At 48.6% G+C, this 57,164-nt stretch carries 58 protein-coding genes and 5 tRNA genes (2 of these 63 cut by a window edge); 25 read left to right on the forward strand and 38 right to left on the reverse strand.

The features are described 5' to 3' along the window. The 3 genes in view from MJX74_RS13705 to MJX74_RS13715 are tightly spaced (at most 7 nt apart) and all read left to right on the forward strand, a layout consistent with a single transcriptional unit that may run on beyond the window. Positions 1-346, forward strand: partial view of a hypothetical protein gene (locus MJX74_RS13705; RefSeq protein ID WP_240223387.1) — the 3' portion only. Its footprint begins 641 nt before the window's first position; only the last 346 of its 987 coding nucleotides appear in the window; the start codon falls outside the window, past its left edge; it ends in the stop codon at positions 344-346. A gap of 7 nt (positions 347-353) precedes the next feature. After that, positions 354-1,175: a formylglycine-generating enzyme family protein gene (locus tag MJX74_RS13710; RefSeq protein WP_240223388.1), complete on the forward strand. Its 822-nt coding sequence runs from the start codon at positions 354-356 to the stop codon at positions 1,173-1,175. Beyond that, positions 1,175-1,471: a CpXC domain-containing protein gene (locus MJX74_RS13715; protein WP_240223389.1), complete on the forward strand. Its 297-nt coding sequence runs from the start codon at positions 1,175-1,177 to the stop codon at positions 1,469-1,471. Before MJX74_RS13710 ends, MJX74_RS13715 begins: the two co-directional genes overlap by 1 nt. A gap of 58 nt (positions 1,472-1,529) precedes the next feature. Here MJX74_RS13715 and rluB read toward each other — a convergent pair whose 3' ends face one another. The 8 genes from rluB to MJX74_RS13755 all read right to left on the reverse strand — a co-directional run bounded on the left by rluB (position 1,530) and on the right by MJX74_RS13755 (position 11,286). Further along, the gene (gene rluB / locus MJX74_RS13720; RefSeq protein ID WP_240223390.1) at positions 1,530-2,540 is read right to left on the reverse strand and encodes a 23S rRNA pseudouridine(2605) synthase RluB; all 1,011 of its coding nucleotides are present in this window, start codon (positions 2,538-2,540) and stop codon (positions 1,530-1,532) included. Next, positions 2,540-3,124: an SMC-Scp complex subunit ScpB gene (scpB, locus tag MJX74_RS13725; protein ID WP_240223391.1), complete on the reverse strand. Its 585-nt coding sequence runs from the start codon at positions 3,122-3,124 to the stop codon at positions 2,540-2,542. Before scpB ends, rluB begins: the two co-directional genes overlap by 1 nt. Then, complete coding sequence (locus MJX74_RS13730) at positions 3,124-3,948, reverse strand: segregation and condensation protein A (protein ID WP_240223392.1); 825 nt, start codon at positions 3,946-3,948, stop codon at positions 3,124-3,126. The genes scpB and MJX74_RS13730 overlap by 1 nt, the downstream gene beginning before the upstream one ends. A 23-nt stretch (positions 3,949-3,971) precedes the next feature. Continuing rightward, positions 3,972-4,592, reverse strand: a complete 621-nt coding sequence (locus MJX74_RS13735) for an L-threonylcarbamoyladenylate synthase (RefSeq protein ID WP_240223393.1) — start codon at positions 4,590-4,592, stop codon at positions 3,972-3,974. A gap of 29 nt (positions 4,593-4,621) precedes the next feature. Continuing rightward, the gene (rnm, locus tag MJX74_RS13740; RefSeq protein WP_240223394.1) at positions 4,622-5,479 is read right to left on the reverse strand and encodes an RNase RNM; all 858 of its coding nucleotides are present in this window, start codon (positions 5,477-5,479) and stop codon (positions 4,622-4,624) included. Between the two features lie 125 nt (positions 5,480-5,604). Further along, positions 5,605-6,999 carry a glycoside hydrolase family 30 protein gene (locus MJX74_RS13745; protein WP_240223395.1) on the reverse strand — a complete coding sequence of 465 codons (1,395 nt, stop codon included), beginning with the start codon at positions 6,997-6,999 and terminating at the stop codon, positions 5,605-5,607. Positions 7,000-7,011: 12 nt separating this feature from the next. Beyond that, positions 7,012-8,511, reverse strand: a complete 1,500-nt coding sequence (locus MJX74_RS13750; RefSeq protein ID WP_240223396.1) for a tryptophan halogenase family protein — start codon at positions 8,509-8,511, stop codon at positions 7,012-7,014. A gap of 15 nt (positions 8,512-8,526) precedes the next feature. Further along, on the reverse strand, positions 8,527-11,286 hold the full coding sequence (locus MJX74_RS13755; RefSeq protein ID WP_240223397.1) for a TonB-dependent receptor: 2,760 nt from the start codon (positions 11,284-11,286) through the stop codon (positions 8,527-8,529). A 465-nt stretch (positions 11,287-11,751) separates the two neighbouring features. Between MJX74_RS13755 and MJX74_RS13760 the strand changes: the two genes are divergently transcribed. From MJX74_RS13760 to MJX74_RS13800, 9 genes are all read left to right on the forward strand, one after another. Further along, positions 11,752-12,921 carry an AraC family transcriptional regulator gene (locus MJX74_RS13760; RefSeq protein WP_240223398.1) on the forward strand — a complete coding sequence of 390 codons (1,170 nt, stop codon included), beginning with the start codon at positions 11,752-11,754 and terminating at the stop codon, positions 12,919-12,921. Between the two features lie 115 nt (positions 12,922-13,036). Continuing rightward, complete coding sequence (locus tag MJX74_RS13765) at positions 13,037-13,213, forward strand: DUF6435 family protein (protein ID WP_156420204.1); 177 nt, start codon at positions 13,037-13,039, stop codon at positions 13,211-13,213. A gap of 334 nt (positions 13,214-13,547) precedes the next feature. Continuing rightward, positions 13,548-15,161 (forward strand): anthranilate synthase component 1, encoded by a 1,614-nt coding sequence (locus MJX74_RS13770; RefSeq protein WP_240223399.1) that lies wholly within the window; start codon positions 13,548-13,550, stop codon positions 15,159-15,161. Continuing rightward, a complete protein-coding gene (locus tag MJX74_RS13775) occupies positions 15,161-15,745 on the forward strand; it encodes an aminodeoxychorismate/anthranilate synthase component II (RefSeq protein WP_240223400.1) in 585 nt (194 codons plus the stop codon). The genes MJX74_RS13770 and MJX74_RS13775 overlap by 1 nt, the downstream gene beginning before the upstream one ends. A 2-nt stretch (positions 15,746-15,747) precedes the next feature. Next, complete coding sequence (gene trpD, locus MJX74_RS13780; protein WP_240223401.1) at positions 15,748-16,797, forward strand: anthranilate phosphoribosyltransferase; 1,050 nt, start codon at positions 15,748-15,750, stop codon at positions 16,795-16,797. Then, positions 16,790-18,196, forward strand: a complete 1,407-nt coding sequence (gene trpCF, locus MJX74_RS13785) for a bifunctional indole-3-glycerol-phosphate synthase TrpC/phosphoribosylanthranilate isomerase TrpF (protein ID WP_240223402.1) — start codon at positions 16,790-16,792, stop codon at positions 18,194-18,196. The genes trpD and trpCF overlap by 8 nt, the downstream gene beginning before the upstream one ends. Next, positions 18,189-19,379, forward strand: a complete 1,191-nt coding sequence (trpB, locus tag MJX74_RS13790) for a tryptophan synthase subunit beta (RefSeq protein WP_240223403.1) — start codon at positions 18,189-18,191, stop codon at positions 19,377-19,379. The genes trpCF and trpB overlap by 8 nt, the downstream gene beginning before the upstream one ends. Next, positions 19,376-20,176, forward strand: coding sequence for a tryptophan synthase subunit alpha (trpA, locus tag MJX74_RS13795; RefSeq protein WP_240223404.1), 801 nt, complete (start codon positions 19,376-19,378; stop codon positions 20,174-20,176). Before trpB ends, trpA begins: the two co-directional genes overlap by 4 nt. A gap of 126 nt (positions 20,177-20,302) precedes the next feature. Beyond that, the gene (locus MJX74_RS13800; RefSeq protein ID WP_240223405.1) at positions 20,303-20,797 is read left to right on the forward strand and encodes an FKBP-type peptidyl-prolyl cis-trans isomerase; all 495 of its coding nucleotides are present in this window, start codon (positions 20,303-20,305) and stop codon (positions 20,795-20,797) included. A 41-nt stretch (positions 20,798-20,838) separates the two neighbouring features. Here MJX74_RS13800 and MJX74_RS13805 read toward each other — a convergent pair whose 3' ends face one another. Next, complete coding sequence (locus MJX74_RS13805) at positions 20,839-21,936, reverse strand: PQQ-dependent sugar dehydrogenase (RefSeq protein ID WP_240223406.1); 1,098 nt, start codon at positions 21,934-21,936, stop codon at positions 20,839-20,841. Continuing rightward, a complete protein-coding gene (locus MJX74_RS13810; RefSeq protein WP_240223407.1) occupies positions 21,929-22,375 on the reverse strand; it encodes a hypothetical protein in 447 nt (148 codons plus the stop codon). The genes MJX74_RS13805 and MJX74_RS13810 overlap by 8 nt, the downstream gene beginning before the upstream one ends. A 191-nt stretch (positions 22,376-22,566) precedes the next feature. Here MJX74_RS13810 and hemH point away from each other — a divergent pair, with 191 nt between their 5' ends. Together hemH and MJX74_RS13820 are read left to right on the forward strand one after the other, a co-directional pair. Further along, positions 22,567-23,652 carry a ferrochelatase gene (hemH, locus tag MJX74_RS13815; protein ID WP_240223408.1) on the forward strand — a complete coding sequence of 362 codons (1,086 nt, stop codon included), beginning with the start codon at positions 22,567-22,569 and terminating at the stop codon, positions 23,650-23,652. A gap of 9 nt (positions 23,653-23,661) precedes the next feature. Continuing rightward, on the forward strand, positions 23,662-26,727 hold the full coding sequence (locus MJX74_RS13820; RefSeq protein ID WP_240223409.1) for a transglycosylase domain-containing protein: 3,066 nt from the start codon (positions 23,662-23,664) through the stop codon (positions 26,725-26,727). Here the strand turns inward: MJX74_RS13820 and MJX74_RS13825 are convergent. Both MJX74_RS13825 and MJX74_RS13830 read right to left on the reverse strand, forming a co-directional pair. Next, complete coding sequence (locus tag MJX74_RS13825; protein ID WP_240223410.1) at positions 26,724-27,713, reverse strand: GGDEF domain-containing protein; 990 nt, start codon at positions 27,711-27,713, stop codon at positions 26,724-26,726. The two genes, MJX74_RS13820 and MJX74_RS13825, sit on opposite strands and share 4 nt — an antisense overlap. Positions 27,714-27,817: 104 nt before the next feature. Next, positions 27,818-28,405: an HAD family hydrolase gene (locus MJX74_RS13830; RefSeq protein WP_240223411.1), complete on the reverse strand. Its 588-nt coding sequence runs from the start codon at positions 28,403-28,405 to the stop codon at positions 27,818-27,820. Between the two features lie 160 nt (positions 28,406-28,565). On the opposite strand from MJX74_RS13830, the gene MJX74_RS13835 reads away from it, so the two are divergent. Continuing rightward, a complete protein-coding gene (locus tag MJX74_RS13835; protein ID WP_240223412.1) occupies positions 28,566-28,979 on the forward strand; it encodes a YccF domain-containing protein in 414 nt (137 codons plus the stop codon). Positions 28,980-29,023: 44 nt separating this feature from the next. Next, positions 29,024-29,362, forward strand: coding sequence for an MGMT family protein (locus MJX74_RS13840; RefSeq protein ID WP_240223413.1), 339 nt, complete (start codon positions 29,024-29,026; stop codon positions 29,360-29,362). A gap of 2 nt (positions 29,363-29,364) precedes the next feature. Here the strand turns inward: MJX74_RS13840 and MJX74_RS13845 are convergent, their stop codons facing one another. From MJX74_RS13845 to MJX74_RS13855, 3 genes are read right to left on the reverse strand one after another with little or no spacing between them, the layout of a single operon-like run. Beyond that, a complete protein-coding gene (locus MJX74_RS13845) occupies positions 29,365-29,655 on the reverse strand; it encodes a hypothetical protein (protein WP_240223414.1) in 291 nt (96 codons plus the stop codon). Beyond that, positions 29,652-30,170 carry a hypothetical protein gene (locus tag MJX74_RS13850; RefSeq protein ID WP_240223415.1) on the reverse strand — a complete coding sequence of 173 codons (519 nt, stop codon included), beginning with the start codon at positions 30,168-30,170 and terminating at the stop codon, positions 29,652-29,654. The genes MJX74_RS13845 and MJX74_RS13850 overlap by 4 nt, the downstream gene beginning before the upstream one ends. Positions 30,171-30,198: 28 nt before the next feature. Then, on the reverse strand, positions 30,199-30,504 hold the full coding sequence (locus MJX74_RS13855) for a hypothetical protein (RefSeq protein ID WP_240223416.1): 306 nt from the start codon (positions 30,502-30,504) through the stop codon (positions 30,199-30,201). 154 nt (positions 30,505-30,658) lie between these two features. On the opposite strand from MJX74_RS13855, the gene MJX74_RS13860 reads away from it, so the two are divergent. Together MJX74_RS13860 and MJX74_RS13865 are read left to right on the forward strand one after the other, a co-directional pair. Continuing rightward, complete coding sequence (locus MJX74_RS13860; RefSeq protein WP_240223417.1) at positions 30,659-31,243, forward strand: acyl carrier protein phosphodiesterase; 585 nt, start codon at positions 30,659-30,661, stop codon at positions 31,241-31,243. A 135-nt stretch (positions 31,244-31,378) separates the two neighbouring features. Then, positions 31,379-32,080, forward strand: a complete 702-nt coding sequence (locus MJX74_RS13865; RefSeq protein WP_068229699.1) for a YebC/PmpR family DNA-binding transcriptional regulator — start codon at positions 31,379-31,381, stop codon at positions 32,078-32,080. A 72-nt stretch (positions 32,081-32,152) separates the two neighbouring features. On the opposite strand, the gene MJX74_RS13870 is transcribed toward MJX74_RS13865, so the two are convergent. After that, positions 32,153-32,536 carry a cytochrome b562 gene (locus MJX74_RS13870; RefSeq protein WP_240223418.1) on the reverse strand — a complete coding sequence of 128 codons (384 nt, stop codon included), beginning with the start codon at positions 32,534-32,536 and terminating at the stop codon, positions 32,153-32,155. A gap of 223 nt (positions 32,537-32,759) precedes the next feature. Between MJX74_RS13870 and MJX74_RS13875 the strand changes: the two genes are divergently transcribed. Then, the gene (locus MJX74_RS13875) at positions 32,760-33,962 is read left to right on the forward strand and encodes a dipeptidase (RefSeq protein WP_240223419.1); all 1,203 of its coding nucleotides are present in this window, start codon (positions 32,760-32,762) and stop codon (positions 33,960-33,962) included. Positions 33,963-34,043: 81 nt separating this feature from the next. Here MJX74_RS13875 and MJX74_RS13880 read toward each other — a convergent pair whose 3' ends face one another. After that, on the reverse strand, positions 34,044-34,751 hold the full coding sequence (locus MJX74_RS13880; RefSeq protein WP_240223420.1) for a DUF445 domain-containing protein: 708 nt from the start codon (positions 34,749-34,751) through the stop codon (positions 34,044-34,046). Positions 34,752-34,904: 153 nt separating this feature from the next. Between MJX74_RS13880 and yjjX the strand changes: the two genes are divergently transcribed. Beyond that, entirely contained in the window at positions 34,905-35,423 is a 519-nt protein-coding gene (gene yjjX / locus MJX74_RS13885) for an inosine/xanthosine triphosphatase (protein WP_240223421.1), read from the forward strand. A gap of 10 nt (positions 35,424-35,433) precedes the next feature. Here yjjX and MJX74_RS13890 read toward each other — a convergent pair whose 3' ends face one another. Together MJX74_RS13890 and bdpA are read right to left on the reverse strand one after the other, a co-directional pair. Next, the gene (locus MJX74_RS13890) at positions 35,434-35,625 is read right to left on the reverse strand and encodes a hypothetical protein (protein WP_068229678.1); all 192 of its coding nucleotides are present in this window, start codon (positions 35,623-35,625) and stop codon (positions 35,434-35,436) included. A gap of 89 nt (positions 35,626-35,714) precedes the next feature. Beyond that, positions 35,715-37,208: a BAR domain-like protein A BdpA gene (bdpA, locus tag MJX74_RS13895; protein WP_240223422.1), complete on the reverse strand. Its 1,494-nt coding sequence runs from the start codon at positions 37,206-37,208 to the stop codon at positions 35,715-35,717. 172 nt (positions 37,209-37,380) lie between these two features. Here bdpA and MJX74_RS13900 point away from each other — a divergent pair, with 172 nt between their 5' ends. After that, positions 37,381-38,076 (forward strand): 2OG-Fe(II) oxygenase, encoded by a 696-nt coding sequence (locus MJX74_RS13900; protein ID WP_240223423.1) that lies wholly within the window; start codon positions 37,381-37,383, stop codon positions 38,074-38,076. Between the two features lie 218 nt (positions 38,077-38,294). Here the strand turns inward: MJX74_RS13900 and MJX74_RS13905 are convergent. The 19 genes from MJX74_RS13905 to MJX74_RS13995 all read right to left on the reverse strand — a co-directional run bounded on the left by MJX74_RS13905 (position 38,295) and on the right by MJX74_RS13995 (position 53,755). After that, positions 38,295-38,384: transfer RNA gene (locus MJX74_RS13905), tRNA-Ser, on the reverse strand. Positions 38,385-38,499: 115 nt separating this feature from the next. After that, complete coding sequence (gene nadA, locus MJX74_RS13910) at positions 38,500-39,558, reverse strand: quinolinate synthase NadA (protein WP_240223424.1); 1,059 nt, start codon at positions 39,556-39,558, stop codon at positions 38,500-38,502. 71 nt (positions 39,559-39,629) lie between these two features. Further along, a tRNA-Lys gene (locus MJX74_RS13915) sits at positions 39,630-39,705 on the reverse strand. A 19-nt stretch (positions 39,706-39,724) separates the two neighbouring features. Beyond that, positions 39,725-39,800, reverse strand: a tRNA-Lys gene (locus MJX74_RS13920). Positions 39,801-39,817: 17 nt separating this feature from the next. After that, positions 39,818-39,893, reverse strand: a tRNA-Lys gene (locus MJX74_RS13925). 25 nt (positions 39,894-39,918) lie between these two features. Beyond that, positions 39,919-39,994 (reverse strand) — tRNA-Lys (locus tag MJX74_RS13930). Between the two features lie 148 nt (positions 39,995-40,142). Beyond that, on the reverse strand, positions 40,143-40,946 hold the full coding sequence (gene ybgF / locus MJX74_RS13935; protein ID WP_240223425.1) for a tol-pal system protein YbgF: 804 nt from the start codon (positions 40,944-40,946) through the stop codon (positions 40,143-40,145). A gap of 27 nt (positions 40,947-40,973) precedes the next feature. After that, on the reverse strand, positions 40,974-41,495 hold the full coding sequence (pal, locus tag MJX74_RS13940) for a peptidoglycan-associated lipoprotein Pal (protein ID WP_240223426.1): 522 nt from the start codon (positions 41,493-41,495) through the stop codon (positions 40,974-40,976). Positions 41,496-41,535: 40 nt separating this feature from the next. Next, positions 41,536-42,891 (reverse strand): Tol-Pal system beta propeller repeat protein TolB, encoded by a 1,356-nt coding sequence (gene tolB, locus MJX74_RS13945; protein WP_240223427.1) that lies wholly within the window; start codon positions 42,889-42,891, stop codon positions 41,536-41,538. After that, entirely contained in the window at positions 42,888-43,805 is a 918-nt protein-coding gene (tolA, locus tag MJX74_RS13950) for a cell envelope integrity protein TolA (protein WP_240223428.1), read from the reverse strand. The genes tolB and tolA overlap by 4 nt, the downstream gene beginning before the upstream one ends. A 1-nt stretch (position 43,806) precedes the next feature. Next, the gene (tolR, locus tag MJX74_RS13955) at positions 43,807-44,238 is read right to left on the reverse strand and encodes a protein TolR (protein WP_068229639.1); all 432 of its coding nucleotides are present in this window, start codon (positions 44,236-44,238) and stop codon (positions 43,807-43,809) included. Next, positions 44,238-44,927, reverse strand: coding sequence for a protein TolQ (gene tolQ / locus MJX74_RS13960; RefSeq protein WP_240223429.1), 690 nt, complete (start codon positions 44,925-44,927; stop codon positions 44,238-44,240). The genes tolR and tolQ overlap by 1 nt, the downstream gene beginning before the upstream one ends. After that, a complete protein-coding gene (ybgC, locus tag MJX74_RS13965) occupies positions 44,917-45,327 on the reverse strand; it encodes a tol-pal system-associated acyl-CoA thioesterase (protein ID WP_240223430.1) in 411 nt (136 codons plus the stop codon). The genes tolQ and ybgC overlap by 11 nt, the downstream gene beginning before the upstream one ends. Positions 45,328-46,055: 728 nt before the next feature. Next, positions 46,056-47,066 (reverse strand): Holliday junction branch migration DNA helicase RuvB, encoded by a 1,011-nt coding sequence (gene ruvB / locus MJX74_RS13970; RefSeq protein WP_240223431.1) that lies wholly within the window; start codon positions 47,064-47,066, stop codon positions 46,056-46,058. Positions 47,067-47,069: 3 nt separating this feature from the next. Beyond that, entirely contained in the window at positions 47,070-47,690 is a 621-nt protein-coding gene (gene ruvA, locus MJX74_RS13975) for a Holliday junction branch migration protein RuvA (protein ID WP_240223432.1), read from the reverse strand. Positions 47,691-47,724: 34 nt separating this feature from the next. Continuing rightward, positions 47,725-48,249, reverse strand: coding sequence for a crossover junction endodeoxyribonuclease RuvC (gene ruvC, locus MJX74_RS13980; protein ID WP_068229624.1), 525 nt, complete (start codon positions 48,247-48,249; stop codon positions 47,725-47,727). Between the two features lie 13 nt (positions 48,250-48,262). Continuing rightward, complete coding sequence (locus tag MJX74_RS13985) at positions 48,263-49,006, reverse strand: YebC/PmpR family DNA-binding transcriptional regulator (RefSeq protein WP_240223433.1); 744 nt, start codon at positions 49,004-49,006, stop codon at positions 48,263-48,265. Positions 49,007-49,070: 64 nt separating this feature from the next. Continuing rightward, positions 49,071-50,849, reverse strand: a complete 1,779-nt coding sequence (gene aspS, locus MJX74_RS13990) for an aspartate--tRNA ligase (RefSeq protein ID WP_240223434.1) — start codon at positions 50,847-50,849, stop codon at positions 49,071-49,073. Between the two features lie 83 nt (positions 50,850-50,932). After that, positions 50,933-53,755, reverse strand: a complete 2,823-nt coding sequence (locus MJX74_RS13995) for a transporter substrate-binding domain-containing protein (RefSeq protein ID WP_240223435.1) — start codon at positions 53,753-53,755, stop codon at positions 50,933-50,935. 66 nt (positions 53,756-53,821) lie between these two features. Here MJX74_RS13995 and MJX74_RS14000 point away from each other — a divergent pair, with 66 nt between their 5' ends. The 4 genes in view from MJX74_RS14000 to MJX74_RS14015 are tightly spaced (at most 59 nt apart) and all read left to right on the forward strand, a layout consistent with a single transcriptional unit that may run on beyond the window. Further along, a complete protein-coding gene (locus MJX74_RS14000; RefSeq protein ID WP_240223436.1) occupies positions 53,822-54,658 on the forward strand; it encodes a DUF72 domain-containing protein in 837 nt (278 codons plus the stop codon). 59 nt (positions 54,659-54,717) lie between these two features. Beyond that, positions 54,718-55,443 carry a carboxy-S-adenosyl-L-methionine synthase CmoA gene (cmoA, locus tag MJX74_RS14005; protein ID WP_240223437.1) on the forward strand — a complete coding sequence of 242 codons (726 nt, stop codon included), beginning with the start codon at positions 54,718-54,720 and terminating at the stop codon, positions 55,441-55,443. A gap of 24 nt (positions 55,444-55,467) precedes the next feature. Then, positions 55,468-56,433: a tRNA 5-methoxyuridine(34)/uridine 5-oxyacetic acid(34) synthase CmoB gene (gene cmoB, locus MJX74_RS14010; RefSeq protein WP_240223438.1), complete on the forward strand. Its 966-nt coding sequence runs from the start codon at positions 55,468-55,470 to the stop codon at positions 56,431-56,433. A gap of 23 nt (positions 56,434-56,456) precedes the next feature. Continuing rightward, positions 56,457-57,164 carry the 5' portion of a LysR family transcriptional regulator gene (locus MJX74_RS14015; RefSeq protein ID WP_240223439.1) on the forward strand. Its footprint extends 189 nt past the window's final position, so the window shows 708 of its 897 coding nt (coding positions 1-708); its start codon is at positions 56,457-56,459; the stop codon falls past the right edge of the window.

Raw genomic sequence — 57,164 nt, forward strand, 5'->3', positions numbered from 1 at the left:
TGCTTTGCGCAAAAAAGGTATCGGCAAGGCTGGAATACTTAAAATGTATAAAAGCCTTTCCAGATCTGATCGCAAACGTTTAGCGGAAGAAATATTAAAACTGGAGTTTCGCCAGTTAGATAAATCCAAAAAGGCACTTAAAGCAGTCATGTTACACGGCAAACTGCTGGATGACGGTACTAAAGCAACTAAAGTTTTTTCGCAAAAGCAGGTGCAGGCCCTGCTTGGTACTAAGTTTCTGGAGTTAGTTGGCGCCAGCGTTACCACTTACGGCAGTGGCACCAGCCTGGCAGGTAAAGCCGAGAGTGCCCGTAGTTTTGTTATTGGTTACAGCGTTAATGAATAGGAAGAATATGTCTTTGCTGAAAAACGTATTAGCAGTATTCACTGTGTCAGTGTTGATTATTTCATGTGGTAAAAACGCCCCTTATACCGCTGATTTTTTTTCCGATAAGCTCAGCGATGACAGTGAAGGGCCGCAGTTAAGCATTATTCCTGCAGGGGAAGGCATTGCCGGCGAAGAATATACCGCGTCTTACGGCTACTTCGGCCCGCAGCGCAGCATAAAAAATAACACGGCTTTTGCCATAACCCGTGCCGAAGTTACTTTTGCTCAGTACGATAAGTTTGCTAACGCCACCAATCGAACTCTACCGGACGATAGAGGATGGGGCCGGGGTGATATGCCGGTGATTAATGTCAGTTGGATGGACGCTACGGCCTACGCTAAATGGTTAACGGAACAAACTAACCAGTATTACCGCTTACCGTCAGAAACCGAGTGGGAATATGCTGCCAGAGCTGGCACAAAAACAGTGTATTGGTGGGGCGAAAAGTACATTCAGAACAAAGAACACTGTGACCGTGATATTGGTGATTGTACAGCCGGCACCGAAGCAGCACAACCATGGATATCCGGCCGCTACAACGCAAACCCTTATGGTCTGTATGACGTGTCATCTAACGTGGCAGAGTGGGTACTGGATTGTGATGATGAGAAAACCCGGTCAAATGACACAACGCCGGTAAAAACCGGTGATTGTGAATACCGGATTACGAAAGGTGGAAGTTATTCAGACAAAGCTCATTTAACACGCTTATCCAATCGCACAAGTGTTGGTATCGACAGTAAATACCCATCTATCGGCTTCAGGTTGGTTAGGGAGATGCATTAATGAAAACACAGCAGTGCCCTGCCTGCGGACACAAAATAAATCTAAAGCAGGCTGCAGAAGCTAAAAAACTGAACGGTATTTTTATGCTGCAATGCGCTAACTGCAAACAGTGGAGCCATGAAAATCGCAAGGCAGCCATAGTAAAAAACGTTGGTTTAATACTAATGTTAACCGGCTCAGTGATGGGCTATTTTCAGCTTGGCGGGATTATCATCGGTCCAATTTTTGCCTTTACCGGAGGCTTAATTGCACTGGCAACCCAGCTTGCTGTTCCAAGAAAACTGCACACCCCCTAGAGACCAGAATATGCGTTAAAACAACAAAGGCACTTTACGCGCCTTTGTTGTGTCTCAGTTAACCTCTGCCTTCGCGGCTGGGCTTTTTACCGTTGGGCTGGCGTTGTGGTTTGCCCTTTGGTGTTGCCGGGCCTCTGCGCCCTGCTGGCTTGGCACCATCCGGCTTGGCAGGCCTTGCCTCGCTTGGCTTGCGCTCTTTAGGTGCACGCTCCGGCGTTTTGGCGGCAATATCGTGTTTACGCACCGCGCGTTTCATGCTGGCCATACGGCGACGGCGCTCGTCGCGGTCTTCCGGTTTAACCAGTGTTGCCAACTCCGGCGCCAAGCTAACTAACTTGCGCAGGTAGTTAACATCTTCCAGCGGATATTCGGCATAGCCACCAGCAGGTAAGTGTTTTGGCAGTAGTAAATCGCCATAACGTACCCGAATAAGGCGGCTGACTACCGCGCCTTGCGATTCCCACATCCGGCGTACTTCACGGTTACGGCCTTCAGTTAATACCACATGGAACCAGCGGTTAATACCTTCGCCCGGCAACGCTTTGATTTTTTTGAAGTTAGCTTTGCCGTCTTCCAACTCAACGCCGGTGCGCAAACGCTGGATCATCGCATCGTTCACATCGCCAAACACCCGTACCGCGTATTCACGCTCTACTTCAAACTTGGGGTGCATCAGGCGGTTGGCCAGTTCACCGTCGGTGGTAAACAGCAATAAACCTGAGGTATTAATATCGAGGCGGCCAATGGCTATCCAGCGCGCGCCTTTAATATTCGGCAGACGCGAAAATACCGTGGGTCGGCCTTCCGGATCGGTGCGCGAACAAATTTCGCCTTCCGGCTTGTGGTATGCCAGTACGCGGCATATTTGCTCGGCTTCGCTGGCAATTTGTACCGGATGGCCATCTACCCGCACTTGTTGAGTGGGGCTGATGCGATCGCCTAACGTTGCCGGTTTACCATCTACGGTAACCCTGCCACCGCTTATCCACTCTTCCATTTCGCGGCGTGAGCCTACGCCGGCGCGGGCCAATACTTTTTGTAGCTTTTCACTTGCGATTTTTTCACTCATTAGTGCAATTCTCCTGTCGTCACGACGGTGTCAGCCAGATCCAGGCTAATGGCCTGAAATTCCGGCAAAGGGGGTAATTGGTTTAAATGCTTTAAACCAAAGTAATCTAAAAACTCTTTTGTAGTGGCGTATAACCCCGGCCGGCCGGGCACTTCTTTATGGCCAACCACCTTAACCCAGTTGCGATCAAGTAAGGTGCGCATAATCTGGCTGCTTACCGACACACCACGGATATCTTCAATCTCTCCACGGGTTATCGGTTGACGATAGGCTATCAGCGCCAGGGTTTCCAGCACGGCACGCGAATAACGCGGCGAGCGTTCCGGCCAAAGTCTGGCTAAATAGTCACTCAGCTCCGGTTTGGTAATAAAGCGATAGCCTGATGCAGTTTCACTTAAGGTAATACCGCGCCCGGCATAATCCTGCACCAACCGCGCTAAGGTATCAGCTAAACGCTTTTTGCTGACATTAAAGCCATCCAACACCGTGCTTTGTAAATCGTCGTTACTCAGTGGCTTGTCGGCGGCAAAAATCGCCGCTTCAACCAACTGCATTAACTGCACGTCATTAATTTTGCCAGCCATTATGCCTCACCTGTTTTAAGTTTGACATGAATTTGGCCGTACGCTTCTACCTGAATAATGTCTACCAGCTTTTCTTTGGTCAGCTCCAGCATGGCTAAAAAGGTAACCACAACCCCTTCGCGGCCTTCTGCTACATCAAAACAGCTGGAAAACGCCAGATAGCCGTTATGTTGGCTAAGCAAATCCAGAATACGGCTCATCCTTTCACGGGTAGATAAATGCTCGCGTTTAATATGATGATGCTGAAAGTCTTTCGCCCGTTTTACGATGTCTTTTAACGCCAGAGTAAGCTCGGCTAAATCGACATCCGGTAAAATCAGCAGTGGCGCAAAGTTATCTGCCAACACCGCGTTGGCAGTAAAATGATCACGCTCATCGCGTGGCAGGCTGTCCAGCTCTGTCGCGGCCTGTTTAAATACTTCGTATTCCTGCAAGCGGCGGATAAGCTCGGCGCGCGGATCGGCTTCTTCGTCTTCTACTTCACTGTGCCGCGGCAACAATAAGCGTGATTTAATCTCTGCCAGCATCGCTGCCATCACTAAATATTCCGCCGCCAGTTCAAAATTCATGCCCTGCATCAGGTCTATGTATTCCATATACTGCAGGGTAATTTCGTTTACCGGTAAATCGACAATATCAAACTTATGCTTGCGGATTAAATACAGCAGAAAATCCAGCGGGCCTTCAAAGGCATCAAGCAGAATTTCCAGCGCGTCTGGCGGAATATATAAATCTTCCGGGCGCTCCAGCACAGCTTCACCGCGAACAAATGCCAGCGGCAACGGCTGTTGGATGGTTAAGCTATCTGGCAGCTGGTCTGTCAAGCTGGCGTTCTCTGGCAACGGTTCTAGCGAAAGGGTGCCGGGTCGCCACGGCCTTCACGCAGTATCACCGGTTCATCATCCGATAAATCTATTACCGTGGTTGGCGCTTCACCAATCACACCGCCGTGCATAATCAGGTCGACCTGTTTCTCCAGCCTGGCGCGCATTTCTTCCGGATCGCTTTCAGCAAATTCTTCGCCGGGTAGAATCAAACTGGTGCTAAGTAACGGCTCGCCTAATTCTTCCAGCAGTGCCTGGGCAATTTTGTTTTCCGGAATACGCAGGCCTATAGTTTTCTTTTTCTCGTTCAGCAAACGCTTGGGCACTTCTTTAGTGCCGCGTAAAATAAAAGTGTAAGCACCGGGCGTATTGTTTTTAATTAAGCGAAAGGCGCTGTTTTCTACTTTGGCATACACCGATAATTCAGATAAATCACGGCATAACAGCGTAAAGTTATGATCAACATTTACCTGCCGGATTTGTAAAATACGTTCCATAGCGTTTTTGTCACCCACGTGGCAACCCAGCGCATAGCCGCTGTCAGTGGGATAAATAACCACGCCGCCCTGGCGGATAATTTGCACCGCTTGTTTAAGTAAACGCAACTGCGGTGTTTCCGGGTGAATATGAAAAAATTGACTCATTGTTATTCTTCTTACAGTAAATTATTAGGTTAGCCAGGCTGCACAGTTGCGGCTGTCAGTGGCCAGTTAGCCCACACCGGTATTACATCGTCGGTTAAATATAGATTTTTTCCAATGTCATTCCAAGTTGTAACCTGATGAAAGTCAGAACCGACTGACGCCGTTAAGCCGTGTAGTTGGCACAGTGCCCACAGCTCACGTTTTTGTACCGGCGTTTGCTGTGGCGAAATCACCTCTATCGCATCACCACCGGCAGCGGCAAACTGTTCGGCCAGCCGTTTTACCCACTTTGTCGTTAGCTTATATTTCAACGGATGCGCCAACACAGCCACACCACCGGCATCGTGGATCCATTGGATGGCCTCTGCCATCTCTACCCAGTTATTCGGCACATAGCCAATTTTGCCGCGGCCTAAGTACTTTTTAAACACGCCATCCATCGAACTGGCTTTACCAATACTGACCAGATGGCGGGCAAAATGGGTGCGGGTTAACGCCGCACCGTTAGCCAGCTCAAGCACTGCCGGCAATACATCAGGAATTTGGCTTTTCTCTAAACGCCGCGCCATTTCTTCTGCGCGCACTAACCTTGCTTGCTGCTGCGTGCCTAAGCGCTGCAAAAATTGCGGGCAATCCGGGTTAATGTTTAAACCAACAACATGAATTTCCAGTTGCTGCCAGGATGTCGAAATTTCCACACCGTTTATCAGTTGCAGCGGCAGTTGCAGCTCAGTAATGGCGTGTTGTGCCGCAGCTAAACCGGCTACCGTGTCATGATCGGTAATGGCCAGCGCATCCACGCCCTTCTCCACCGCGCGCGCTACCAATTCGGCAGGCGATAATACACCGTCAGAGCACAGGGTATGGCTGTGTAAATCAATTTTCATAAGAGGGTCTGCCTGACTATATAGCTGTCATTGTGCCATATAAATGCCCTCTGCGACCAGAAAGACTCTGGCTGCCCCCTTCAGCTTTTACCATCAAAGCTAAAACTAAAGGGATTTATATCAACTCAAAGCACCAGACTTAATACAGTGCGGGCAGGCAACTGCACAGAATAAGGTTGTAACGAGCCTTTTAATTGCAGGTTAAAGCCTTTAGCTTCTGTGCTCAGGTTTTGCACTATCAACGCATAGCGGCCGTCAGGACGCAAATAAGCCAGATGGCGAATATCCTGCGTTGATACTGAATCAATGCGGATTGAACCAGGCGGCACGATTTTACTGGCGTGAGCAATAATGTAATAGGCCACATTGCGTTTCACCTTCTGACCATCAATGGTCAAAGCCCCCAAACACAAACTGCAGCCGCCTTGGGTATGAGGCTGTAACTTCGCATCTGAACTCAGATTCCATTGCAGTACATTACGGGCCCAATGCAGTGGAGCACCAATAATTAAATGCTCGATATGCCACATTAATGAATCGCCAAAGTCTGAATTCGCGCCAACCCATTGCTCAGTAAAATAAATATTTTTATCCGGATGCGCTTGTTTCAGCTTGTCCAGCTCTGTAATAGAACCGTTGTACAAATGAAAAGCCGAGCCATCGATATAGGCTTTCGCCTCTTTGTCGTTCAATACAGTAATGGGGTACTCGACATGATCAGCATTGTGATCATAAATAATAATTTTTGTATCAAGCCCGGCCTTTCGGAACGCGGGCCCCAGATGGTTTTTAATAAAATTGGCTTGATCCCAGGCATGCATCAATAAGCTTGGGTTATTACCCGGATGCAGAGGTTCGTTTTGTACTGTAATGGCGTCCAGCTTAATACCCTGCCGCTGCATCGCCTGAATGTATTTGACAAAATACAAAGCATAACTGCCGAAATGCTGCTCCAGCAGCTCGCCACCTATAGTGGACTTGTTACTTTTCATCCAGGCAGGAGGCGACCAGGGGCTGCCGAGCAGTTTAATCTGTGGATTAATCGCCAGTATTTGTTTCAACACCGGAATAAGGTATTTCTCGTCAGGTTTCAGCGAAAACTGCTTGAGTTCAGGATCCTGCTGGCCTTCAGCTAAATCGTGGTAACTAAAAGGTTCAGGGTCCAGATCTGAAGCCCCAATACTGAGGCGTAAATAACTGACCGCCAGCCCTTCTACACTAAATAACTCCTGCAACAATTGTTTGCGCCGCTTTGCAGTTAAACCCATCAGATGCATGGCACTGCCACCCGTCAGGGTGTAACCAAAGCCGTCCATCTGCTGAAATTGCTGCTCTGTATTAAGCTGCAACACTGGTAGTTTGTGATCCAAAGGCTGTTGCCATAAAGCGGTTTCAGTGCTGAGCAACTGCTTCTGATCGGCACTGGATAAGTAGCTTTCCGGTGTTGCTACGGCAGCTAAAGGCAAAATAAGTGCCCAGGCCAGAGCAATCAACTCCAGCTGTGTTTTAAACAATTTCATAAAAAACCTCTGTTAATGCGCGGCAAACCGGGCAATAAAATCTGTATGTGTTGGCATGTTTTCCACGCAAGCGCTAATAACATGGGCTGTGGACGCAGCAAAATCTGTGATTTGAGCCAGGTTTTTATTGTCCACCATGGCGTCATAATGCTGTGGCATCAGGCGCTGACCTAACAGCACCTGCACCCAGCTGTCTTCACGAAACAACTCATCAGCCACTCTATGCACCCGACCATAGGCCTGAAAAATATCCAGCTTTTGCTGCAGTGAATCAGGCACAACCATATGTTTTAAATAACGCCAGTAGTCGCTGTCGTCCCGCTGCGTCACTTTGTAATGCGCGATAATAAAATCGCGGATTTGTGCCATTTCCTCTGCGGCCAGCAGGTTGTAGTGATCGGTATTGGCCTGTGCAAAACTGCGATCCGGAAACAAATTAACCAGACGGGTGATGGCAGTTTGCACCAGATGTAAACTGGTCGACTCCAGCGGCTCCAAAAAGCCACTGGACAAGCCAATAGCCACACAATTACCAACCCACATCTGTTTGCGTTTGCCTGTGGTAAAGCGGATAAGCCGTGGTTCAGCGCTATGTTGCTGCTCAAGCGTCTCAAGCAATCGTTGTTGCGCCAGATCATCACTGACATAAGCCGAACTGAACACCAAGCCATTGCCGGTGCGATGCTGCAGCGGAATACGCCATTGCCAGCCAAACTCATGAGCTGTAGAGCGGGTATAAGGCGGCAGTTCAGCAAGCCTTGCAGAAGGTGCCGTCCATGCGCTGTCATTCGGTAACCAATGGCTCCAGTCGTCATAGCCCACGCCCATAGCCTGGCCAATTAATAAAGCCCGGATACCAGAGCAATCGATAAACAAATCGCCAGCAACTTGCCTGCCGTCCTCCAGCAACAGATGGCGGATATGACCACTGATCGCATCCCGATCTACATGTTTGATTAGGCCTTCGTGTCGTATCACGCCCCGCTGTTCACTTAAAGTGCGCAGATAGCGGGCATACAAACTGGCGTCAAAATGATAAGCGTAAGCAATTTCACTGACGGGTGATTTCGGTTTAGTGGGGTCGGCTGGCATAAACTTATGCTGCATCGCCATCTGACTGGCGATACAGTACTGCTCAAAAGGCAAAGCCAAACCTTCTTGCTTTAACTTTAACCAGTACTGATAAAAACTCAGCCATTCCCACTGTCGGCCTAAAGCGCCAAAGGCATGAAAATAACTGTCTCCTTTTTGGCCCCAGTGAACAAACTCAATGCCTAATTTAAAGGTTGCACCTGTAGCACGAACAAACTCCTGCTCATCAATGCCACATAAATGGTTGTATAACTTAATGGCAGGAATAGTGGCTTCTCCTACTCCTACAGTGCCAATCTGTTCAGATTCAACCAATTCAATCCTGTAACGCTGTCCCGTCAGTTTCGCCAGCAAAGCCGCGCTCATCCAACCGGATGAGCCGCCTCCGACGATCACAATGGTCTGAATAACTTCTGGCATTGTGCCGTCCTTCTGCTAGAGCTTGTAACTGACACCGAGCAAGAACTGCCGGCCGTATTCTTCATACACTTCAGGGAAGTAACTGCCACCGCCCTGCAGCGTATTCAGACGGGTAGTGTAAGGTGAGTTCGTCAGGTTATTCACCTGCATCAGCAAAGTAACACCGTCAAAACGGCCTCCTTCAAAGCTGTAACTCAGCTGTGCATCCACTTGTTTATCAGCCAGTACTTCAGTGTAACCACGAGTAGCAAACAGCTGTACCACTTCACCACGGAACTCAGAGCGGTAACGTTGACTAACCCTGGCTGAAAAACCATTTTGTTCAAAGTACAGCGTTAAATCGCGCACCCGATCTGATAAGCCTGGCAGCTTACTTGAAGTGCCGGGGCCATCAGGCTGAATACTTGAATCAGACCAGGACTGACTGCCAATAAAACCAAAACCTTTCAGTGGGGCATAGTAGTTACCAATATCAATCGACATACTCAGCTCCAGCCCTTTGATATTACCGCCCTGACCGTTTGCAGGGCGACTCATATTGCCAATAGGACTGATAGGCTCAATGGTGGAGTTATTCGGTGCGTTAGAAAAATCAAAGTCAAAGTTCTGGGTGTAAATATAGCTGTCCAGCTTTTTATAAAAGGCACCAGCAGCTATATAGGTGCTGCCATCAAAATAGGCTTCGTAAGTTAAGTCCAGCGCTTTAGCACGCCATGGTTCTAGTTCAGGGTTACCACTGCTGCCACTCCAGCGCCGTGAATCTACTCCCACACCAGCGGTAATGCTGGCGCGCATTTCATCCATACGCGGCCGTGCCATGGTTTTACCCGCAGCAAAACGGACAAACTGATCCTCCAGCACTTCCAGACTAAGGTTCAATGCAGGTAATACATCGGTATAAGAAGCGCCGGTTTCAACCTGAACTAACGTCGCCGGATTGTCGGGATCATAATCACTGGCAAGGAAACCACTGGATAGTTGATCGGTTCGCACCACCTGAGTACCAAAGTTGCCTTTGAGGGCTAAACCAAAAATTTCAGTATCCAGACTCATTCGCAGATAACCTGTTAACACTTCTTCATCCACCCCCCAGGCTTTATTCCACCTGTTGGTGTCCAGAATAGGAGAAATATCGTAGTACCTGTCTACTGTCGGCAAGATGTCGTACGAAATTACGCCCGGAATACCGGCGAAATCCAGTGAGGTGGTATCCACCAGCAGCGAAGGGTCTATAGAGACAGGGGCTCTGTCGTTTTTCAAAAACAGATCGTTATCGTCCACCACTTTATCTTTGGTGCGTTTGGTGAAATTTATACCAAAATCAACGGAGCTAAAATTAGTTCCAAGGCTTGTGCCTGTTAAATCATAACGGGCACTGACTTCCGCTTCACGGATTTGCTCTTTGACATGAGGGTAACGAATAGAGCCGTCATGGCCCCAGCCGCCCCAAGGCGCAGGGTCACTCAACTGCACCTGATTTACATCTGTGTAATCTGTTGCTGGCGTATAAGTAGGAAAACCTAGAGGCACCAAATCAAAACCAATGGAATCAAAACCGCCATTGTTTAAACCAGCATATGTTTCCAGCACCTGCTCTTCGCGCTCAGAGCCTGAATAAGATAAATCCAGTTCCAGGGTCCAGCGATCCACTACATAGCGGGTATTCCAGCCTATGGCTTTAAGTTCATCGTCTCTGGTGTTGTTGTCGTTACGCAGTATCGGACGCAGGTTGGTTGCAGTGCCACTTTGTACTACTTGGGTGCCACCAAATTCAGCAAAAGATGGGTTTTCAAACTGCATGCCATCGCCTGTCCACTGATTAGTGAACCACATCACCCCACGCATGATTTCATTTTGTTCAAATTTGGAGTAATAAGTGTCTATGGTGCTGTGCAGCTGATCGTTGGGCTTAAATTCAAACACAGCCATCACACCATCACGCACCTGGCTGCGAGCCACAGCTGTCACTTCCTGTCCTACTAAGCCCAAAGCATCGTCATTCTCTGTGCCTTCGAGTGCAGTATCTACAGTATTCCACTCCCAGGCTTTGTAATGTTGTACCTGAGTTGGTGTGTCCATATGAGCAAAGCCAATAGCCACCCCTATAGTATCGTCAGCAAACTGGCCAATATAGGACAAGCTGCCTCGCCAGCCATTAGCTGACACTTCAGGATGCATTTGATTCAGCGAGCTTTTTTCACCCCGCAGGTTCATCATCACGGTTTGTTCACCATGAGCTAAAGGCCGGATGGTGCGCATGTCGACAGTGCCAGACAGCCCCATGCCCGCTATAGCTAAATCTGAGGATTTATAAACCACAGCGCCATTAATCAGCTCTGAAGGGTACTGATCGTACTCCACGGCCCTGTTATCACCGGCGCTTGCTTGCTGACGGCCATTTAAGGTTGTAGTAGAGAAATCCGGAGCAAGACCACGAATAGAGATCACCTGCACTCGCCCATTCACCCGCTGACCAGCAAGACCGGGTAAACGGGTTAGCGATTCGGCAATACTTTGATCAGGTAGTTTGCCTATATCCTCAGCCGATACCGCTTCGACTATAGAGCTTTCATTCTTTTTAATATCAATGGTGGTTTCCATACTACGACGGATCCCCATCACAGAAATCACTTCAATTTGTTCATCTGCCTGCTGCGTAGTTTGCGCATCAGTTTCTGCTTGTTGAGCCATTGCCAGCGAAGGCAATAGTGTTGCGCCAACAGCCAGACCTAAAATCTGCTGAATGGAGCTCCTTAATTTGTTTTTTCTCATCATAATGTCTTCCTTACCCTGTTGATGCCGGCTTCGCACCTTATTATGTTGTTATGCCAGTTTGAACCTAACTCAAGGTTCCATCCTTGTCGTTTGAAACAGGTCGTACGCGTTAAAAATTTTTATTTATGCAGGTTTGAATAAAGTCGAACTTCGAGAAATACAATTAAGCTGTTGAAAAAAAATAATTTAAAATCAACCTCCGCACAACAAAACACCAATAAATTTGTATGATAAACAGTCAGAAAAAGGTATTTGCCTTTCAGGTCTTCAGGCTCAAGTACCGCATACCTCAATCAACTCAGCGGAAACAGTGGTTAGAGCTAAAGTTCAGCAGCTTGTAATACAAAGTCCTTGCCCTTCATCAGTGACAGAGGCATAGTAAAAAGCAGCTTGCATCTGACAGGTGCAAAACCCTAACCAAAACAAAGGCCAATAAGCCCACTCTTAACGCTGACGATACCCTTTATGGATACCATTTTGTTTAACTTCCATGACCTGCTTATGGTGGTCACGGCATTTGAATCCCTGCTGTTGGCATTACTACTGGCAGCTTCAGCGCCTAAATCGTCTTTAAGTAACTGGCTTTTGGCTGCCTTTTTGTTTTGTCATTTTCTGATCCCACTGCACGAACTGACATTCTGGGGCAAACTATTCCGGATCTGGTTGCTGGACTTCTCTCCTAATATTTTTTTCCTATTCAGCTATGCCTATTTTTTAGATGGTCCCTTGCTGTATTTTTTTGTCAGGGCGCTGTTATACAAAGATGTGCGGCTGCAAAGAAAACATATCTGGCATCTGGCTCCTTTAGCGTTGTATAGCTTGCATATGTTGTGGAATTTTTATCTGCAGGACTATACAACTAAGGTCGAACTGATCGAGAGTCAACATATCGCCTACTCTTCACCTCACCTGTATTTTGAGGCCATGGGCCGTTTTATCAGAGTGGGGTATGTGATCTGCTGTTTCCTGCTGGTCTGGAACTACCGCAAGCAATTAAGGCACGAACAAGCGGATTTAAAAACTTCAGATGTGGCCTGGTTAAAACTGATGCTGCTGTCTTTTCTGGTGATTTTTAGCTGGGACAGTGCATTGCACTGCATCAAACTTTATGGCTTATTCACCGACAATTTTAATTTAGAACTGCTGAATGTGGTGGGTTTGTCCAGCTACTATCTGAACTTTATTGCACTAAATATTCTGATTTTATTACGTTTTACTAAATTCTCCAGCGTAAAACCTGTCAGCGAGCAACCTTTGTATGAAACCAAAGAAGAGCAAAACCCGCTGTCCGATCCGCTAATAGTCCACAAGTTGGAGCTACTGATGCTGCAACAGAAGTTTTATGCCCACCCGGATATCACGCTGGACAAGCTGGCTGAAGCTGCTGGCTATCCAGCTAAGAAGGTGTCGTTGACTATTAAACAAGCCTATCAATTAAATTTTTATGAATATGTAAACAGCCACAGGATCAACGCAGCCAAAAAATTACTGGCAGATAAAGGCCCTGATGCCAAAACCATTACTGACATTTATTACGAAGTGGGTTTTAATAGCAAATCTGTATTTAACACCTTTTTTAAACGACTAGAAGGGCTAACACCCAGTCAATACAGAGAAAAAATGATTTCCGAATAGCAGAGAACCTTGTGATGATACAATAACCACAGTGACCAGTTATCACAAAATAAACTGAACCGTCAGCACTACTGCTACGTAATAGCTATAATTGACAAGTTTATTGGATATCATCATGTTCGGCTGGTTAAAATCGGATCCGGTAAAAAAACTGCGTAAAGCCTATGATCAAAAACTGGAGCAGGCAATGCATGCTCAGCGCAACGGCGATATGCGCTTATATGCTGATTTAACTGCCGAAAGCGAGGATATTTGGCAGAAAATTCAACAACTGGAAAAAACGGTTAACTAACGCAGCGCTAAAAACTGCGGCCATCCGGCCGCTTATACGCTTTTAATTCTGTATTATAACAAATAAGCACTTGACGCCTGCTACCGTTTTGCGGTTTTATGTGTGGCATAACAAATGAGGTTACTAAAGCTAATGCAATTTATCACAACCCTTAACCTGACTAACTGGTGGTGGCACATTCCCAACGGGCGTGTGTAGGCGTTGTATTAGCTTTAATTACCGAAGCCCGTTTCCACAAGAAGCGGGCTTTTTTTATGTGCCTGCAAAACTGTGTGAACCGGCTGAATAAAAAATTGTTTGACTAAATTTATGAATCATAAGGAAAAAGTAAAACATGATTTTTAGCCATATCACCGATACGCCGGGCGAAGTCGCCAGTATCGCCATGCAGTTGCCGTACCACAGCGATGCGCTGTCGTGCTATCGGCAGCTTACGGCACAAAGCCCGTATTCGTTATTGTTAGAATCAGCCGAGATAGACAGCAAAGATAACTTAAAAAGCCTGCTGCTGGTTGATGCGGCGCTGCGGATAGAATGCAACGACCAAACGGTAGTGGTTAAAGCCGTTAGCAACAATGGCGCCGTTTTATTAGCCTATCTGGCGGATAAACTCAGCACTAATGCGGCGGTTGAGCAAACTAAAGACCAACTGCGTATTACGTATCAGCGGCCGGCATTATTGCTCGAAGAGAGCGAGCGGCTGTTAGCTGCTAACCCTTTTAGTGTGCTGCGTACCTTGCAATCTGAGCTTAAGTGCCAAAGCGATGAGCCATTCGCGGTATTTTTAGGCGGTGTCATCGGCTATGACATGGTGGCCACCGTTGAGCAGTTGCCTGAAGTGCCAACAGCGGAAAACCAATGCCCGGATTATGTGTTTTATCTGGCAGAAACGCTGTTAGTGCTGGATCACCAAAGCGGCCACAGCCGGCTGGTCGGCAACGTGTTTTGTGGCGAGCAAGCGCCAGCCAACTGCTTTGTTATTGGTAAACGACTGGAGCAATTAAAGCAGTTGCTGCAAACTCCCGCTGTTGCTACCACGCCTGCGACAGCAATAAATACTGAGGTGCAGGTCGATATCAGCGATGCCGATTTTGTCGCCCAAGTAGAAAAGCTGAAACAACATATTGTCGCCGGTGATATTTTTCAGGTAGTGCCATCACGCTGTTTCCGCCTGCCCTGCCCAGATCCGCTTGCCGCCTATGCCCGGTTAAAGCAGCAAAACCCCAGCCCTTATATGTTTTACTTAACAGATACCGCTTTTACTTTGTTTGGCGCCTCGCCCGAGTCGGCATTGAAGTTTGATGCTCAAAGCCGCCAGGTGGAAATTTATCCTATCGCCGGTACGCGGCGGCGTGGTTTTAAAAGCGACGGTAGCATAGATCGTGACCTGGACAGCCGCATTGAGCTGGAGCTGCGCCAGGACGAAAAAGAAAAAGCCGAGCATTTAATGCTGGTCGATTTAGCCCGCAATGATGTGGCGCGTATCAGTGAGCCCGGCAGCCGCTACGTTAAAGAGCTGCTAAAAGTAGACCGGTACTCTTATGTTATGCACTTAGTCTCCCGCGTGGTCGGCACCTTAAAGCCTGAACTTGACGCGCTGCATGCCTACCAGGCCTGCATGAATATGGGCACTTTGGTTGGCGCGCCCAAAGTAAAAGCAGCAGAGCTAATCCGTGGTGTCGAAGGCAAACGCCGCGGCAGTTATGGCGGCGCGGTCGGCTATTTGTCAGGTTTGGGTGATTTTGACAGTTGCATTGTGATCCGCTCAGCTTATGTCGCCAATAACACGGCTTATATTCAGGCCGGCGCCGGCGTGGTGTTTGATTCCATCGCTCAGGCAGAGGCCGATGAAACCCGCAGTAAAGCCCAGGCGGTAATAAGCGCCATAGTTTCAGCGCATAGCAGCGCCATAGTTTCAACGCATAACAATGCAGCGAGGAGTAACTGATGGCCGTTATCTATTTGCTCGACAATATCGACTCCTTTACTTACAACCTGGTCGATGAATTTGCCCAGCTCGGCTACGCAGTAAAGCTGTATCGCAACACTGTACCGGCTGACTATATTTACCAGCAAATGCTAAGCGAAACCGGCCCAGTGTTACTGGTGCTGTCGCCAGGCCCCGGCAGCCCGGCGCAGGCCGGCTCAATGCCAGCACTGCTTAAGCTGTGTGACGCACAATTTCCGGTACTGGGCATATGCCTGGGCCATCAGGCAATAGTAGAACATTTTGGCGGTGTGGTCGGCCGCGCCGGTGAAACCGTACATGGCAAGACTGCCGCGATAACGCTGCATGACCATCCGTTATTTGCCGGCTTACCCAAGCCGTTTCTGGTAGCGCGCTATCACTCGTTAATGGCCACCGAAATGCCCAACGCCTTAACTTTACTGGCCAATGACCGGCATATTCCAATGGCAGTCATCAATGAAGATAAACGTATGCTGGGCTTTCAGTTTCACCCTGAGTCTATTTTGACCACGCTGGGTAAGCCCTTGTTAAAAAGCAGCATTGATTATTTATTGCGAGACTGAAGATGACAGATCAGATATTAGCAACGGTACTTTCGACAGTACAACACAGCCTGAGTGGCCAGCCACTGAGCTTCAGCCAGGCCGAGCAGTTTTTTAGCGCAGTGGTAAAAGGCGACGTTGAGCCGGTGCACCTGACGGCGCTGCTAGTGGCACTGAAAATGCGCGGCGAAACTGCCGACGAGATTGCCGGTGCCGCCAGCGCACTGCGTGCTGCCGCCACCGCGTTTCCACAACAGCTCGCCGGCAGTATCGACTGCTGCGGCACCGGTGGTGATGGCAGCAATACCATTAATATCTCTACCACAGCGGCGATTGTTGGCGCGGCTATGGGCTTAAAAGTGGTAAAACACGGTAACCGCAGCGTGTCATCACGCTCCGGCTCAGCTGATTTGTTAGAGCAATTGGGTGTTAATATTCTAATGGCGCCACAGCAAGCCGCACATGCCCTTGAGCAAGCTAACTGCAGCTTCTTATTTGCACCGCAATACCATGCCGGTATTAAACATGCGATGCCGGTGCGCAATGCGCTAAAAAGCCGCACCCTGTTTAATCTGTTAGGCCCGCTGGTAAACCCGGCTGCACCGGATTATCAGCTGCTGGGTGTATACGATGCGAAACTGTGCCGCGTCATGGCGCAGGCACTACAGCAACTTGGCGTAAAACGCGCCTGGGTGGTGCATGGCAGTGGCTGTGATGAAGTGGCGCTGCACGGCACTACTTATGTGTGTGAGCTGAAAGACGGCGAGCTAAACGAGTTTAGCCTGACACCGGATGACTTTGGCGTGGCACTTACCCCGCTGTCAGCACTGGCAGGTGGCGAGCCAGCCGAAAACGCTGCCGCTACGCTGGCCATTTTGCAAGGCGAAGGCCAATACGCCCACAAAGCGGCAGTGGCGATAAATGTGGCGGCAATGCTGAAAATTGCCGGTATGGGCGATGATTTAAAAGTAAACACCCAAGCGGTGCTGGAACTATTAAACAGCAATAAGGCTTTTTCTACCCTATCGCAATTTAAACAACTAAGCCAAATCAAGGAGCCGGCACATGGCTGAGCAGATGCCGAATGTACTGGCAAAAATTATTGAACATAAGCGCGGCGAAGTCGCGCTACTTAAACAGCAGCAACCACTGGCCGCTTTTATCAAACAGGTAAAACCGACTGAGCGTGACTTTCTGGCGGCGCTGAAGCAAGCAGGCGCGCGCTTTATTCTGGAATGTAAAAAAGCCTCGCCTTCAAAAGGGCTGATCCGCAGTGATTTTAATCTTGCAGAATTAGCGCAGGTGTATGGCCAATATGCCGATTGCATTTCAGTATTAACTGACGAAAAGTTCTTTCAGGGCAAGTATGAGTACTTGCGCACCATGCGTGGCCTGGTAGATAAGCCACTGCTGCATAAAGACTTTATTATTGACAGTTACCAAGTTTATTTAGGCCGCCACTGTGGCGCCGATGCGGTGCTGTTAATGCTGTCAGTGCTGAATGACGAAGAGTACCGCCAGCTTGCCGCCACCGCCAACGAGCTGAATATGACAGTGCTGACCGAAGTCAGTAACGAGGCAGAAACCCGGCGTGCTGTCGCACTTAATGCTGAGTTAATAGGTATTAATAACCGTGATTTGCGTGACTTAAGCACCAATTTAGATACCAGCTTTAACCTGGCAAAACTGATCCCAGCGGGCAGAACGGTAGTATCAGAGTCCGGTATTTACACTAACCAACAAGTACGGCATTTAGCACAGGTTGCCGATGCGTTTTTAGTCGGCAGCTCGTTAATGGCACAAGCAGACTTAGCCGCTGCTACGCGCAAACTGGTGCTGGGTGAGCATAAAGTCTGCGGCTTAACACGGCCGGAAGATGCCGCCGCAGCCTATGCTGCGGGCGCTTATTACGGCGGCTTAATTTTTTATCCGCCATCAGCACGCAACGTTACACCAGAGCAGGCCACGTTAGTGCAACAAGCTGCGCCGCTTGGCTATGGTGCACTTAAGTATGTCGGCGTATTTGTTAATGCAGAGGCTACTGAGGTCGCTAAACTGGCGCATAGCTTAGCGCTTAGCGCCGTACAGCTGCATGGCGAGGAAGATGATAGCTATATCAATGCGCTAAAACCGCTGTTACCGGCAGATTGCCAAATTTGGAAAGCCTACCGGGTAAAAGAGGCGCTGCCTGGTTTTACGCCACTTGCCGATCGTATTTTGCTCGATGCTTATCATCCTACACAGCATGGCGGCAGCGGTATCAGCTTTAACTGGGCTTTATTAACTGAACAAAAAGCTGCTCAGCCCATAATGCTGGCCGGCGGCTTAAACAGCGATAACTGCCTTGCTGCCAGCAGATTGCCGGTAGCCGGGCTCGATTTTAATTCAGGGCTGGAAACTGCGCCAGGCATCAAAGATGCGGCAAAAATCCGCTCAGCCTTTACACTATTACGGGAGTTTCACTATGAGTGAACTAAAGCTTAATCCTTATTTTGGCCAGTATGGCGGCATGTTTGTGCCGCAACTATTGGTACCGGCACTAAAACAGCTGGAGCAAGCCTATGTCGATGCGTTAGAAGACCCGGCCTTTCATGCTGAGTTTCAGCAGCTGTTAACCGAATACGCCGGCCGGCCAACGCCGTTAACGCTGTGTCGCAATATTTCGCCGAATCCGTTGGTAAAAATTTACTTAAAACGCGAAGACTTACTGCACGGCGGTGCGCACAAAACCAATCAGGTACTGGGCCAGGCGCTGCTTACCAAGCGCATGGGCAAGAAAGAAGTGATCGCCGAAACCGGTGCCGGCCAGCATGGTGTGGCAACGGCATTAGCCTGTGCATTATTGGGCCTGAAGTGCCGCATTTATATGGGTGCCAAGGATATTGAACGCCAGCAGCCAAACGTGTTTCGGATGAAGCTGATGGGCGCTACAGTGATTCCGGTTACCAGCGGCAGCGGCACCTTAAAAGATGCGGTAAACGAAGCCATGCGCGACTGGTCCGCTACTTATGACAGCACCCACTATATGCTGGGTACAGCAGCTGGCCCGCACCCGTTCCCAACCATAGTGCGTGATTTTCAAAAAATGATTGGCGAAGAAGCCAAGCAACAAATTCTCAAAGCCGAAGGCAAACTGCCCGATGCAGTGATCGCCTGTGTTGGCGGTGGCTCTAATGCCATTGGTATGTTCGCAGACTTTATTGCCGAGGAAGGCGTAAAACTGATTGGCGTTGAACCTGGCGGTAAAGGCATTAACACCCACCAGCACGGCGCAGCGCTGTCTACCGGCAGCTATGGTATTTTGCACGGTGCCTACACCGCCATTATGCAAACCAGCGATGGCCAGATTGAAGAGTCGTATTCTATCTCGGCAGGCCTCGACTACCCGGCTGTTGGCCCGCAGCATACGCATTTACAGCAAATTGGCCGCGCCGAATACGTGGCGATAAATGACGATGAAGCCTTAGCGGCGTTTCAGCAACTGGCCAAAAGTGAAGGTATTATTCCGGCTTTGGAAAGCTCGCACGCGCTGGCTTATGCGCTGAAACTGGCGGCGCAGGCGACAGAGCCAACGGTGTTGCTGGTGAATTTATCCGGCCGTGGCGATAAAGACTTAGCCCACGTACACAGTGTATTAGCAGGAGCCAGCCTATGAAGCGTTATCAGCAGATGTTTAACCGCTTAACCAGCGAAGGTCGCGGTGCTTTTGTGCCCTTTGTTACTGTCGGCGACCCCACAGCAGAACTGTCATTTGAGATTATCAAAACTCTGATAGACGCCGGAGCCGATGCGCTGGAGTTGGGTATTCCGTTTTCCGATCCGATAGCCGATGGCCCGACGATCCAGGGCGCCAATATCCGCGCTTTAGCCGCTGGCGTAACGCCAGCCATCAGTTTTGATATTATTCATAAAATCCGCGCTTACAACGCCACTATTCCAATTGGCCTATTGCTGTATTCCAATTTAGTGATGGCGCGTGGCATTGATGATTTTTATGCCAAAGCGGCTGCAGCCGGCGTGGATTCCGTGTTAATTGCCGATGTGCCGCTGCACGAAAGCAAGCTGTTTCGCCAAAGTGCCGCTAAGCATGATATAGCACCTATTTTTATTGTGCCGCCAAATGTCGATGATGATGACCTGCGCCAGATTGCCTCTTATGGCCGCGGTTATACTTACCTGCTAAGCCGCGCCGGTGTAACCGGTGCTGAAACCGTGGCCACCATGCCAACCAGCGAACTGATTGCCCGTATTCGCAGCTATAACCCGGCGCCGCCATTACTGGGCTTTGGTATTTCTACCCCGGCGCACGTCAAAGATGCGATTCAAAGCGGTGCCGCCGGCGCAATCTCCGGCTCTGCCATTGTTAAGCTGATTGAGCAGCATCAGAACGAACCTGCCACCTTACTGGCGCAGTTAAAACAGTTTGTCAGTAGCATGAAAGCCGCAACCTGATACAGCTTCGTCACTTACACTAATAAACACGCCACCGCTTGCTGTGGCGTGTTTTTTTATTAAAGCTGTCGATTTTTGTTGCCCGACACCCGATAATAGCGGCTTTATGCTAAGCGGACCCCTTTTATGCAAATCAGCGATAACAGCGTAGTACAGTTTCATTACACCCTAACCGACGTAAGCAATGGCGCCAGTGTTGAACTTGAAAGCTCTAACGGCAGCCATCCGCTGCTGTATCTGCACGGTCACGAGCAAATGTTGCCGGCGTTGGAGCAAGCATTAAGCGGCAAAGCGGCCGGCGATAAGCTGGAAGTAACGCTGACGCCAACCGAAGCCTATGGCGAGCGCGACGAAAATGCCATTCAAAGTATGCAGGTAAAACACCTGATGGGCGCAAAAAAATGGCAACCAGGTATGACCGCAGTGGTGCAAACCGAGCACGGCCAGCGCCAGGTAACCATTGTTAAGGTAGGCATGTTTAAAGCCGACGTGGATACCAACCACCCACTGGCCGGTAAAACGCTGAAATTCGCCGTTGAGATTGTATCAGTGCGCGAAGCTACCGGCGAAGAAATTGCCCATGGCCATGCCCATGGTGAAGGTGGCCATCACCACCACTAAGCTTGATACCTGCTGCACAACCGGCAGCTAAGCTTTGTCGCTTAGTTTGCCGGAGTTACCTTAATCAGTTGGCCTTTGTCACTGTCGGTCAGTAAATACAACGCTCCATCCGGCCCGCTACGCACATCGCGAATACGTTGCTTCAACTCTCTAAACAGCACCTGTTCACTTACTACTTTATGGTTTTCTATTTGCAGCCGGTGCACGCTTTTTGCTGCCAGCGCTGCAACAAAAATATTGCCCTGCCACTGCGGGAATAACTCACCACGATATAACGTCATGCCCGCCGGGGCGATAGACGGTGTCCAGCCCCACACAGCTGCCTGCATGCCACTGAAAGCGGTATAAGGTGATACCCTGGCACCGGTATAATCTATGCCTTTGGTGGCTACCGGCCAGCCATAATTTGCCCCGGCGCTAATAATATTTAACTCATCACCACCGCGCGGGCCGTGCTCGTGGCTATAAAGGGTTTGGCTTGGTGCATCATAAAAAATACCCTGCACATTACGGTGCCCAAGGCTGTATATTTCAGCAGCGTAGCCTGCTTTATTCACAAAAGGGTTATCTTGCGGTACTGAACCATCGGTATTTAACCGCACAATTTTACCCAAATGATTAGCCGGGTTTTGTGCTTGCTCACGATAGTCAAAACCATCACCCAGCGTTAATACCAGGCTGTTGTCCGGCAAAAAGGCAATACGGCCGCCAAAGTGTGCCGCACCGCTTTTTAGTGGCTGAGCCTGAAAAATACGCTTAATGTTATTAAGGCCACTGACAGTCAGTTCAGCGCTGGCAAGGCAGGTGTTGTTAGCTTTTAATGTGCCACAGGCATAGCTGAGCAGGATCTGATTATTAGCGGCAAAATCCGGGGTTAGTATTACATCTTGTAACCCAGCCTGTGATGCCTGCATTAGCTCGGGCAAAGCCGGTTTAATGCTAAAACGTTCACTGCCATCCGCAGCAAGGCGTTTTACTGTGCCGCTGCGCTCGGTAAGCAGCATATCGCCATCGGGCAAAAACACCAGCGCCCAGGGGTAATTCAGGTTATCAGCTAACACTTTTAGCTTGTAAGGCTGGGCAGCATTTAGCACAGGTACAGCAAAAAATAGTGCCAGTAAAATAGCAAACTTAAGCATAAACCTGCCTCCGCTTTAGTAGCCACAAATAACACAAGCTACCGGCACTACTGCACAGCAACATACTGAATACACCGAGGTTGCTGCGGGTTGCAGCAATGAGTGTAGGCATAGGCGCTACGGCATTGATAATTAGTAAGATACCAAACAGCAACAGCGCGGCGAGCCCTGCCGTCAGCCAGTAACGCCACAGTAGCGGTAAAAAATGCAGTAAAACAGCTACTGCCAGCAGATTAACCAGAGCTATAGGTGTGTAAGTTAAGCTAAAGTGGGTTAAGTCAAACCAGATTGTGGCCGCAATATCACCGGCCGCTACACCACCGGTAAGCGCAGCTATAGCCGCCAGGTTAAAACCACTTTGTGTAATGCAAGCCAGTACAGTTGTCAGCAATACAGCCAGCAACAGGTAGCCCACCGGATGCCAACGCACAGATATCATTATATTTCCCTTTTCTAACACCAGTTTGAGGCTACCTTGTCAACACCAAGGTAACAAGATTAATTTTACCTTCAGCTTACTTATAGGGTGCAGAAGCTGCTAAAATCGGCTCATGCCTTTAATCAGGTAAACTGTTAACGTCGAATTGGCGTAATGTCAGTTCCTTCAGCCAAAAGAGCAGCTATCCTGTTATGCGTTATATCAACACCCTTAACTTCGACCATCAGCAAAGCGATAAAATCGGCATACTGTTAACCAACCTTGGTACCCCGGACGAAGCCACACCCAAAGCTCTGAAACGCTATTTAAAGCAGTTTTTATCTGACCCCCGCGTGGTAGAAGTGCCGCGCCTGCTATGGTGGTTAATTTTAAACGGCGTAATTTTGCAGTTCCGGCCGCGCCGCTCAGCCAAAGCTTATGCTACCGTATTTACCGAACAAGGCTCGCCATTACTATTTCATACTCAGGCACAACGCGATGCCGTTGCGGCTCAACTACAACAAGATGGCCTGACTGATGTGGTGGTCGAATTTGCCATGCGCTACGGCAACCCTTCTTTTGACTCGGTATTAGATAAAATGTTTGCCCAAGGCGTGCGCAAACTGATTGTGCTGCCGCTGTACCCGCAATACTCGGCCTCTACTTCAGCATCGACCTTTGATGAGCTGGCACGTAATTTTATGCGCCGCCGCTGGTTGCCCGATTTGCGCTTTGTGTCACATTATCCGGATTACGCCCCCTTTATTGCCGCCGCTGCCGACAAAATTCGCCGCCATTGGCAGCAACACGGCCAGGCCGAAAAACTGATTTTGTCTTATCATGGCATCCCAAAACGCTATTTACTTAATGGCGACCCATATCACTGTGAATGCTATAAAACTTCGCGCTTAATTGCTGAGCAACTGGGTTTGAACAAAGACCAGTATATGACCACCTTTCAGTCACGCTTTGGCCGTGAAGAATGGCTAAAACCTTACACCGATGAAACATTAAAAGCGCTACCGGCACAAGGCGTAAAAAGTGTGCAAATTTTTTGCCCGGGGTTTTCGGCAGATTGCCTGGAAACTATTGAAGAAATTGGCGAAGAAAACAAAGAATACTTTTTGCATGCCGGAGGCCAGCGTTACGAATACATCGAAGCGCTAAATGCCGGGCCACAACATATTAACGCGCTGTGTCAGTTAATTAAAGACAACCTGCATGGCTGGCAGGTTAGCGCAGATCCAGAACGGGCATTGCGTGCAAGTAGCCTCAAATCAGAAAAATACGGAGACTAAACTGCTTGTATGAGCACCAGCAACGGTAATAAAACGCGGACTGAACCAACATTAAATGCACCACCGCTGCTAAACAGAATGAAGTTTGATAATGTGCGGGAAACGCCCTATGTTGCCCCACAGCAGCCGCCATTGCGTTTAACCCGCTGGTTATTGTTGTTGGCCATTATATTGCTGGGTGTGGCGGCTTATCAGGAAAGCCGCAACCATTTTTACCAGTCTACGCTCTGGCACTGGCTGGTGGGCAAACTAAGCTATCAGGTGGTTTCTGGCCCGTCAGAACAAATACGCTATGCTCAGGCTGGGCCTTTTGACCAGCGCTTTGGCTACAGTAAGCTGCCACAGTGGCATGAAAAACTGCAGCAAACCGGCTTCCATATCAGCCAGCAAAGCCAGTTTTCTGACAGCTTAAGACGCTACACCGACTATGGTTTTTACCCGCCGTATAATGAGAAAAGCCAAACTGGCCTGATCATTAACGGCTGCAAGCAAGAACAGCTGTATCAGGCGCAAGCCCCTGCCATGCAATTTGCAACCTTGCAGGAAATGGCGCCAATACTGGTAAAAAGCTTGCTGTTTGTTGAAGACAGAACCTTACTGACACCCGAGCACCCCCGGGCAAATCCGGTATTAAACTTACCACGGCTAGGTGCTGCGGTATGGTCACAGCTGCAGCGTGCAGCTGGCATTCCTGCGGCGGCTGCAGGTGGCAGCACCCTGGCGACCCAATTAGAAAAATATCGCCATAGCCCCCAAGGCCTTACATCAGATGTTGCTGATAAATTTCGCCAACTGGTATCCGCCAGTGTCCGGGCTTATCAGGCAGGGGTCGATACCCGCCAAGCCAGGCAACGTATCGTACTGGACTACATTAACACCGTGCCGCTGGCTGCAACGCCAGGCTATGGCGAAGTGCACGGTATGGCAGAAGGGCTCTATGCCTGGTTTGGTGCCGAGCCCAAACAGGTTAATCAGCTGCTGCGCCAGGGCGGTCCCTACACCGATGCTCAAGGCCTGGCCCTTAAGCAGGTAATGGCTTTAATTATTGCCCAGCGTCGGCCATCTTATTATTTGCTAAAAGGCCGTGCCGACCTGGATCAACTAAGCACCCGCTATCTTAATTTGATGCAGCAACAGGGCATAGTACCTGCCGAACTTGCGACTAAAGCCATACAACAAAAGCTAAGCTTTAATGGCAAGGCCGCTCCGGCGGCTTTACCCGGCACAGATTTTAAAGCCACCACCATGGTACGCAGCCGGCTGAGTCAGTTACTGAACCAAAGCCTGTACCAGCTCGACCGGCTGGACCTAAGTAGCCAAACCACCATTCATAACGAGCTGCAACGCAGTATCAGCCAACACTTGCATAAGCTAAATAACTATAATAGTGCTGAACAGGCAGGTCTGTTTGCAGATCGCTTGCTCTCGCCCGGTCAGCAAAGCAAAGTGCGCTACAGCTTTACGCTATACCAAAGCACCGATAACGGTAATAAAGTGCGGGTGCAAACAGACAACACCGATCAACCCTTTGATATGAACGACTCCAGCAAACTGGAGTTGGGTTCAACCGCCAAACTGCGTGTACTGGTAAGCTATTTGCAAATCGTGGCAGAGCTGCACCGGCTTTATGCCGAAGAAAGCGCCGAAACTTTACGTTTTCTTGATTTAGCACCGCAAGACAACCTGACCAACTGGGCAGTAAGTTATTTAAGCGAGCAGCCAGGCGTCAGCCTCGACACCATGTTACAGGCAGCGTTGCAACGCCAGTACAGCGCCAACCCAAGAGAAAGCTTTTACACCGGTGGCGGCTTGCACACCTTTAACAATTTTCGCAAGGAAGAAGACAAACTTAACCCTACTATTGCCGAATCACTGCAGCAATCTATTAACCTGCCTTTTGTACGCTTGCTACAAGATATGGTGAATTACAGCATTTACCATGGCGAAAATAGCAGTTACCAACTGCTGGCAGACGATGATAACCCGCGCCGTGAGCAGTATCTGCGCCGTTTTGCCGACCGCGAAGGCACTACCTTTTTGCGCCGTTTCTGGCAAAAATATAAAGATAGTAACGCTGAGCAACGTATACAGCTGTATATTGCCAGCAGCAGGCAAACTCCGGAGCGGCTGGCGGTGGCGTACTTATATATCAACCCCAACAGCACTCTGGCGCAGTTTAGCGAACTGCTGCAACAACAATTTGCTGCCAGCGAAAAAGGCAACTGGCCAAAACTGTATGACAAATATCAGCCGGATGCCTTTAATTTGCCGGATCGGGCATATTTATCCAGAAGCCATCCGCTTGAATTATGGTTACTGGCCTACCTGCAGCAAACACCCGATGCCAGTTTGCAAGATGCCATTGCCGATAGCAGCGCTACACGGCAGGAAGTGTATCAGTGGCTGTTTAAAACCCGCTTTCGCAGCGCTCGGGATAACCGCATCCGTAACATGCTGGAAATTGAAGCGTTCTGGGACCTACATCAGCGCTGGCAGCGCCTGGGTTACCCGTTTGACTATCTGGTGCCTTCACTGGCGACAGCGTTGGGCAGCTCTGGTGACAGACCGGCAGCACTGGCTGAGCTGATAGGTATTATTATCAACAATGGTAAGCGGGTACCCACCATCCGGATAGACAAGCTGGCATTTGCCACCGACACGCCATATCAGACCCACTTCGAGCGACCTTTACCACAGGCCCAGCAAGTGCTGGACGTGGAAGTGGCGGCTGCGGTCAGAACCGTATTGCAGCAAGTTGCAACCGACGGCACAGCCCGGCGTTTGCAACCCGCTTATGCCAATGCCAAACTGGCCATAGGTGGCAAAACCGGCACCGGCGATAACCGTCTGGTGCAGCTAAATACCAGAGGTCAGCATGTCAGCTCAAAGGCATTAAACCGCACTGCAACCTTTGCGTTTTACCTGGGGTATCAGCATTTTGGTGTACTTACCGCTTATGTGCCCGACGCCGATGCTGAGCAGTTTAGCTTTACTTCAGCCTTACCTTTGCAGGTAATGAACAGTATGGCACCGCTTCTGGTACCTTATCTGACAGAAGGTGGTTGGTGTAATTAGCCGGTAACAACCTGATTGCGTCCAAGATGTTTAGCCTGGTACAACGCCATATCCGCACGGTGTAACCAGGCTTCCCAATCTTCGCCCGGTTGTAACTGGGCCACGCCTATAGAAGTGGTCAGGTGCGAGCCATCTGGTAACATCATGCGACGCTCAACGCCGGCCCGCAGTTTCTCTGCCAATCTATTAAGATCTGCCGGCTTGGTATCTGCCACCAGTACAACAAACTCTTCACCACCGAAGCGGAATACCTGATCATGTAAACGCAACATAGATTGCAGCACAGGGATTAGTTCAATCAGCTTTTGATCGCCAACTTTATGCCCATGGTTATCATTAATTTGTTTAAAATGATCCAGGTCGAGCAAAATAAGCCCGTATTGCCGCCCACTTTTAGTAAACTCATAAATGGCAACCGCCAGTTGATCATTTAACGTACGCCGGTTTGACGCCCCAGTTAAGCTGTCGGTTGTTGCAAGTCGTTTTAATTCCTGCCGCTGTACCTGAGCCCGATAAGCAAAAATAAAAGCAAATACGCTGGAAATGGTTGTTGTTACCACAAAAGACATCATCTGAAACTGGCTGTCAAAAACACTGCCTGGGCGCAAAAAAGCATAACTTAACAGGGCCAATAGCATAGTAACTAACAACACAAAGGCTTTAAGCGGAGACACCAGAAAGAATATAAACACCAAAAACGGATAGACCCAAAACAGGCCATCTACACCCAAATTAATACATACCAGCACAGCGCCAATACAAAACACTACCGCCATAAACAGGCCGGGCTTTACCGTATCGCCGCTACGCCAGGCCACACGGGTAGCGATAATGGAGCAGGTTACCATCAATAAATCTGCAATGCCGACAACAATATTGCCGGTATACAGACGATACAGACCATAAGGTGTGACACACAGCACAATAATAGCTCCGACCAGAGTTAACATAGCCAGATAAAAATCGCTTTTTAAACGCTCCAACACCGCTGGTATCCCCGTCCGTGCTAAATTATTTCTTATTAATATAGAAGCATCGTAGCTTATTCACTAACCACAAAGCAAAATCACGTAACGGCGCTACCTTGCAGCTAGCGCAACAATGCTGCGCTTAACTGATTAAAATGATTGAAACTCCAATCTGCCTGAGCAGCAAAATGCTGGTTATATTGATTCAGATATAAGCAAGACGCCATACCTGCGTTGGCAGCAGTTTGAATATCAAAAATATAATCACCAACATAAATCATCTGCTGTACAGGCAACTGCAATTCAGCAGCAAAACGCAGCAAACCGGCCGGATCAGGTTTTGCGGCGCAGTCTTCCCGTGTCAGCACACGCTGAATAGGGATCTGCAACCGTTGTAACGTTAACTGAGTTGCTGCGCGCATATTTCGTGTCAGTAGCGCCAGCGGTATACCGGCTTTTATCAGTGTCTGTAAGCACTCTTCAGCGCCAGGCATCCAGCAGGCTTGTCTGGCGCCGTTTAGCTCATGCTGGCAGATAATCTGCTCGATTCTGCTGTTTTCAGCGGGATCAGCCACCTGAGCCAATGTTTCCAGTAAAGGTGTGCCATGCGGCCAGCCGATATCGTCACACATAGCGGCAAAATCTAACGCCGAGTCAACCAGAGTGCCGTCAAGGTCAAACACTACTGCTTTTATATGTTGTAGCTGCAAGCCGAAGCTCCTTATTCCATATTAGTCATTTTGGTCAAAAGTTAGTGAAATCTATCTCTGAGCTGCTTTCGCCTAAACTTATGCTATTGTTTTTAAATGAATTAGCTTTGGCACACTTTCTGCCTGAATAATCATATCACTACATCATAAGGAAGAGAAAATGAGTATTTTTAGGTTACTGTTTAATATACTGTGGTTTGTGCTGGGTGGTTTTGTCATGGGGCTACTGTGGTGGCTGGCAGGCCTGTTGTGTTTTATCAGTATTATTGGTATTCCCTTTGGCCGCAGCTGCTTTGTTATTGGCGAAATGGCGTTTTGGCCCTTTGGTCAGGATGCAGTAAACCGGCGCTACATTAACCGCTATGACGATATAGGTACCGGTACTATGGGTACACTGGGCAATATTATCTGGTTTTTGTTTTTTGGTATCTGGCTGGCTATTGGCCACCTTGGCCACGCGCTGGTATGCTTTGTCAGTATTATCGGCATACCTTTTGGCATACAGCATTTAAAACTGGCCATGCTATCGCTGGCACCTATTGGTAAAACGGTTGTAGCACGTCACGCCATCTGATGCTAAAACACGGATACATGTAGCAACAAATGGGCATAACTTATATGGCAAAACACCACTATCAGCGTATCTGGCAAACGGTAAAGCAAATTCCAGCCGGCAAAGTAGCCAGCTATGGCCAGATAGCAGATTTGGCAGGCCTGCCCGGCCGCGCCAGATTAGTGGGCAAAGCACTGGGATATGCCCCAACCGAACTCGCAGTACCCTGGTATAGAGTACTGCGTAGTGATCGCAGCCTGGCGTTTCCACAAGGATCAGCAACAGCCGAAGAGCAACGCCAGCATTTGCTGGCAGAAGGTGTATTGATAAAACAGAACAGGGTAAGCAAGAACGATATCTGGCAGCCTGAATTGGCAGAATTACTATTTAACCTGCAGTATTAATATTAAACCCGGTTTAGCCGTTTCTTTGAGCGTAGTAAAGCTTCCTGCTCAAACTCTTCCATATATTCAGCTAAATCGCCTTTCCATTTTTCATCAGCTGCATCTACTGCATCTTTAACTAAACCCACTTCAAGTTGATCACGTTGCACCAGCAGTTTATGCGCCCGGCTATGCATTTCCAGCTCAACCTCAGCCTGAATCTGACTGATTGAGCGCAGTAATAACAATTTACGGTAAGCAAAAAACGCAAAAAAGTTGATGATTATAAGAATAAAAAAGTATAACCAATTCATCCCACAGCCAACCTTATATTTTTACTCTTAGTTTTCACATTCGCAACCCAAAGCGCAACTATTACAGGTACTAAGATAACGTTAATAATCGGGATGCCGTACTGGTAAAGTACCAGGAAAATGTCAGTATTACTGACAAAGCGATCAAAAAATCTAATTGTCTGTATTGACGCTAAAGCCAAAAATGCAACGCCGACAATATTTGCAATGCTGCTGACGTTTTGTCTCAATAAATTGTGAAATTTATAAAGTAAGAATATCGCTACACAATCGAAAAAAATAAACACGCCGTACCACAGAAACTTATAGAACACACCAGGCAAACTGGCTAATTGATAGAGCAATGGAGTTAAAGCAGTCATTGCTCCATTTGCAACAGCTAAAACCATCAGTGAGATAACTAAAGACGATACCTTTCGCTCAATAAACACTGAAAGAACAAATAATAAAAAATATGCCACAAATACCAGCTTACCAAGATCAAATAATATTGTCTCAACAGTGTCCCAGATCATAGTGTCCCCTCTATAAGGTTAATTAGAATCACGTGTTAGGCGGCTCTATACCTTCACCATTACCAGAAACTGTAACGGGTGGCTCAATACCCTCACCATTACCAGCAACTGTATTCGGCGGCTCAATGCCCTCACCATTACCAAGTGTTGTGACTGCTTCTTTCGCCAGCAATGCTTTTGCTTGATCGCTAATTTGCACTGAATCGGTTGTTTTTATGGCAGGAGACGCTACAGCCTGAGTATTTTGTTGTTTTAACGGGGCCGTGGCTGCTTTTTCCTGAGTATATAACTGCAACTGGGCAGTGTTGTTATTGCTGATATTATTTACTGACATGCTCTACCTCTTGTATTGAGTTGTATCTCAGCCTCATACTAAGATCCATAGCAAAAGAACTCCAGCAAATTTACAGCCATTTATTTGACAAAAAAGTGATATTTACGCCAAAGATGTAACCTTAAGTAATTATCCGGCCTATATAAGGATGAAAGTGAATTATCTTGCCCATGCTGTGTTAGCAAAACCCAACCTTTATTCACTTACCGGGAATTTGCTTGGTGATTTTTGTAAAGGCATGCCGCTGGACACTTTGCACCCGGATATCCGGGCTGGATTGCTAAATCACCGGGCTACAGACAGTTTTACTGATCAGCATCCTGAAGTCAGGCAACTAAAAGCCTTGTTCTCCCCCACCCGGCGCCGCTTTGCCGGTATTGCACTGGACGTGTTATTTGATCACTTTCTTATCAGACATTGGCAACAGTTTTACAGCACAACCTTCGCCGATTACAAACAACAGCTTTATGCTGATTTAGCCGCGGCTGAACCGTTAATGCCTGTAGTCATGGCAAACACAATGCGCAGTGTGCGTACGCATGACTGGTTCAGTAGCTACCAGCAACTGCCGCAGTTAGGAATGGCATTAGACCGTATTGCCAGCCGAATAAGGTTTGCACATCAATTCGCCGGCATTATTGACGAAATTCAGCCGCAATATACCGCTTTGGAGCAGAGCTTTTTAAGGTTTTACCCACAATTGCAGCAACATATACAGCAATTGGCGCTTGAAGCCTGAGCAATAACACCCCACCACAAATAGGTTTGATGTTATTCCAACAGATTTATCCCGCCATTAGTTGCGTTAAAAGCCTGCTATTGGCTAGACTAGCGCCCTGTTCGTTTTGATAGCTAAAAATACAGGAGCGCAATAATGGGCGCACAATGGAAAGCCAAACATAAAATGGATGCTGCCAACGCCAAAGGCCGCATTTTTACCAAGCTGGCAAAAGAGATTGCCGTTGCAGCGCGTAACGGCGCCGACCCGGATATGAATGCCAAACTACGCTCGGCCATTGAGGCGGCAAAAAAAGCATCAATGCCAAAAGATACGCTGGAGCGTGCTATTAAAAAAGGCGCGGGGTTGCTTGATGGCCCGGCAAACTATGAAACCGTCGTTTATGAAGGCTTTGCACCGCATCAGGTGCCGGTTATTGTTGAGTGCTTAACTGACAATAAAAACCGCAGCGCCATGAGTATCCGGCAATTGTTCCGCAAAGGCCAACTGGCTACTTCCGGTGCAATATCCTGGGATTTTAAGCATTTAGGTCAGATTGAAGCTGAACCTACCAATGCAGACGCCGATGCTGAACTGGCTGCCATCGAAGCCGGTGCACAGGATTTTGAAGCCGGTGACGATAACGAAGTTGTGTTTTTAACTGAAGCTACCGATTTAGACTTGGTGGCAAAAGCTCTGCCAGAATTTGGCTTTAGCGTACTGACCGCTAAACTGGTATACCGTGCCAATAACCCGGTATCACTGGACGATACGCAGCGCGCTGAAGTAGAAGCCTTTTTAGATGCTATTGATGCTGATGATGACGTACAGAACGTTTACGTTGGCTTAGCCGGCTAAATTACTTTCTCTGTTATCAGCTTCGCTAAAACAGCCATCCTGTCGGGTGGCTGTGTTGTTTTTGCTGCACGCCTAACCAAATAGTAAACGCCAGATACTGACTTTTCGCTGCTGATGATATTCTTTGCGCAGTGTATCCACCTTCTGCAAATGCAATTTGGCCTGTGCAACATCGTCCTGCGTAGCGGCCTGCCGGGCTAACTGAAGCTCTGCCAATACCTGCTGCAGGCCCTGTTTAAACTGCTCGGCTTTTTCCGGTTCAAAATCAGCCTTGGCCGACTGTTGTGTCAGGCTGATCAACTCATCCAGTACCGGCAGAAGTTGGCCGGCGCTTTGCGCGTCATATGCCTGCTTATACTGAAAGGCCATATTCTTCATGGTTTTTTCCAGATCAACCGACGCCATAGCCGACACAGAGTAAAACAACCAACACAGGCTAAAACACAGAATGCGCATCACACTATCTCAAAAAACAATAAGGTGGTTATTGTAGCGTAAAGCGCCCCACAGGCATATCTTGCTTTGGTCGGCATACGCGCAAAGTAGCAGGCCGTTAAAACCCAGCCAGGGCCTGCACCAGACGCGAAAATAACCAGACTGGTCTGACAGTACTTGTCGTTAGCCGTTAAACCTGTTGAGATAGCCACGGGAACCCGACATACGATAAGAGATAACAATAATGAAGCAAACACTCACTCCTTTAGCCTTATTTTGTGGTGCAGCCCTGTTAAGTGGCTGCGCTGCAACAAGCGATAACAGCGCGGCCTCACAGGCCAGCACCGCGCAGCAACTGGCACAGCAATATATTATTATCGACACCCACATCGATGTGCCTTACCGGCTGCATAAAGACTGGGAAGACGTTACTGCGGCGACGAAGCGTGGTGAATTTGATTATCCACGGGCGCAAGCAGGCGGTTTAAATGCGCCTTTTATGTCTATTTATATCCCGGCTTCGTATGAGCGCAGTGGCGGCGGTTATCAGTTGGCAAACCAGCTGATTGACAGCATGGAAGCCCTGGCAGCCCGTGCACCGGATAAATTCGCCATGGCGTACAGCACAAAAGATGTAGTCGAACAGTTCGGCAGTGGCAAAGTCTCACTGGCGCTGGGCATGGAAAACGGCACGCCGATAAATGGCAAGCTGGAAAACCTGCAACATTTTTATCAGCGCGGCATCCGTTACATTACGCTATCACATTCTGAGAGCAACCATATTGCCGATTCCAGTTACGATTTACGCCGGCGCTGGAATGGCTTAAGCCCGTTCGGTAAAGAGCTGGTAGTGGCAATGAACAATATTGGTATGATGATCGATATTTCGCATGTATCAGATGACGCTTTTTATCAGGCAGTTGAGATCAGTAAGGTGCCGGTTATCGCTTCACATTCGTCGCTGCGCAGTTATACCCCGGGCTTTGAGCGCAACATGGATGATGACATGATCAAAGCGCTGGCGAAAAACGGCGGCGTAGTACAAATTAACTTTGGCTCGTCTTTTGTTACCATGATGGCTAACCAATATGGCGCTCTGCGCAAAGCCGCAGCGAAACAAGCCGGTGTAGCCGATGATGATGCTTTTGAACTGGCGTTTCGCAAAAAACATCCCTATCCGTTTGCGACCCTAGATACCGTACTTGACCATATTGAACATGTAGTAAAACTGGTAGGTATTGACTACGTTGGTATTGGCTCTGACTACGATGGCGTAGGTGATTCGCTACCGGTAGGCCTTAAGGATGTTGCCAGCTATCCAAATTTAATCAACGGCTTACTGCAGCGTGGCTATAGCAATGCCGATATCGAAAAAATTCTGTCGGGTAATTTCCTGCGCGTCTGGCGTGAAGTAGAGCAGTACGCGGCACAACAAAAAGCCGGGTAAACACCAGTTAAGCGCGGCAGAAGCCGCGCTTAACTATCAGCTGTACACCCGCTTTTTATTGAGGTGATTTGTACCGGTGCATTACTGAATAAGGCCTGCCAGCACGCCGATAGCACCACCAAATACACCACCCCATACCACCAGCCAACCTAAATGCTGGCGGATCATCTGTTGAATAATATCTTTTACCAATTCAGGGGTCAGCTCGTTTAAGCGCTGCTGCACTATAGTGTCGACCTGAGCACGCATGCTTTGTAGTTGCTCAGGCTGGTCCAGTTGTGCCAGCACCAGCTGGTTAAATTCATCGGTTTGCGATACCTCTACCAGGGCACTTTTCAGCTTGCCGATAAACGGCTCTTTTAACGGTAATAAGGCTGCGCTACCGCCAAACATGCCCAGCATACCGCCAAATGATGATTGCTCTACTACTTTTAACAAGGAGTCAAAAGCAGGCGACAGATCGGTCTGTGCTATAACCGGCTCAAAATCAAATGCCTTACCATGGCTTTGCTGTTTGTCTGCCAAAAAGCGTTCGATATTGTTGCTGCTGAAAAACTGTGTCATCACCAGTTGGTAAATACCTGCTTTAAACTGCTCAAACCGGGCGGGAATTACGCCAGAGCCATACAAAAGCGGTACTTTTTCAAACAGCATATGCACCGCCAGCCAGTTGGTCAAAGCACCGGATAACGCAAATAAGCCTACACTGAGTATAAGTGGTTGCTGCAAATACCAACCTGCCAGCGTAATTGCTGCGGCTACCCCGTTAGTAACAACATTTTTATTCATGCCTGCCTCCGCTATTAATACATAAGCCCTGTTGAATCAAAGCGTAGTGGCGCCGATTCTAATCAGCTAAAAGCCTGCAGGCAAGCTCCGGCTTCAGCTATCGGCGAATTCGGGTTATGCTGGGCGGGTATAAATGACAGCAAGTGAGTTCAGATGAAAATAGTCGTTGCCTCGGCAAATCCGGCAAAAATCCGCGCGGTACAGGATGCATTAGCACAGGTATTTAACGGCAAAACACTGCAATGCAGCGGGCAAAGTACCGACTCTGGTGTGCCGGCACAGCCTATGACCAGTGAAGAAACCTTACAAGGTGCGCTCAACCGGCTGCAGGCAGTTGCAGCTGCCGCGCCGGGAGCAGAATATTATGTTGCCATTGAAGCAGGTTTAGACGGCGACTGCAGCTTCGCCTGGATTGTTATTGCCCACCAGGGACGCATCAGTAAAACCCGCTCGGCCAGTTTACCCATTCCACCCGCTGCACTCATGGCATTGCAACAAGGCGAAGAGCTGGGTGATGTTATCGACCTTATGTTCGCGCAACATAATATTAAACAACAAGGTGGAGCCATTGCCATGTTAACCAACCATCTGCTAACACGCTCAAGTGTGTATCAGCAAGCGATTATCCTGGCAATGATCCCGTTTATTCAGCCGCAGCTGTTTACTACTTAACCGTAAAAACTCAGTTGTAACCTAATACTGCACAGTGTGCGGTATCGGCATCACGACGGCTGGTTTTAACTTCTGCAGTGTCACTGTTGTCAGTCCATACCAGGCTCAATGCCTGACGTTCTTGCTGAGTTAAATCCACCGTTTTTTGCTGATTAAAGTAAAAACGTGGTTCTTGCTCATGATTCTGTTTAACTGCACTCATAGCAGACTCCTGTAGTGGGTATAAAAAGAGAGTACCCACTAACTTTATAAGCCTTAGCCTGAGCGCAGGCTGAACAATAAATTTATCTGCTACAGATACGCCCGGTTGAATGACTCTTTCGATTGCTGCAGATAACTGCGCGCCTTTTGCGCATGATTTTCCCAGATCTGTTTATCGGCGGCGTCGGTAAACGGGTTTTGGCTGCTACTTACTGAGCGCTCAAAACGGTCATAGTGCGTTAGCATGGCTGAAGTGATCTGATTAAACTGATCTTTATAGCTTTGGGTATGATCCAGCTGCTCTGAGGTTTTCAGCACAAAACGGATAAGCTCAGTATTATTACCCTCATCCAGATAGCTCTTCGCTTTTAGCGTAATATTCCCCGCCACCTCTTCCATAAGTTTGTGCCGTACCAGTTCATCTTTGCTAAGCGCCCTGCTAATCGTTTCCTGAGAGCGCGCCATGCTGGCATGTTGTAAAGTGTCGCGCAGTTGTTTATCTAAATTACGCCGAAAACCGTCAATACTCTTTTGAATATTCAGTAATTCGGCATCCAGCGCAGCTACTTGCAGCAACTCTTTTTCCAGTTCAGCCAGAAAACGCTCTGCATCCTGATAAATTTTCAGGCCATTTTGCTCTGCAAATTTACGATCAGAGCGGCTTAACCCCGCATCGCTGTAATTCGATTTATCAAAACTGGATGCCAGAAAAGACTTAAACGGCTCAGCAAAAGCCGAATATGCCCCTGCGCTTACTACGTTCAGTGTGGCTGTGGCCAGGTCGCCAAACGGCTTTAACATAGAATTTAGCCGGGCTTGTTGCAGTGGTGTTGTTACACGTTTTGCATCATTAATAATGCTGCGAAAACTGGCATAAGCCATCGGGTTAGACATTTTATTACGCTCTGAGCTTGCCAGCGCCAGCGCAATACCGGAATGCAGTGCATTGGCGTATTCCAGATACTGGCGCTGCAAATCCAGCTGGGCGGCGTAATTAACGCCCAAGGTACGGAAAGACTCCGCCTGCAACGCAATATTCTGATCCTGACGCAATTTGTCCAGAATACCACTAACAATACGCTGCTCATTCTTCTGTAAAGCGGTTGACAGTAAAATGCGCTCTACCAGTACATCGTCTATATCTACTACACCATTTACTGCGTCTATATCCAGGCGCAGGTAGCGCTTAGCGGGTTCATCAATAGACACCCGGTATGCTTTATAACTTACATCGCCGCCGCTATGCTCTATCAGAGCTACCGGCTGCCACAACGCATTTAACGATGGCATATCCGACACCAGCACATGAATGCGGTATGCGGTAATATTCGAATCAGGCCGCACCCATAATTCCAGTATGCCCATCTCACCGATAGCATCTTTGCTAAATAACACACTGTTACCAGACTTACACCGCAGCGCCGACTCCCCCGAGCGCGGTACACCAAGCAAAGCCCGGCAATCACCCAGTTGGCGCCAGCGCTCACCATCACTGTTTTCAAAGCCATCACTGAAAACCACAGCCGCCTGAGCTGAAACACCAGGCAGCCAGGCAGCAAGCAACAACGCAATCAAATTACGCATGAAAACTCCGAAACTGGAAGTAAGTATAAAACCACCGGATAGCGGCTTTTGGAAGTGCGGCTATTTTAACCGAATACGGCCCTGCTGCAATACTGCGTTAGTGGACACTGCTTAAAATACTGTATCATCAAACTTTTAACACACTATCTGCCCCTACAAGTGAGTCGTTTAAATGTGGCTGAATAAAGAGCAAGTGCTCGATGCTGCGATACGCACCTATAGAAAAACGGTATTGCACTCTACTCCCCAGCATGTCGTTATTGATAATTTATTTGATAGCAACAAACTCGATGAAGTTGTCCGTGTTTTACAGCAAGATAGTTGCTGGCAAACACAGAAACACACCTACTCAGCTTTATATGTCGATAACGCAAAATGGCAAAAAGCCAGGAAAAAACACCGTTTTGTACAACGAGATACTTGGCAACGCCCTGCACTTAATGCTGCAGGCGCGCCGGGTAATCTTGCCGCGCAGTTTTTGGCGTTTTTACGTGGCGATGAATTTATGTCTTTATTATCACGTATCTTTAAAGTGGCATTAACCGATATCAATGTGGCTAATCCCGCTATTAACAGCAATTATTTTCGCTTAGGTGCAACCGACTTTGTTAATCAGCACGCGGATGACTCACCGGGCAGAGAAGTGTGTATGTTGTTGTATTTAAATAAAGACTGGCACCACAACAACGGTGGTGACTTGGTTTTTATGGGGAAGGATGAGAAACCGGTCAGTATAGCGCCATTGTATAACCGCTGCGTATTGTTCAACCCCGCCTCACCGGGCTCTGAGCATTGGGTAAAAGCGCTGACAACCGAAAATACACAACGATACCGTTATAACGTCACCAGTTGGTATTGGTCTGAGTAGAAAGCGATTCATTCGACGCGTAAATGACAAAGGCCCACGCTTTTGGCCGAGAGAGGGATTCACTCATGCCATCCATGGCATTCGCCCTTCGGGTGGCAAAGCCATGCAAAACGGCTATCCTGCCGTTTTTTCGAACCGAAGGGTTCGAACCAAATCCTCTGTCTCGACGCATAAATGACAAAGGCCCACGCTTTTAGCGTGGGCCTTTGTCATTTATCTGGCGGAGAGAGAGGGATTCGAACCCTCGTTAGGGGTTAACCTAAACACACTTTCCAGGCGTGCGCCTTCAGCCACTCAGCCATCTCTCCGGAACTTGCGTTGCAAGCGCGGCTATACTAGGGAAATTCACCGCGCGCTGCAACTGTTATATGTAGTAGTACTTTGTTTATGCCTGCTTTTTATACATATCAACCGAAAAGCTGATTAAGCGTTGCCTTTTACCTGCGTTTTCAGCTCTTTTGCAAAGTTCAGCATGCGGTTAAGTGGCACTAAGGCTTTTTCCCGCTGTGCGGCATCAACAAAGATCTCATGGCCGGTAGTGTCTGTCAGTGCCGCCTCAATCGCTTTTAAGCCATTCATTGCCATCCAGGGGCAATGGGCACAGCTGCGGCACGTGGCGCCGTTACCACCGGTTGGCGCTTCAATAAAGCTCTTGCCGGGCATCTGCTGCTGCATCTTATAAAAGATGCCCTTATCGGTGGCGACAATAAAGGTGTCGTTAGGTAGCGTCTGGCTGGCTTTAATCAGCTGACTGGTAGAACCTACTGCATCAGCTAACTGGACTACGCTGTCAGGTGATTCAGGATGCACCAGCACAGCTGCATTGGGGTACTGTTTTTTCAGCTCAACCAGGGCATTAGCTTTAAATTCATCGTGCACGATACAAGCTGCGTTCCACAGCAACATGTCAGCACCGGTTTGCTTTTGTACCCAGGCGCCCAGGTGTTTATCCGGGCCCCAGAGAATCTTTTTGCCCTGGCTGTCTAAATAGTCCACTACATCCAGTGCAATCGATGATGTTACCACCCAGTCGGCGCGGGCTTTTACCGCTGCAGAAGTGTTGGCATATACCACTACTACGCGATCAGGGTGCGCATCACAAAAGGCCGAGAACGGCTCTGCCGGGCAGCCTAAGTCCAACGAACAGGTCGCTTCCAGCGTGGGCATTAATACCGTTTTGTTGGGCGTAAGAATTTTGGCGGTTTCGCCCATAAACTTTACCCCGGCGACAATTAGTGTTTTCGCCGGATGTTCATTACCAAAACGGGCCATTTCTAAAGAGTCTGACACACAGCCGCCTGTTTCTTCGGCCAGTGCCTGTATTTCCGGATCAGTATAATAATGCGCTACCAGCACGGCGTCTTTTTGCTGTAACAGGGTTTTGATACGGTCTTTATAGGCTTGCTTTTCGTCACCGCTCAGTGGCAGTGGCTTTTTCGGAAAGGCAAAGTCTTGCTCTGTGAAATACAACGTCTGTTCCATAGGGCTTACCTGCTGGCTTTAAAAGGCGGCTATTATAGCGCTGCGAATTGAGAAAATACAGTATGGCGGCATGGTGGGTCATGATGGATTCGAACCATCGACCAACGGATTAAAAGTCCGCTGCTCTACCAGCTGAGCTAATGACCCATGCAGGAAAACAAAGAAGTGGTGGGCCATGATGAATTCGAATCATCGACCAACGGATTAAAAGTCCGCTGCTCTACCAGCTGAGCTAATGGCCCAAACAGGGTTATCGAAGTGGTGGGCCATGATGAATTCGAATCATCGACCAACGGATTAAAAGTCCGCTGCTCTACCAGCTGAGCTAATGGCCCATTTCGATAGCAAAGTTTGCGCGATTGGTGGGTCGTGCTGGATTCGAACCAGCGACCAATTGATTAAAAGTCAACTGCTCTACCAACTGAGCTAACGACCCTAACCGCGGAGGCATATCTTACTGATTTACGGCTTTTGTGCAACCAAAAATTGTTAAAAACCACGCTGATATCGTCTGACTGCTCAAAATGCCAGCGTTTGGAGGAATTAAAGCTTGCAGAAAAAACCCGGCCTAAGCCGGGTTTGTATTATTTAAGTGCGTTGATTCTATCCTGCGCCAGCTTCGCTGAAGTAGCGTTGGGCTGTTTTTCCAGCAACTGACGGTAGTACCGCAGTGCTGCATTTTTGTCGTTCTCGCGCTCTGCCACTTGCCCTAATTTTAATAAGGCATCGGCCACTTTACCGGAATCCGGGAAGTTATTTACTACCCGCTCAAAATGCGTCTTCGCTTTAGCCAGTTCATTATTGTTAAATAACAACTGTCCCAGCCAATAGTGTGCGTTAGGCGCATAGCCTGAATCAGGGTAACTCTGAATAAAGTTTTCGAACTCAGGAATTGCTGCATCATAGCGGCGCTCTTTCAGTACCATATTTACCGCTTTATCATAGGCTTCATTTTCAGAAACATCAGATGAATACGCCGCAGCACTGGCAGCAGGTGCCGGGGTGTTTGTTGGTATTGTCGGTATAGTGGCAGACGGCGTTGTCTGTATTGCGCTGACACGCCGCTCTATTTCCTGATAGATATCGCGCTGACGCTGCAGGATTTCTTCAAGCTGATACGTATGTGTTTCAGTTACTCCGCGCAGCTCGCTCACTTCGTCCAACAACATTTGTAGCTGCTGGGCCATACTAAGCTGCGCATCTGATCTTGCTTTAACAATACGCTCAAGCTCAGCTAAGCGTTGTTCCATAGAACCCGCAGGCTGAGCCTGTTGAGTAGTGCTAATAGCAGATCGGTTGCGGTTAATATCAGTAACCGGCGCCGGATTGGCGATAGCACTGGCGTGAGCCAGTGTTATCGCGGTTAGCAGAGTATATTTCACTGTCATGCGTATCAATATCGTAATGAGTCTGGATTAGTAGACTAACACTGCACGACGGTTTTTAGCAAAACTTGCTTCACCACGTGATGCATCAGCTGGCTTTTCTTCACCGTAGCTAACAGTAGAGATTTGGCCGGCAGAAACACCCAGGTTTTGCAGGTATTGTACTACTGATACAGCACGACGCTCGCCCAGAGCGATGTTGTATTCTGGTGTGCCGCGCTCGTCAGTGTGGCCTTCTACAGTTACACGAACACTTGGGTTAGCCGTTAAGAAAGCGCCGTGAGCTTGCAGCACTTCGATAAACTCAGGACGGATAGTCGCTGTATCAAAGTCGAAGTAAACGGTGTTTTCCTGACGCAGAGCTTCCAGCTTCTGACGTAATTGTTCTGCAGGGCTTACTGCCTGCTCAACAGTTTCAACTTGCACAGTTTCCTGAGCCATGCCTGAAGTATCTGCATCAGATGCGTCAGTTGAAGAAGTTGAGCTACAAGCAGCCATGGTCAGCACTGGTAATGCGATCAATAAACTTTTTAACACTTTATTTAATTTCATGATGTTGTCCTTAGTATTTAATGTAATAACGCTTTTTATTTTATAAAAACGGCGACCACGACGGAGACTTAACTTGCCCTTCTACCGCCGGCAGACGCGCTTTAAAACGACCGTCCATAGAAACCAGTGCTAACACCTGCGAAGAACCATGGGTGGTACTATAAATAATCATAGAACCATTTGGCGCCACGCTGGGTGACTCGTCCAGATTTGTCTTTGTTAACACTTGCAAAAAACGGGTCTGACGATCCATTTTTGCAATGTGATACTGCCCTCTGGTGCGATTCACCATTACAACCGAATTTCCATCCGGAGTGTAAGAGCCCGCCAGGTTCATTTCACCTTCAAAGGTTAAACGTCTGGTCGCACCCGTTAACAAATTTACGCTATAAAGTTGCGGATTTCCACCTCGCTCCGAACTAAATAGCAGCTCCTTACCATCAGGTGCCCACGACGGTTCAGTGTCGATAGCACGATGATTTGTTACTCGCGTCAATGCCTTAGTGGCTACATCCATCACGTAGATTTCTGCATTACCGTCTTTCGACAGCACCAGGGCCAAGCGCTTGCCGTCCGGCGACCATGTTGGCGCACCGTTAATACCCGGTGTGCTGCTTAACATAGTACGACGTCCGCTATAAATATCTTGTACATAAATTTGAGACTGGCGCTTTTCAAATGTCACATAAGCCAGTTTAGTGCCATCAGGCGACCAACTGGGCGACATTAACGGCTCTTTAGAGCGCAGCAGTACTTGTTCATTTGCACCATCGTAATCGGCAACAATTAACTGATAAGGAAACTGCTGGTTACGGTTTACCAATACATAGGCAATTTTGGTTAAAAATGCACCACGCTCACCGGTAAGCTTCTCATATACTATGTCACTGATACGGTGGGCATATTGGCGGAACTGGCTACCATTAATAGTGGTTTCACGGCTATCAAGAATATGCGCCATGCTGCCGGTTAAACGCCCGGCATTTAGCGATTGCCGATCTGCGCTGTTGCTGCCTTTCAATACGTCGATCAGTTCAAAACTAACAGTATAACGGTCAATACCCACTTCTGTAATCTGGCCTATCACAATAGCCTCAACACCTTCACGCGCCCAGGCAGCGTAGTCAATTTGTGCTGATGTAGGTGGCCGTTGGGGCATTTTTATACTGGCCAGCGGGCTAAATTTACCGCTGCGCATCAGATCGGCAGCAATAACTTCATCAATACGCTCTTTGGGTAAATTAGCGCCTTTAAAAGTAAATGGCAGTATTGCGATCGGCCTGCCTGTATCAATACCACCTGTAATTACTATTTCCAAAGAAGCATGTGCTTGCTTGCTTGAAAACAACACTAACACCACAACAAATACCAAACTGTATAACTTATTAATATTCAAAACTGAGGCTCCACTTTAAGCGTAATATCTTTCATTTGTTCATAAACTTCAGGATCAGAGGACATTGGCATAGTGCCTATACGATTTATCGCCCTTTCTGCAGCAGCACAAACGTTACTATCACCGCCAAGAACCTTGACGTTGGTTACAAACCCAGTCGTCGCTAATCTAATATTTACCGAACAAGACCTGCCTCTCATACTGTCATCTTTAATTAGCGCATTATCTACTGCATCGCGGATCAATGCCGTATAGCGCTGAACTTCTGTCGCTGCCTGCCTTGCCCTTGCTGCGGAACGAGCCTGCGCTTCTTTTGCCATTTGTTCCTGCATGGCTCTTTCCTGCTCAGCGCGCTCTTTAGCTTCTGCAGCCTGGCGTGCCCGCTCTGCAGCAGCTTTTTCTGCGGCTTCCTGCTCAGCTTTACGTTTTTGCTCAGCAGCTTTGGCAGCATCTTCTGCTTTTTTCCGTTCCTGCTCTTTCGCTATTCTGGCTTGTTCAGCTTCGCGCGCCTTGGCAGCTTCCTGCTCCTGCTGCTTTTTCGCATCAGCAGCTGCTGCTTTAGACTTTTTCGCCTCTTCATCTGCCTGGCGTTTTTCCGCTGCTACCCGCTTTAAACGCGCCTCTTCTTCAGCGCGGTTTTTTTCGGCCTGCTGTGCCCGGCGTTCCAGATCACGAATACGTTTTTCTTCAGCAGCACGGGCGTTATCACGCTCTTGCTGCATTTGCTGCACCCGGTTATTTAATTGCTGCTCATCTATCGCAACCGCCTCAACCGGGGCTTTGCCTTCAGATTCCAGACTAACGTTCACCATCTCGGGCGTACTGGAAAAGTCGGCGCCAAAAACCAGCAATATCACTATAGCCAAATGCAGGCCAAGCGATTTTGCCAATTGTGGATCTATTGCAACAGCCATCTCAGTTTGAATCCACGTTATCTGTCATCAGTCCAACAGAGGGTGCACCAGCACCTTTAAGCACATTGATCAGGCGGATAACAGCATCATAACTAACTTTACGATCACCCTTTACTATCACTTGCGTACCCGGTTCTATTTTCAGCCAGCTGGCTACCTCAACAGTTAACTCAGCTGCCGTAAATGGCCCTTGCTGTTTACCGTCTTTCTCAAAATAGTACAAACCGTCCTGGTCTACCGTTGCCACAAGCGGCGTTTTACCGTCTTGCATTTGCTTTATCGGCTCTGCTGCTGACTTAGGCAATTCCACCTTCACGCCCTGAGTAATCAGCGGCGTTGTCACCATAAAAATGACCAGTAGCACCAACATAACATCGATATAAGGCACTACGTTTATTTCAGCCTTCAAACGACGTTTTTTACGTACATACATCAGGCAGCTTCTCCGCCGTTAGATACCGCCTGCCGGTGCAGAATATTGGCAAACTCTTCAACAAAGTTGGCATAACTGCTTTCAAGCATTTCTACCTGATGCGAAAACTTGTTATAAGCAATTACTGCCGGAATAGCGGCAAATAAACCAATCGCCGTGGCAATAAGTGCTTCAGCAATACCCGGTGCTACCATAGACAGCGTAGCTTGCTCTACGGCACCTAAGGCGATAAATGAGTTCATGATACCCCATACCGTGCCAAACAGACCGATATAAGGGCTGATAGAGCCAACAGTGGCTAAAAACGGTAAGTGCATCTCCAGCCGCTCTACCTCGCGGGACAAGCCAACACGCATTGCGCGCTGAGTGCCTTCCATTACTGCGGCAGGTTGACGGCTGTTAGTTTTATGCAGACGGGCAAACTCTTTAAAGCCAGCTTTAAACAGGGTTTCTAAACCATTGTTTGATGCTCTGGCACTGACTTCGTTATACAATTTCGCTAAGTCGACACCTGACCAGAACTTATCTTCAAACTTCTTTGCTTCAACCACTGCTTCACTTAACGCTTTACGCCGGCGGAAAATCATAGTCCATGACATTACTGACATCGCCAGTAAAATCAGCATGACCAGTTGCACAACAAAACTGGCTTCGATCAACAAACTTAAAATAGAAATTTCACCTGCCACGCGCTAACACCTCTGACACTTCGGCCGGAAAAGCCCTGGCCTTCATCTCCTGTAATGAAATACAGGCTACTTTAATATGTGCTGAACAAACCAAGTCTGCCGCACTATTATGAATACTTTGCTTAAAAACTATACTTGCTTGCTTTAAGGTACTGATTTGACTCGATACCGTCAATAATTCATTAAATCTAGCTGGCTTTTTGTTATCCATTAAAACTTGTGTAACAACAAAAGCGACATTATTTGACAATAATAAATCCTGCTCAATACCCAGTGCGCGCAACCACTCGGTGCGCGCTCGCTCAAAAAATTTTAAATAATTAGCATAATAAACTATTCCTCCGGCGTCGGTATCTTCATAGTACACACGCACAGGGAATGTAAAGACTGTTTCTGACATGAGCATTCGCTTTAATTGCTGCATATGATAAGTAAGCCGGGACACTAACTCAATTGCCCGACAAGCAGAACGGCAACTATATTTTTCTTCATCAGCTACTTGTAATTTTCATTCGTTTCTGTTGACCCATATAATTTTATGAGGTTCCGTAAAAAATACATTTTTTATGCCTTATTTAACTCTATATGCCAGATACACTTAGCTATAGTACTCACTCTAAAAGCCTGATAAAAAGTAATGTGCTGTATCTTCCATGCTTAAGATTAACCCCACATGAACAGTGCGCTTGCAACGATGCCTCTTTAGGGGTTGATTAAATTTAACACTAAGCTGCCCCGAACACGTATTAGTTTTTTTAATGCTGGCGTACTAAATTTTCTCGTTTGAAGTAATTACTCCAAATCCTTATTATTACACCTGTGTTCTGAGCTAGCGCAAGAGTGAGGCAAGAAGTTACCGCACTTTAGTGAAGATCATTTGGTAGCGAGATTTGTGTTATTTCCAAATTTTGTTGCTGTTTAAGCATGTTCCCTGGATTTTTTGAAGCACTCCTTCAACTTGTAGCCCGCTCCCTGAGCGGGCTTTTTTTTTATCCACGTCCTGGCTCGCGCTGCAGCGTTGTTGCCTGCATTAAAGCGCAACACTCACATAGTCTACTATGCTCGTATTGCACTTTAACTTGTCGCCTAGCTGCAGCACCAGCCAGTTAGTGGATACTTTCATTCAGCTTAATCTGCTTGCGGTAAGTCAAAGCCAAAGTGAGCATAGGCCCGTGGCGAGGCAATACGGCCACGCGGCGTGCGCTGAATAAAACCCTGCTGAATTAAAAACGGTTCTATTACATCTTCAATGGTATCTTTTTCTTCGCCAATGGCCGCGGCTAAGTTATCTAAGCCCACCGGGCCACCCATAAATTTTTCAATAATGGCCAAAATAAGTTTGCGGTCCATATAGTCGAAGCCTTCAGCATCTACATCCACCATCAGCAGCGCTTGTGATGCAATCTCTACCGTCACCTCACCATTAGCTTTAACCTGGGCATAATCACGTACACGGCGCAGTAAACGGTTGGCAATACGGGGGGTGCCGCGCGAGCGCCTGGCAATTTCTGCTGCGCCGGCTTCGTCCAGCACTAAGTTTAGAAAGTGCGCCGAGCGCAGAATGATCTGCGTTAACTCCGACACTTTATAAAACTCCAGCCGCTGCACTATGCCAAAGCGATCACGCAGTGGTGATGTTAAGGCTCCGGCACGCGTAGTCGCGCCCACTAAGGTAAACGGCGGTAAATCCAGCTTAATTGAGCGTGCCGCCGGGCCCTCGCCTATCATAATGTCCAACTGATAGTCTTCCATCGCCGGATAGAGAATCTCTTCCACCACCGGGCTTAAGCGGTGGATCTCGTCAATAAACAGTACATCGTTTGGCTCAAGGTTGGTCAGTAGCGCCGCTAAGTCACCGGCTTTTTCCAGCACCGGGCCTGAGGTGGTTTTAATATTCACGCCCATTTCGTTGGCAACGATCATCGCCAGCGTGGTTTTACCCAAACCCGGCGGGCCGAAGATCAACAGGTGATCCAACGGATCCCCCCTGCCTCTGGCGGCTTCAATAAAAATCGCCATCTGTTGGCAGACATGCTCTTGCCCGGTGTAATCGGCCAGAGTTTTTGGCCTTATGGCACGGTCAATTACCTCGTCTTCACGGGTGGCACTGGTTTGAATTAAACGATCAGCTTCTATCATGGTTTACATCATGCTCCGCAGCGCCGCTTTTATCAGCTGTTCACTGCTCATGCCGCTTTGTTTTACCTTTTGTACGGCTTTGTCGGCCTGTAACTGGCTGTAACCCAGCGAAACCAGCGCGCTGGCAGCATCTTGCTCTGCACTTTGCTCCGGGCTGAATATCGCTTCATCATCTTGCAGCACCAAACCATCGGTAATTGGCGTATTAGGTGCTATGCCCCAATCTTTTAATCGATCGCGCATTTCTACCACTAAACGCTCTGCGGTTTTTTTGCCCACGCCGGGTAACTTCACCAAAGTGCTGACATCATCAAGTTGTACACAGCGTACGAATTGTTGTGCTGTCATGCCGGATAAAATGGTCAGGGCCAGCTTGGGGCCAACACCGTTGGCTTTGATCAGTTGGCGAAACAGCGCGCGCTCACTCTGGTTAACAAAGCCATATAACAACTGGGCGTCTTCGCGCACAACAAAATGGGTATAAATAGTGGCTTCAACGCCGGTAGCCGGCAACTGATAAAAACTGGTCAGCGGCAGTTGTACTTCATAGCCGACACCAGCCACTTCTATTAATAAATCCGGCGCCTGCTTTTCCAGCAGAATACCGCGTAAACGTCCAATCATAAGGTCTGCTTATAGAATAAGGTGATAAATCCGCTTAGCGTAACCGGCCACGCACCGTTTTGCGCGCCTGACCGGCCAAACTGATTAAACTCTGCTGAGTATGCCCATGACACAAGGCGACTGCAAGTGCATCGGCGGCGTCGGCCTGCGGGTTGGCCGGTAACTTTAATAAGGTGCGCACCATATGCTGTACCTGCGCTTTATCGGCGGCGCCGGTGCCCACGACCGACTGTTTTACCTGCCGCGCTGAGTATTCATACACCTCAAGCCCGGCATGTTTGGCGGCAACTATGGCAGCACCACGTGCCTGCCCCAGCTTTAACGCAGAGTCAGCATTGCGCGCCATAAACACCTGCTCAATGGCAAAAATAGTCGGCTGGGTTTGGCTGATAATTTCACTGACGCCGTTAAAAATATCCAACAGGCGCTCGGGCAGTAAATCAGTGGTGGTCAGGCGGATACAGCCGCTGGCAACATACTCGAACTTCATGCCGACCTGGCGCACTACGCCGTAGCCGGTTAAACGGCTGCCCGGGTCAATGCCCAGAATAATATTCACAGTTGCGCCACGCTTAACCGTGCTCTGCCATCAGCTCGTCACTGATATCGGCATTGTGATACACGTTTTGCACGTCGTCTGAGTCTTCCAATTGGTCGAGCAGTTTAAAAAACGCTGCTACATGATCTGCATCGACTTCAGCCCGGGTAGAGGGTATTAAGGTTACTTCGCTGCTATCCGGCATAAAACCAGCGGCTATCAGGGCGTCTTTCACATCATTAAACTGCTCAGCAGCGGTCAGCACTTCAAAGCTGCCATCATCATGACTGATAATATCCTCGGCTCCGGCGTTTAGCGCCGCTTCCATCAGGCTGTCTTCATCCACGCCAGGGGCAAAAATCAGTACGCCGCGGCGGCTGAATAAATAGGCTACTGAGCCACTGGTGCCCAGGCTGCCGCCAGCTTTGGTGAATGCATGGCGGACATCGGCCACGGTGCGCTTGTGGTTGTCGGTCATGGTTTCTACAATCACCGCTACGCCATTCGGGCCATAGCCTTCATATACCAGCTCTTCGTAATTTTCGCCCTCGCTGGCACCGGCCCCGCGTTTTATGGCGCGGTCGATAGTGTCACGGGTCATGTTTTCTGATAAGGCTTTGTCTACCGCCAATCGCAAACGCGGATTGACGCTAACATCAGGATTCAATCGGGCCGCTACGGTTAGCTCGCGGATAATTTTGGTAAAAATTTTATTTTTTTTCGCATCCTGACGGGCTTTGCGATGCTTCATGTTCGCCCATTTACTATGGCCGGCCATCAGTTACTCCTTAGTTGTGGCAGCAAGATTGCTGCCACGGTATTGCAGATAAAAATAGTAAAACTTATTCTGCTTTAGCTACTACGGCGATGCCAAGCTCAGCCAGTTGTGCCGGGTTAGCGGCGCCAGGGGCATCGGTTAATGGGCAAGCGGCAGTGGCAGTTTTAGGGAACGCCATCACATCACGTATTGAAGTGGCGCCGGTCATTAACATTACCAGACGGTCCAGGCCGAAAGCCAAACCGGCGTGCGGAGGCGTGCCGTATTTTAACGCTTCCAGTAAGAAACCAAACTTTTCGCGGGCTTCTTCATCGCTGATACCCAGCAGAGTAAATACCTTAGCTTGCACATCTGCGCTGTGGATACGCACCGAACCACCACCCAATTCAGTGCCGTTTAACACCATGTCGTAGGCATTAGACAACAGCTCACCTAGTTTCAGCTCATTGTTAGCGGTGTTTAAAAACGCCGCCGTATCCAGTGGCGAGGTAAAAGGGTGATGTACAGCAGAAAAACTGCCGTCGTCGTTTTCTTCAAACATCGGGAAGTCCACTACCCACAGTGGTTTCCAGCCCGCTTGGGTAATGCCTAAATCCTCACCCAGCTTTAAACGCAGCGCGCCCATGGCTTCACACACCACTTTGTAGCTGTCGGCACCAAAGAAAATTAAATCGCCGTTAGCTGCAGCAGTGCGGGCAATAATAGTGCTGATAATCTCCGGCGTTAAAAATTTCGCTACCGGCGATTGCACGCCGTCTGCGCCTGCAGTTACGTCATTCACCTTCATCCAGGCTAAGCCTTTGGCACCGTAAATGCCAACAAAGCTGGTGTAGTTGTCGATATCTTTACGCGATACTTTCTCGGCAGCACCAGGTACTTTTAGCGCCACTACCCGGCCTTTGGCATCGTTAGCCGGGCCGGAGAATACTTTAAATTCAACGTCTTTAAGTAAATCGGCGACATCAACAAACTGCATCGGGTTGCGTAAATCCGGTTTGTCTGAGCCATACAGCCGCATCGCTTCCCAATACTGCATGCGTGGCATTTTGCCTAAATCGACACCCAGCAACTGGTTAAACATTTGTACAACCATCTGCTCGGTCACTTCCATGACCTGCTCTGCGCTCATAAAAGAGGTTTCAATATCAATCTGGGTGAATTCCGGCTGGCGGTCAGCCCGTAAATCTTCATCGCGGAAGCATTTAACAATTTGGTAGTAGCGATCCAGACCCGACATCATCAGCAATTGTTTAAACAGCTGTGGTGATTGCGGCAGGGCAAAAAACTCGCCTTTGTGGGTGCGGCTTGGCACTAAGTAATCGCGGGCGCCTTCCGGTGTGGCTTTAGTTAAAATGGGCGTTTCGACGTCCATAAAACCATGGCTGTCCATAAAGTTACGCACAAAGCTGGTGACTTTAGCGCGAAACTTTAACCGCTCACTCATCAGCGGCCGGCGCAGGTCAAGGTAACGGTACTTTAAGCGCTGCTCTTCGCTGTTGTTTTGGTTAGAGTCCAGCGGCAAAGGTGCAGCTTTATTAAGGATAATCAGTTCGCTGGCGTACACTTCTACTGCGCCGGTAGCCATATCTTTGTTAATTTGCGAGTCTGGTCGTGCCCGCACCTGGCCTTTGATTTGAATACAAAATTCATTGCGCAGTGTATAGGCAACATCAAACAGGTCTTTTAAATCCGGGTCGCAGACAACCTGCACCATACCTTCACGGTCACGCAAGTCTAAGAAAATCAAACCACCCAGATCGCGGCGCCGGTTAACCCAGCCGCATAAAGACACTTGTTGCCCAACATGTTGTGCGGTTAATAAACCACAATAATGGCTACGCATTAAACCTTCCTTCTACCTTGCTAATCAGCGGCACTAAAATGACGGCTAATTATATAGAAATGACGCCTAATGTCACTGCCCGCTTACGAAAACACCGATCGGGAAAAACAATACTGATTCTTGCCCTGCTGCTTAACCCGGTACATCAGGCTATCGGCTACTTTCAGCAGTTTAACACTGTCAGTACCATCATCAGGGTATACTGCAATACCAATGCTGGCTCCTACCTGAACTTCACCAACCGATAAGGTTAGTGGTTGGCTTAACTGGTGCAGCATTTTCTCTGCCACTATAGCGGCATCTTCGCGGCTAAGCAGGCCGGTGAGTAACACCACAAATTCATCGCCGCCAAAGCGGGCAACGGTATCGCTTTTTCTGACAGCTTCTTTGAGCAGCAAAGCAAGCTTCAGCAGCAGTTCGTCGCCTACATCATGGCCATGCAGATCGTTGACTTCTTTAAAGCCGTCCAGATCGATAAATAGCAGTGCCAGAATTTCATTGTGCCGGGCATGTTGTAATAAAGCCTGCTCTATCCGCTCTTTAATCAGGCCACGGTTAGGCAACTGCGTTAAATCATCATGTGTGGCCATAAAACGCATTTTTTGTTCGGCTTGCCGGCGCAGGCGCACTTCTTTGCGTAATGACAAATTCCAAAGCACAAAGAATGTCAGCAGCACAAGCGCTGCGCCACCAATCTGCCACATCATGCGGTTAAACTGAGCTTTATTAATGCCCTGTGTTATCTGAAAACTAAACCACTTTTGATACAACTGTTGCCGTTCTGCCTGGCCAATGCTGCGCAGGCCCTTGTTGAGGATCTCTAATAGCGGGAGGTAATCGTTACGCACAGCTATCAGTGAGGGATAAGACGGTAAATCATCCAGCACTTGTACACGCAGATACATGTAGCCAGTCTGGCGCAGCATTTCACTGGCGGCCTCGACAGAGTCGATGACAAAATCGACCTCGTGTTGCAACAGCAAATCCAGAGCGCGGCGCAAATCAACAACTGGCTTTACGTCAATTTGCGGATAAACGTCGTTAAGATGTTTAGCCAGTTGATAGTCTTTATAAATTGCTACCCGCTTACCATTCAGATCAGCTGTACTGAGTATGGTAGCCTCATCGCCCCGGCTGATAGTCGCCCACTGTATTGACCAGAACTCGTCGCTAAATACCGCATAACTTTTACGATCTTCGCGCTGCGAAACATTAGCGATAAGGTCAAGATTTTTCTGCTGCAGATCAGCCAGCATAACGTCGAACTGGCTGTAAACGGTGATATCAAAATCAATGTTCATTCGCTGGCTAAGCAAGTTAAACATATCCACGGTGACCCCGGCCGGGTTGCCATTTTCGTCAACAAACTCCATCGGCGCCCAGTCGCTGAGCATACCAACACGCAACTTGCTATGGTTTCTCAACCAATCTGCTTCTTTTGCTGATAACGGCACTTTGTCGCGAAAAGCAGCAAAATAATGCTGCGATTTATCTGTGATCCAACGTTGTTCTGCCTGTTCCAGTGCGTCAAGCTTAAGCGCAGCAAAACCTTGCCGGATATGCTCTGCCAACTCAGGTTTATCTGCCCTGACCAGGCTATACAACGGCGAGCTGACGCTGCTTGATTCCAGCTTGCTAAAACTATCCCACATGTTCAACTGCTGTAAACGCATTGGTATAGTGGCTGAAGCAGCAAAAAAACCCAGTAAATGTCCGCTTAAAGAGGCATCCAGCATCTCGTTCAGGGTGCGATACCTTTCAAACGCTAATTGTGGATAACGCGCCTGCAACTCGGCTACATAGGGTGCATTTTCAAACACCCCCACTTTACCGGTGCTGCTGTCGTCTAAGTGCTTCAACTGTAATTTTGCCAGGCTGAAAAATTCTGAATTAAAACTGTATAGTTGATGCGCATCCAGCAAATTGTCTGGCAGCCCCTTGTTGTCTGGAAACGCCACTACCACATCAATCCGGCCTTTTTGCAAATTATTCAGATTATTAAACGAAGAGTCTGGTACAAAAGCGATTTTTGTACCGGTTTGCTCAGACCACAGCTGCCACATATCAACAAACAGGCCCTGTGCCTCGCCCTGCAGCGACACGTGCATGTACGGCTGATTATCAATAGACACGCCAAGCAGCAAGGTGTCCTGCTGTGCCGGCACGCCCAGCCAGCGTCTTTCCAGCTCATCAAGAAAGCTACGGTTAAGCCGCGAAGTGGCCTCAGCCAACTGTTGTGCCAGCTGCTTATTGGCAGGCAGCACAGCATATACCAACTCCATCTTGCGCAATGCAATACGGCGGAACAAAGGAAACTTTTGATTAAGCTCTTCATAGCGGGGGTCTTGAGTAGGAAGCCGGTCCAGACCGGTAAAAGCGGCAACCTTTCCATCAAGAGCAGCCTGATACAAAGCAGTAATATTAGGAAAATACATAAAGTTGCCTTGCGGCAATTGTTGTTTTAGTGCCGCCAGATGGCCGGTATTTTCCACCACACCGATTACGAAGGGTTGCAGGTCTTTTAATGAGTTAACGCCGGTCAAATCGCGCATTACGTAGATATTGCTAAAAGCATCAATATTAAGCTCGGTAAGCTTAAACATGGCACTGCGCTCTGGCGTGTTAGCCATAGCACCATGTAATTGCACATCGCCTTGTTGCAGCAGCTTTAATGTGTCTGGCCAATCGGCGGCAATAAAGTCTATCTGAATGTTTTCCTGCCGCGCCACTTCGCGCCAGTAATCTACTGCCAGCCCAGCTACTTCACCGTCATTATTGGTAAACATATAAGGATAAGTGTCTGCACTTAATGCCACCTTCAGCCTGTCAGGTAAGTTGGTTTCAGATGCATAAGAGTGTGCCAGCGAGAATATCAGCAACACAGCTAAGATAGATTTGCCAATCATTATGTTATGCTTCCCAGCTTTAGTCTGTTAGTTGTACGCCGCCTCAGGAGTAAGGTCAAGTCAGCTATGTTATATCTCGGCTGCCCGGTATGGGCCAACCCAAAATGGAAGAATGCCATCTACACCAAAGATGCCAAAGCAACCGACTTTTTGCCGCAATATGCCCGTTATTTTAACAGTGCTGAGGGCAATACCACCTTCTATGCTGATCCATCAGATGATACTTTACAACGCTGGCTGCAAGACACACCCAATCACTATCGCTTTGTGTTAAAAGTGCCACAGCGCATTAGTCATCATGGCGGCGCAGACAGCATGCTGCAGTTGCGAGACTGGCTTAAACGTATGGCAGTGCTTGGGCAGAAACTGGCACTGGTGCACCTGCAACTGCCTGCGCGCACCGGCCCGGCCGACTTTAGCTACATCAGCACCCTGGTTGAACAGATCAGCCAACAATGCCGCTGTGCGTTGGAAGTGCGTCATCCGGCTTTTTTTGACAAAGGCCAACATGAAATTCAACTGCACAAGATGTTGCAACATTATGGCGCTGAGCGCGTTGTTATTGACAGCAGGGCCTTATTTTCCGTGCCTGCTACCACTCAGGCATTAACAGATGCTCAGGCCAAAAAGCCCCGCGTGCCGGTGCATGCGATAAGTTTCAGTCAAACACCTGTGCTGCGCTTTATCGGTACCGATGATATGGCCGTTAACCGGCAGTTTTATCAGCCTTGGCTAACCAAAGTGCAGCAATGGCTGGACGACGGCAAAAGCCCGTTTTGTTTTTTTCATACGCCGGATAATCTTTTAGCGCCGCAGTTATGCCGCCAATTTGCCCAGGATTTAGCCTACCCTCACAACTGTCTGGAACCCTGGCCTGGCGAGCAGCAATTCAGCTTGCTGTAGTTTTGCGGCATTTAAGGTAAAATAGCGCCACTTACACTGTTTCCTACCGACAAGTTTTTATGCAAAAAGATGCTATTTTCGCCGAACCACTGGCACATATTCAGGATTTTCGCTTTGACGATCAGGTGGCAGATGTATTCCCTGACATGATCCAGCGCTCAGTGCCGGGCTATCAAACTATTATTCAGACCATTGGCAAGCTTAGCGGCCGCTTTCAGCAAGCCGACAGCAATTACTACGATCTCGGCTGCTCGCTTGGCGCCGCCACACTGGCGATGCGACGCAATATTAACGCTGATAACAGCAGGATCATTGCGGTAGATAACAGCAGCGCCATGGTAGAGCGTTGCGAGCGGCATTTGCAGGCATTTCGCTCCGACATTCCGGTGGAAGTAAAACTGGCTGACATTCGTCAGCAGCCGATTGAACAGGCCGCTATAGTGGTGATTAACTTCACCTTGCAGTTTTTACCCAAAGAAGATCGCAATACACTGATTAACCGCGTGTATCAGGGCTTAAAACCCGGTGGTTTATTGATTTTGTCAGAAAAGTTTATCAACAACGACCCGCTGACAAACGACTTGTTAGTGGAGTTACACCATGACTTTAAACGCGCCAACGGTTACAGCGAGCTGGAAATCAGCCAAAAACGCAGCGCGCTGGAAAATGTGATGAAGCCTGACACTCTGCCGGAACACCAGCAACGCTTGCAGCAAGCCGGTTTTACCAGCCAAACCTTGTGGTTTCAGTGTTTTAATTTCTGCTCAATGGTCGCAATTAAATAAGGCCACTCTTATATAAGGTTAGCTATGCTCGATTTCACGCCCTTTTATGCCCAATTGGCCAGCAATAAACTGCACAGCTGGCTACAGACGTTACCTGCGCAGCTGGCCAGCTGGAGCAAAGACGCCCTGCATGGCGATTTTAAACAGTGGCAAAAAGTGATCACTAATTTACCGGCAACCAGGCCCTCGCTTACTGAGCTGAAAAGCGCAGTGCAGTTTGGTAATGCTGATGATATCAGCAGCGGCGAAGCGCAGCAGATCCGTTACTTACTGCAGCAGTTAAAACCCTGGCGTAAAGGTCCGTTTAATATTCACGGTATTGATATTGATACCGAGTGGCGCTCTGACTTTAAATGGGATCGGGTACTGCCGCATATTGCTCCGCTGGCAAACCGCACTTTACTGGATGTGGGCTGTGGCAGTGGTTATCACTTGTGGCGCATGCGCGGCGAAGGCGCAGAATTTGTTGTCGGCATTGACCCGTCGCAGCTGTTTTATGCGCAGTTTCAGGCGATTAAACATTTTAACCCCGACCCGGCAGTTAATCTGATCCCGATAGGCATTGACGAGATGCCGGCTCTGAAGCAGTTTGATACCGTGTTCTCAATGGGTGTGTTGTATCACCGCCGCTCGCCGCTGGATTTTCTGCAACAGTTGAAAAACCAACTGCGCCCGGGTGGCGAGTTGATCCTGGAAACCTTAGTGGTAGAAGGTGACGAACATACGGTACTGGTGCCCGGCGAGCGTTACGCCAAGATGCGTAATGTCTGGTTTATCCCCAGCGTTGCTGCGCTAACACACTGGCTGCAACGGTTAGGTTTTAGCAATGTACGGCTGGTAGATCTAAACCGCACCAGCTTAGACGAGCAGCGCAAAAGCGACTGGATGGAAAACGAAAGTTTAATTGATTTTCTTGATGCAACTGATCATAGTAAAACCATAGAAGGCTATCCGGCGCCGCTTCGGGCGGTGATCGTCGCCAACGTATAACGCCACAGGAGCGCACGCCCGTTATGCCCTACCGTCCACGTTCAACCCTGGAGCAATGGCGCATTTTGCAAGCTGTTGTCGATGCCGGTGGCTATGCGCAGGCGGCAGATCTGCTGAATAAAAGCCAGTCATCGCTGAACCATGCCGTAGCGAAATTACAAACCCAGCTTGGTGTTGAGTTGCTGGAAGTGCGCGGTCGCAAAGCCTATCTGACCGACGCCGGTGAAGTGATGCTGCGCCGCTCCCGGTTACTGACACAGCAAGTGGAAGATTTGGAATTGCTGGCCGCCAATATCGATCAGGGCTGGGAGCCGGAAATCCGTATTGCAGTAGAACTGGCCTACCCGCGACGCTTTTTAAATGAAGCCCTGGCGGCGTTTTATCCGCTCAGCCGCGGCAGCCGCATTCAGCTTATCGATTGCGTTATTACCGGCACCGCAGAAATTATCCAGCAAAAACGCGCTGATCTGGTTATAGCCGCTTCGGCTGTTATTCCTAAAGGCTACCTGGGTGAACATTTATGTCATACCCGCTTTATTCCGCTTACCGGTAGTAATAATCCGTTAGCCACCGCAAGCCATATTGACCAAAATGAGCTGAGCCAGCATTTGCAACTGGTGATCCGTGACACCGCACAGAAACCGCAGGAAAATATCGGTTGGCTGCGCGCGGAGCAACGCTGGACAGTAGATAACTTCTTTGAGGCGATAGAAATTTTGCAACTGGGGCTG

The sequence above is a fragment of the Rheinheimera hassiensis genome, from assembly GCF_022436675.1.
Lineage (GTDB): Bacteria > Pseudomonadota > Gammaproteobacteria > Enterobacterales > Alteromonadaceae > Alishewanella > Alishewanella hassiensis.

Coding starts and splice junctions, on each gene's coding strand:
- MJX74_RS13710 (WP_240223388.1), top strand. CDS start 354: ATGTCTTTGCTGAAAAACGTATTAGCAGTATTCACTGTGTCAGTGTTG.
- MJX74_RS13715 (WP_240223389.1), top strand. CDS start 1,175: ATGAAAACACAGCAGTGCCCTGCCTGCGGACACAAAATAAATCTAAAG.
- rluB (WP_240223390.1), bottom strand. CDS start 2,540: ATGAGTGAAAAAATCGCAAGTGAAAAGCTACAAAAAGTATTGGCCCGC.
- scpB (WP_240223391.1), bottom strand. CDS start 3,124: ATGGCTGGCAAAATTAATGACGTGCAGTTAATGCAGTTGGTTGAAGCG.
- MJX74_RS13735 (WP_240223393.1), bottom strand. CDS start 4,592: ATGAGTCAATTTTTTCATATTCACCCGGAAACACCGCAGTTGCGTTTA.
- rnm (WP_240223394.1), bottom strand. CDS start 5,479: ATGAAAATTGATTTACACAGCCATACCCTGTGCTCTGACGGTGTATTA.
- MJX74_RS13745 (WP_240223395.1), bottom strand. CDS start 6,999: ATGAAATTGTTTAAAACACAGCTGGAGTTGATTGCTCTGGCCTGGGCA.
- MJX74_RS13750 (WP_240223396.1), bottom strand. CDS start 8,511: ATGCCAGAAGTTATTCAGACCATTGTGATCGTCGGAGGCGGCTCATCC.
- MJX74_RS13755 (WP_240223397.1), bottom strand. CDS start 11,286: ATGATGAGAAAAAACAAATTAAGGAGCTCCATTCAGCAGATTTTAGGT.
- MJX74_RS13760 (WP_240223398.1), top strand. CDS start 11,752: ATGGATACCATTTTGTTTAACTTCCATGACCTGCTTATGGTGGTCACG.
- MJX74_RS13765 (WP_156420204.1), top strand. CDS start 13,037: ATGTTCGGCTGGTTAAAATCGGATCCGGTAAAAAAACTGCGTAAAGCC.
- MJX74_RS13770 (WP_240223399.1), top strand. CDS start 13,548: ATGATTTTTAGCCATATCACCGATACGCCGGGCGAAGTCGCCAGTATC.
- MJX74_RS13775 (WP_240223400.1), top strand. CDS start 15,161: ATGGCCGTTATCTATTTGCTCGACAATATCGACTCCTTTACTTACAAC.
- trpD (WP_240223401.1), top strand. CDS start 15,748: ATGACAGATCAGATATTAGCAACGGTACTTTCGACAGTACAACACAGC.
- trpCF (WP_240223402.1), top strand. CDS start 16,790: ATGGCTGAGCAGATGCCGAATGTACTGGCAAAAATTATTGAACATAAG.
- trpB (WP_240223403.1), top strand. CDS start 18,189: ATGAGTGAACTAAAGCTTAATCCTTATTTTGGCCAGTATGGCGGCATG.
- trpA (WP_240223404.1), top strand. CDS start 19,376: ATGAAGCGTTATCAGCAGATGTTTAACCGCTTAACCAGCGAAGGTCGC.
- MJX74_RS13800 (WP_240223405.1), top strand. CDS start 20,303: ATGCAAATCAGCGATAACAGCGTAGTACAGTTTCATTACACCCTAACC.
- MJX74_RS13805 (WP_240223406.1), bottom strand. CDS start 21,936: ATGCTTAAGTTTGCTATTTTACTGGCACTATTTTTTGCTGTACCTGTG.
- MJX74_RS13810 (WP_240223407.1), bottom strand. CDS start 22,375: ATGATATCTGTGCGTTGGCATCCGGTGGGCTACCTGTTGCTGGCTGTA.
- hemH (WP_240223408.1), top strand. CDS start 22,567: ATGCGTTATATCAACACCCTTAACTTCGACCATCAGCAAAGCGATAAA.
- MJX74_RS13820 (WP_240223409.1), top strand. CDS start 23,662: ATGAGCACCAGCAACGGTAATAAAACGCGGACTGAACCAACATTAAAT.
- MJX74_RS13835 (WP_240223412.1), top strand. CDS start 28,566: ATGAGTATTTTTAGGTTACTGTTTAATATACTGTGGTTTGTGCTGGGT.
- MJX74_RS13840 (WP_240223413.1), top strand. CDS start 29,024: ATGGCAAAACACCACTATCAGCGTATCTGGCAAACGGTAAAGCAAATT.
- MJX74_RS13845 (WP_240223414.1), bottom strand. CDS start 29,655: ATGAATTGGTTATACTTTTTTATTCTTATAATCATCAACTTTTTTGCG.
- MJX74_RS13850 (WP_240223415.1), bottom strand. CDS start 30,170: ATGATCTGGGACACTGTTGAGACAATATTATTTGATCTTGGTAAGCTG.
- MJX74_RS13855 (WP_240223416.1), bottom strand. CDS start 30,504: ATGTCAGTAAATAATATCAGCAATAACAACACTGCCCAGTTGCAGTTA.
- MJX74_RS13865 (WP_068229699.1), top strand. CDS start 31,379: ATGGGCGCACAATGGAAAGCCAAACATAAAATGGATGCTGCCAACGCC.
- MJX74_RS13870 (WP_240223418.1), bottom strand. CDS start 32,536: ATGCGCATTCTGTGTTTTAGCCTGTGTTGGTTGTTTTACTCTGTGTCG.
- MJX74_RS13875 (WP_240223419.1), top strand. CDS start 32,760: ATGAAGCAAACACTCACTCCTTTAGCCTTATTTTGTGGTGCAGCCCTG.
- MJX74_RS13880 (WP_240223420.1), bottom strand. CDS start 34,751: ATGAATAAAAATGTTGTTACTAACGGGGTAGCCGCAGCAATTACGCTG.
- yjjX (WP_240223421.1), top strand. CDS start 34,905: ATGAAAATAGTCGTTGCCTCGGCAAATCCGGCAAAAATCCGCGCGGTA.
- MJX74_RS13890 (WP_068229678.1), bottom strand. CDS start 35,625: ATGAGTGCAGTTAAACAGAATCATGAGCAAGAACCACGTTTTTACTTT.
- bdpA (WP_240223422.1), bottom strand. CDS start 37,208: ATGCGTAATTTGATTGCGTTGTTGCTTGCTGCCTGGCTGCCTGGTGTT.
- MJX74_RS13900 (WP_240223423.1), top strand. CDS start 37,381: ATGTGGCTGAATAAAGAGCAAGTGCTCGATGCTGCGATACGCACCTAT.
- nadA (WP_240223424.1), bottom strand. CDS start 39,558: ATGGAACAGACGTTGTATTTCACAGAGCAAGACTTTGCCTTTCCGAAA.
- ybgF (WP_240223425.1), bottom strand. CDS start 40,946: ATGACAGTGAAATATACTCTGCTAACCGCGATAACACTGGCTCACGCC.
- pal (WP_240223426.1), bottom strand. CDS start 41,495: ATGAAATTAAATAAAGTGTTAAAAAGTTTATTGATCGCATTACCAGTG.
- tolA (WP_240223428.1), bottom strand. CDS start 43,805: ATGGCTGTTGCAATAGATCCACAATTGGCAAAATCGCTTGGCCTGCAT.
- tolR (WP_068229639.1), bottom strand. CDS start 44,238: ATGTATGTACGTAAAAAACGTCGTTTGAAGGCTGAAATAAACGTAGTG.
- ybgC (WP_240223430.1), bottom strand. CDS start 45,327: ATGTCAGAAACAGTCTTTACATTCCCTGTGCGTGTGTACTATGAAGAT.
- ruvB (WP_240223431.1), bottom strand. CDS start 47,066: ATGATAGAAGCTGATCGTTTAATTCAAACCAGTGCCACCCGTGAAGAC.
- ruvA (WP_240223432.1), bottom strand. CDS start 47,690: ATGATTGGACGTTTACGCGGTATTCTGCTGGAAAAGCAGGCGCCGGAT.
- MJX74_RS13985 (WP_240223433.1), bottom strand. CDS start 49,006: ATGGCCGGCCATAGTAAATGGGCGAACATGAAGCATCGCAAAGCCCGT.
- aspS (WP_240223434.1), bottom strand. CDS start 50,849: ATGCGTAGCCATTATTGTGGTTTATTAACCGCACAACATGTTGGGCAA.
- MJX74_RS13995 (WP_240223435.1), bottom strand. CDS start 53,755: ATGATTGGCAAATCTATCTTAGCTGTGTTGCTGATATTCTCGCTGGCA.
- MJX74_RS14000 (WP_240223436.1), top strand. CDS start 53,822: ATGTTATATCTCGGCTGCCCGGTATGGGCCAACCCAAAATGGAAGAAT.
- cmoA (WP_240223437.1), top strand. CDS start 54,718: ATGCAAAAAGATGCTATTTTCGCCGAACCACTGGCACATATTCAGGAT.
- cmoB (WP_240223438.1), top strand. CDS start 55,468: ATGCTCGATTTCACGCCCTTTTATGCCCAATTGGCCAGCAATAAACTG.